Below are 57671 nucleotides of genomic sequence, written 5' to 3'. Positions count from 1 at the left end.
AGAGACAGGTTCAACCTGAAGTGGCAGGTAAAGGTATTTACGGCCTGTACGCCGGCGGCACGTTGGCAGCTGAAGCCGCTATGTTGCTCTCTGCCGGGCTGGGAGTACCCGTTAGCGAAAGCCACGACCAGGGCGTGATGCTTGAAGGCGGTGGTCATCGCATTGTCGACCTGGGGGACGACAGCTACACCTTGGGCAGACCGCATCCGATGATTGACCCTACGACTCGCAGCATTGAGATCGAAAAACTGGCTGCGTTGCCGGATGTGGGCGTACTGCTTCTGGATGTTGTACTGGGCTATGGCGCCTGTGCTGACCCGGCTGGAGCGGTTGTTGAGGCGGTAGAGCAGGTGCGAGCCAAACGTGCCGCCCCGCTGGTGGTGATTGCCACTCTGACCGGAACCGATGCCGATCCGCAGGGGCGCGGTGGGCAGGCGGAGATACTTCGCGAGGCTGGGATAGCGGTGGTAGAAACGCTGGAAGAGGCAGTTTTACTCGCCGTCAACCTGACACATCACCAGGAACGTAGTATCCCGGCATCCCATAGCGCACTCCTTGACGGCGTACAGGTCATTAACGCCGGATTACGCAGCTTTGCGCTGGATCTGCAAAGCAGCGGTACGCCGGTTGTGCATTATCAGTGGGCGCCTGTTGCCGGTGGCAATGCCCGTCTTGCCAGTTTACTCAAACAGTTACATTAAGTTCAGAGGTACGGATATGTATTCATCTATTGCACAGGCCAACGAAGCCATTATCGAACGAATTAAAGCAGCACGTCCTCACTGGGTTGCTGTGCGCCCAGCAAAAGAAGCAGTGGCCGAATTGTCTTCTGGACGCAAATTATTGCACGCTGGCCCGCCGATCGCCTGGGAAGAGATGACCGGCCCAATGCGCGGAGCCTGCATTGGCGCATCATTGTTTGAAGGCTGGGCGGTGACGGAAGAAGATGCCGTGCGGATGCTGGAGCAGGGTGAGATTGATTTTATCCCCTGCCATCACGTTGGTGCGGTAGGTCCGATGGGGGGAATCACCTCCGCTAATATGCCGGTGCTGGTGGTGCGTGACGTAGTGCATGGTAACCAGTCCTGCTGCAACCTCAATGAGGGTATTGGCAAAGTGATGAGATTTGGCGCCTACGGTGATGACGTGCAAAAGCGCTTGCGCTGGATGCGCGACACGCTGGCGCCAGTACTAGAGGAAGCGCTCTCGCAGATGGAAAACGGCGTCGATCTGACAGCAATGATGGCGCAGGCCATCACCATGGGCGATGAGTTCCACCAGCGTAATATTGCCGCCTCTTCTCTGTTACTGCGTACACTTTCTCCGGTGATCGCTGGTCTTGATCGTCCGAAGACGGAAATCATTGAAGTGCTGCAATTCCTGAGCGTCACTGACCAGTTCTTCCTCAACCTGGCGATGGCCTACAGTAAAGCTGTGATGGATGCCGCAGCGGAAATTAAGGCAGGCTCGGTGGTCACCGCTATGACGCGCAACGGTCGTGATTTCGGCATTCGCGTGAGCGGAACTGGCGATCGCTGGTTTACCGCGCCGGTAAATACGCCTCAGGGATTGTTTTTTACCGGCTATAGCCAGGCTGATGCGAATCCGGACATCGGCGACAGTGCCATCACTGAAACGTTGGGGATTGGCGGTGCGGCAATGATTGCGGCACCGGGCGTAACGCGCTTCGTCGGCGCGGGTGGTATGGGCGCGGCGCTGGAAACCTCAGAAGAGATGGCGGAGATCTATCTTGCCAACAACCCGCTGTTCCAGATTCCTTCATGGGATTTCAAAGGGGCATGTCTGGGGCTGGATGTTCGTCGTGTCGTAGAGACAGGAATTACGCCGCTGATTAATACCGGTATCGCGCATAAAGATGCGGGGATTGGTCAGGTTGGGGCGGGAACCGTACGCGCACCGCTTCTCTGTTTTGAAAAAGCGCTTGAAGCGCTGGCCGAACTGCATCACATCACCGCCTGATAGCGAAGGGGCGGCAAAGCCGCCCCGGAGTATTGCTTATGAAGATAATTAATGCTCTGGCCTGCGCTGGGTTTTATCGACTTCCCGATGGCGAATGGAGACGGCATAGCCGTTTTACGCAGGCGATTAACTTTTGCCGTCCTGACGGTGAGTTATTGACGCTGCTCCGTCATGGGAAAGGAATGGGGCCGACAGGCATATTGCTGAGTACCACGCAGTTTCCCCATGTGGAGCAGATTGAATGGCTAATCAAACAAGGAAATACCCTGCGAGGACAGAACATCGAAATTTGCCCGCGTCGCATACTCCAATTTCCAATGAACTCCATCGCCATTGTCCCAGTCGACCTCTCTTTGTGCGCTCACCACAGTGGCCTCTGCGGAGCGCTAAATCAACCGCTTCATACTATGCTGCACTATTCCGAGGTTGTTAAGCAGCTTGATTGTTGGTATTGCGGCATGACCCCCGACTGGAGCTGGCTGATCGGATGTGGACCTGGGCTGACGCCTAGCGGTGATGACATGCTAACTGGCATGCTGGCCGTACTGTATGCAGCAGGGTTTTCTGAGCAACTTCAGTTTTTTTTACCTCCGGCGGTTCAACTGGCAAAACTCACTACATCAGTAAGTTGCAGCTATTTGAACAGCGCCAGAGTGGGAGAGTTTTCTACATCAGTGCAGAAGGTCATACGCGGTTTACAACCGGGGCGTGAGTCTTATTTTGCAATTGCGCATCTGCTTGCTGTTGGTCATACCTCGGGAGCAGATATATTGCTAGGGATAGCAATAGCTCAACAGTGGTTACAGAGGACCGATCCAAGGAGAATGCATGCTCGATCAGGAAACAATACGCACTTTTATTTGGGTTGCAGAGACGGAGAGTTTTTCCCGCGCGGCCAACTCGCTTCATAAAACGCCAGCGGCGATTAGCTATCGTATCAAAACGCTGGAAGAGCAGGTGGGGACTCAACTCTTCATGCGCACTACGCGCACTGTCAGTCTGACATTGGCCGGACAGCATCTGCTAGAGCATTGTCGGCAGTGGCTCAACTGGCTGGATGCGATGCCGGATGAACTTCAGCAAATCAATGCGGGCGTTGAACGGCAGGTGAATATTGTTATCAATAACCTGCTGTACCAGCCGCAAACCACAGCGGATTTGCTGACCTGGCTGCATCAACAGTTCCCCTTTACCCGCTTTCAGATTTCCCGACAAGTGTATATGGGCGTTTGGGATTCACTGCTGTATGACGATTTCCAGCTAGCGATTGGTGTCACCGGTTCGGAGTCGTTGTCCAATAATATTTCTCTGTTACCACTCGGTGACATCAGCTGGCAGTTTGTGGTGGCGCAGAATCATCCTCTGGCTTGCCACCCAGCGCCTGTACTGTCAGACGATATGCTGCGTCGTTACCCGGCGATTAATATTGAAGATACCTCGCGCACGCTTACGCGCCGCGTTGCCTGGCTGCTCAGTGGCCAAAAGGAGATCAAAGTTCCGGATCTCAGCACCAAGCTGGCCTGCCATTTAAGCGGCCTCGGGGTCGGTTTCTTGCCGGAGCGGATGTGTCGTCCTTATGTTGAGTCTGGGGCATTGGTTGCACGTGAAGTAATCAATCCACGTCAGCCGTCACCGCTCTCTATCGCCTGGAAGAATGCTGGTAGTGGAAAGGTGGTCAGTGAAATTGCCGAAATCTTTAAGCAGAAAGATTCACTGGTCTGCGGGTTCTTGCGGATGATTGATCGGCCAACCGATTATTGAGTTTACGAATGCTTTTATTGGATCATGTTGAAAAATGGCATGTTCGGCCTTTTTTGTTTACCTTTAGTAAAGTGTTTTTGTGAGAACGATCTCATGACTTTTTTGACATGACCAAGGAATACTAAATGGAAGATTTGAATGTTGTCGACAGCATAAACGGTGCGGGCACCTGGCTGGTGCGGAACCAGGAACTGCTGTTGAGCTATGCCGTCAACATCGTTGCGGCTATCGCGATTGTCATTATCGGTATGATCGTGGCACGCATTGTATCAAATACCGTTAACCGCCTGATGCTGGCGCGTAAAATTGATGCCACCGTTGCCGACTTCCTTTCTGCACTGGTGCGTTACGGTATTATCGCTTTCACGCTGATTGCCGCTTTGGGCCGTGTTGGGGTGCAAACTGCCTCGGTGATCGCCGTTCTCGGTGCCGCAGGTTTAGCCGTCGGTCTGGCGTTGCAAGGTTCGCTGTCCAACCTCGCTGCAGGCGTGCTGCTGGTGATGTTCCGTCCGTTCCGTGCGGGTGAGTATGTCGATCTCGGCGGCGTAGCGGGAACCGTGCTCAACGTGCAGATTTTCTCCACCACCATGCGTACTGTTGACGGTAAGATTGTAGTGATCCCGAATGGTAAAATTATTGCCGGGAACATCATTAACTTCTCTCGCGAGCCGGTTCGTCGTAACGAATTTATTATCGGCGTGGCTTACGACTCCGATATCGATCAGGTGAAAAAAATTCTCACCGATATCATCCAGTCGGAAGATCGCATTCTTAAAGACCGTGAAATGACGGTTCGCCTGAATGAGCTGGGGGCTTCCTCAATTAACTTTGTCGTACGCGTCTGGAGCAACAGCAGCGATCTGCAAAGCGTCTACTGGGACGTGCTGGAACGCATTAAGCGCGAGTTCGATGCCAATGGTATCAGCTTCCCGTATCCGCAGATGGATGTGAATTTCAAACGCGTGAAAGAGAGCGCTGTAGAGTAATTACGCGCCCGGAGGCGCTTTCGCTTTCCGGGCCGACAAAACTTCCTTTCCATTAATTTCCCTAATCTCCGATTAAAATTATCAATTTCCGCTAATGATTTTCTCGCGCTATAGTCTGCTCCTAAGAGAAATAGTTCGGGATAATTAACGTGTTATCGTATTACTTTCAAGGGCTTGCGCTTGGTGCGGCCATGATACTTCCGCTTGGTCCGCAAAATGCTTTCGTGATGAACCAAGGGATTCGTCGCCAGTATCACATCATGATTGCTTTACTCTGCGCTATAAGCGATTTAGTGCTGATTTGTGCGGGGATCTTTGGCGGTAGCGCCTTGCTGATGCAGTCGCCGTGGCTGATGGCGCTGGTCACTTGGGGCGGTGTGGCGTTTCTGCTCTGGTATGGTTTTGGTGCGCTAAAAACGGCGATGAGCAGTAATCTGGAACTGGCCAGCGCCGAAGTAATGAAGCAGGGGCGTTGGAAAATCATCGCCACCATGCTGGCGGTGACCTGGCTCAACCCACACGTTTATCTGGATACTTTTGTGGTGCTGGGGAGTCTGGGGGGGCAACTGGACGTGGAGCCAAAGCGCTGGTTTGCGCTGGGTACCGTTAGCGCATCTTTCCTGTGGTTCTTCGGTCTGGCATTGCTGGCGGCCTGGCTGGCTCCGCGTCTGCGTACTGCTAAAGCGCAGCGCATCATCAATACGCTGGTAGGATTAGTGATGTGGTTTATCGCTTTTCAACTGGCAAAAGAAGGTGTTGCGCACGTTCATGCGTTGTTCAACTAAGTGTTGTCTGATGGACAACGCGGCGAGATCGGCTAAGCTTGCCTGCATGTGCCCTGAGTTTCGGGGTAATTAATGAAACATGGAGGAACGACCGTGAAGTTCAAAATAATGGCCCTGGCGGCATTAGTCGGATTCAGCGCACTATCGGTACAGGCAAATGAGTTGCCAAATGGACCGCACATCGTGACTTCCGGAACGGCAAGCGTGGATGCGACCCCAGACATCGCCACGCTGGCAATTGAAGTGAATGTTGCCGCCAAGGATGCGGCTTCAGCGAAGAAGCAGGCCGATGAGCGCGTGGCGCAATATCTGTCCTTCCTTGAACAGAACCAGATAGCGAAGAAAGATATTAGCGCGGCCAACCTGCGTACCCAGCCGGACTACGACTACCAGAATGGTAAAAGTATTCTCAAAGGGTATCGTGCGGTGCGTACCGTTGAAGTCACACTGCGCCAACTGGACAAGCTCAACGCTCTGCTCGATGGCGCGCTGAAAGCTGGTCTGAATGAGATCCGTTCGGTATCGCTGGGCGTTGCCCAACCGGATGCTTACAAAGATAAAGCGCGTAAAGCGGCAATTGATGATGCAATTCACCAGGCTGAACAGCTGGCTGCGGGCTTTAACAGCAAACTGGGTCCCGTTTACAGCGTACGCTACCACGTTTCCAATTATCAGCCGAGCCCAATGGTTCGGATGATGAAAGCCGATGCCGCGCCTGCTGTCTCTGCTCAGGAAACTTACGAACAGCCGGTTATTCAGTTTGACGATCAGGTTGATGTCGTCTTCCAGATTGAGCCGACGGCGGGGCAGCCAGCCTCAACGCCTGCTAAAACTCAGTAATCGTTCCAGACCCGGCTTTCCAGCCGGGTTTTTTCTGTGAGCAACTGTAAAAATGAGACTTCACATCCGGTCTTTTTTTTCGCCGTAATGAGGATAGGCCATAGCGATTTTTAAGGGGATGCTATGGATATTTTTATCTCAAAAAAGATGCGTAATTTCATTCTGCTGGCGCAAACCAATAACATCGCCAGAGCGGCAGAAAAAATACATATGACCGCATCACCTTTCGGTAAAAGCATTGCCGCACTGGAAGATCAAATCGGCTATACGCTGTTTACCCGCAAAGACAACAACATCAGCCTGAATAAAGCCGGACAGGAGCTGTATCAGAAGCTGTTTCCCGTTTATCAGCGCCTTTCTGCCATTGATAACGAAATCCATAACGCTTCTCGCCGCTCGCGGGAAATCGTCATCGGCATCGACAATACCTACCCGACGATTATTTTTGACCAGTTGATCAGCCTTGGCGATAAGTATGATGGCGTGACGGCCCAGGCCGTTGAATTCAGCGAGAATGGGGTAATTGATAACCTGTTCGACCGTAAACTGGATTTTATTATCTCACCGCAGCATGTTTCTCCGCGCGTGCAGGAGCTGGAAAATCTGGCGATCAGCGAACTGTCTCCGCTGCGTCTGGGGTTCCTCGTTTCCCGGCGCTACGAAGAAAAACAGCCGCAGGACCTACTTCGCGAGCTTCCCTGGCTGCAAATGCGCTTCCAGAATCGCGCCAACTTTGAGGCGATGCTGGATGCTTACATGCGACCCTGTGGGATCAACCCGACGATTATCTACCGTCCGTACAGCTTCATGGCCAAGATTAGCGCGGTGGAGCGTGGGCAGTTTTTGACGGTGATCCCGCATTTCGCCTGGCGCCTGGTGAACCCGTCTACGCTGAAATATTTCGATGCGCCATGTAACCCAATGTACATGCAGGAGTTTCTTTATTCGCTGAAAAATCATCGCTATACCGCCACCATGCTCCAGCATATTGCTGAAGATCGTGACGGTACGGCAAGCTAACCGAGCATTGAGCCTGTTTCCAGAAGGTTGCGATGCAGATCGAACGCATGGCTGAGATCGTGATGGATATGCCCGCCGGGCGCTTTTTCCAGATAGCGGTGCAAATAATCTCTGTAAAGCGGATGCGCACAGTTATCAATAATCGTGTGCGCCCGCTGCATCGGAGATAACCCGCGCAGATCGGCAATCCCTTGTTCGGTCACAATCACCTTAACGCTATGTTCGCTGTGGTCGACATGACTACACATCGGTACGATGGTTGAGATTTTCCCACCCTTGGCAATCGACGGCGCCATAAAGATAGAAAGGTAGGCGTTGCGCTCGAAATCCCCGCTACCACCGATGCCGTTCATCAGGTTCACGCCCGCAACGTGCGTGGAATTGGCATGGCCGTAGATATCAAACTCCAGGCCAACGTTGAGCGCAATGACCCCCAGTCGACGAATGATTTCCGGGTTATTGGAAATCTCCTGCGGGCGCAGCACAATTCGGCTGGCGAAGAAGTCCATGTTGTCGTAAATCTTCTGTAGCGACGGGGCTGAAATGGTCAGACTGGAAGCGCTGGCGCCGGTTATCTTGCCTGTTTCCAGCAGATGTACCACCGACTCCTGCAACACCTCCGAATACATCATAAAGGGCGGGATATCCGGATTCTCCCCCAGTCGCGCCATCACCGCGTTGTTGATATTACCCACGCCGCTTTGTAAGGGCAGAAACTCAGCTGGAATGCGTTTGTGCGCCATTTCTGCCAACAGAAAAGTGACCACGTTATCGGCAATTTGTTGGCTGACCGGATTGGTTTTATCTGACGCTTTTCCGGCATCGGGCAGTTCGGTATCCACCACCGCAACCACTTTCCTGGGGTCTATCTGCACGCACTGGCTACCCACGCGATCCATGGTATGAAAAATGGGCACGCTGTTACGCCGCGGCGGTGCGCCGGGTATTACGATGTCGGCAAACTCTGCCACGCGCGGATTATGGTAATGATTCAGCTCGATAATCACCTTTTTGGCCTGCAGAAGCCACGTGGGCGCGTTACCAATACCGCTGGAAAGCCAAATCCGGCCGTCTGGCGCAATAGCGGAGGCTTCAATAACGGCAACGTCGATCTCGCCAAAAAAGCCGTAATTAACCATCTGTGCGACCTCGCTCAAATGGAGATCGACAAACCTCACCTGGCCCTGGTTAATTTTCTCTCGCAGGCCAGAGGATGTTTGATAAGGCGCACGCCAGGAAACGGCATCCGCCGCAGACAGGGCATCATCAGCAGCGGCACCAATTGATGCTCCGGTCAGCAGGCGGATCTGAAAAGGCTGCCCGGTCTGATGTTGCTCACAGGCGCGTTGGGCAATTGCGGTGGGTAACGCTTTTGGCGAACCCGCGGGGGTAAAGCCGCTGAACGCCACCATATCATCGTGCTGGATAATTTCTGCCGCTTGTTCTGCGCTCATCCGTTTCATGGCCGTCTCCTTCCTCGGACGTGATTAATGGCCGACAAAATTAGGTTTACGTTTTTCCATAAACGCGTTCATCCCTTCCTGATAATCCTCGCTGTCGTACACCGCGCGGCGCATGCCCTGAATACGCTCAAATTCGTCTGAGTTCATGGTGTGCGCTTCCCCCAGCACGCGCAGTTCTTCTTTGATGACGGCGATTGCCAGCGGCGCTTTTTCCGAGATGTGGTGCGCCATTTGCAGGGTGAAATCTTCCAGTTCCTCGGCGGGAACAACATGGTTGAGGATCCCGACCGCCATGGCGCGTTGAGCGGTGATGGGCGAAGCGGTAAAAATCAGCTCTTTAACGATGTGAAAACCGGCGTCGCGCGTCAGGTTGTGAATGCCTACCAGGTTATACGGCACACCGAGGTTGACCGGAGTCATCGAGAAGGTGGAGGTTTCAGCAGCGATGATCAGATCGGAACTCATGATCATTTCAAACGCGCCGCCCCAGACGCTGCCTTCGACCATAGAGATCACCGGCTTCGGATATTTTTGGATCATGCGGGTGATCTGACGCAACGGATCATCATAAGACAGCGGATCGCGACGTCCGGTGGGGAGTTCATGAATATCATGTCCGGCAGAGAACACCTTAGCCCCGCTCGGTGCGCGCAGAATGATGCAGCGAATTTCCGCACGATTGAGGTCGCTCAGCGCCTGCATCAGATCGTCAATAAACACTTTGCTCAGTGCATTGAGCTTGCGGGCGTAGTTGAACTCAATAACCGCGACTTTCTGGATGATGACCACGTTGACGTATTGATAAGACATAATGTTCTCTTTAGTGAAAGTAATGATGCTGGATAAATTCGCTGATATGCCGCAGACCGGTGCGCGGCGACAGATCGTTATTTTTGACGGCCTGTAGCGTCTGCTGGAAATAGCGGTCAAAATCAGTACGGGCAAACAGCAGATGCAGTGCTTCTTCTTCAGCCTGATGGTGTAACCAGTCCACCGCCTGCTGCTGGCGGACTTTTTCCAGTCGACCGCTGGCGGTAATGCATGTTTTAAAGTCGGTTATCGCCTGCCAGACCTCCTCAATACCGCGTTTTTCCAGGGCGCTACAGGTCAGAACCTGTGGCCGCCACTCGTCATATTTGCGGCGCAGAATATGCAGGGCGGATTCGTACATATGACGGGCGATGGCAACGCTGGTACGGTTATCACCGTCGTCTTTGTTGATGACAATCAGATCCGCCATTTCCATCAGGCCTTTTTTGATGCCCTGCAAATCGTCTCCACCGCCGGCAATTTGCAGTGAGATAAAGCAATCCACCATGCCTGCGACTTCGGTTTCTGACTGCCCAACGCCGACGGTTTCCACAATCACCACGTCGAAGCCAGCCGCTTCGCACAGCAGCATTAATTCACGGGCACGCTGGCTGGCGCCACCTAAATGCCCGCTGGACGGAACCGGGCGAATAAACGCAGATTCTGCGCGGGCCAGTTCCGTCATGCGGGTTTTATCACCGAGAATACTGCCGCCGCTGACCGGGCTACTGGGATCCACGGCGATCACCGCCACGCGTAACCCCCGGCGAATTAATAGCATACCGAAGGCTTCCAGAAAGGTACTTTTACCCGCACCCGGCGTGCCGGTGATCCCTAAGCGCAGGGCGTTACCGGTGAACGGCATAATCGCATCCAGCAATTGCGTACTCAGCGGTTGGTGGCGCGGGTGACTACTTTCGACCAGCGTCATTGCCTGGGCGAGCGTAGCCCGTTCGCCAAGTCGCAAGCGGCGGACGGTATCCTCAAGCGTGGCGGCGTTAATCATGATGCTGACTGATTCGGGTTAACACATCACGAACGCTGTCGAGCATTGGTGTGCCGGGGCCATAAATTGCGGCCACGCCATGCTCGTGCAGGAAAGCGTAATCCTGTGGTGGAATTACCCCTCCGGCGACGACGCATATATCCTCGCGTCCCCAACCTTTGAGCGCTGTGACCAGTTCCGGGATTAATGTTTTATGACCCGCCGCCAGCGATGAGGCGCCAACTACATGTACATCGTTTTCTACCGCCAGGCGGGCGATCTCTTCTGGTGTGGAGAACATCGGGCTGAGATCGACGTCGAAGCCGAGATCGGAGTAGGCGCTGGCGATCACTTTCGCGCCGCGATCGTGACCATCTTGCCCCATCTTGGCGATCAGAATGCGCGGGCGGCGGCCATTTTCTGCGAGAAACTGTTCTGTTTGCGCAACAATGGCATCGAACTCATCGGCGGATTTGTCGGACTGGTGGTAGCTTTGCGCAATCACTCCAGTGACGCACTGGCTGGGAACCAGATATCGGTCAAAGGCGGCTTCCAGCGCGTCGGAGATTTCACCGAGCGTGGCGCGAACGCGGGCGGCGTTGACGGCGGCTGCCAGCAGGTTTTCATTATGCTGCGCGGCGTGGGTTAGCGCGGACAGTGCGGCGTTAACGGCATTATTGTCGCGGGTAGCGCGGATATGCTGCAGCGAGGCAATTTGCTCGTTGCGCACCTTCACGTTGTCGATCTCCAACACCGACGTCTCGTCTTCTTTATCCAGTTTGTACTTATTCACCCCGACGATGACGCGCTTACCCTGGTCGATCAGCGACTGTTCACGTGCGGAGGCTTCTTCGATCATCCGTTTAGGCAATCCGGCTTCGATCGCCTTCGCCATGCCGCCAGCCTCATCTATCTGCCTGATGATCGTGCGCGCTTGCTTCACGATTTGGTCGGTCAGAGATTCGACGTAATACGATCCGGCCAGTGGATCAACAGTGCGGCAGATCTCTGACTCTTCCTGAATGATGATCTGCGTATTACGCGCAATACGGGCGGAGAAATCGGTGGGCAGACCGAGCGCTTCATCAAAGGCGTTGGTATGCAGGGACTGAGTACCGCCAAGCGTGGCGCCGAGCGCTTCAATGGTGGTTCGCACCACGTTGTTGTAGGGGTCCTGCTCAGTCAGGCTCCAGCCGGACGTCTGGCAGTGGGTACGCAGAGCGAGAGATTTCGGGTTAGTGGCACCAAAACTGCTGACCGCTTCGCTCCACAAATATCGCGCCGCGCGCAGCATGGCGACGTTCATAAACAGATCCATGCCGATGCCGAAGAAAAACGACAGACGCGGTGCGAAGTCATCAATTTTCAGCCCGGCGGAAAGTGCGGCCTTGATGTATTCAATACCGTCAGCCAGTGTAAACGCCACCTGCTGTACGCAGTTTGCCCCGGCTTCGCCCATGTGATAACCGCTGATGCTGATGGTGTTATAGCGCGGCATATTGCTGGAACACCAGGCGATGATGTCGGCGATAATGCGCATGGAGGGCTTTGGCGGATAAATATAGGTGTTGCGGCACAAGTACTCTTTCAGAATATCGTTCTGAATGGTCCCGGTGAGCTGTTCCGGCGTTACACCTTGTTCTTCAGCTGCGACGATATAAAACGCCAGCACCGGCAGCACAGCGCCGTTCATGGTCATTGATACCGACATCTTATCCAGCGGGATCTGGTCGAACAGTACCTTCATATCCTCGACGGTATCGATCGCCACACCCGCTTTGCCGACGTCACCCGCCACGCGCGGGTTGTCTGAGTCATAACCACGATGGGTGGCAAGGTCAAAGGCGACGGAAAGCCCTTTCTGCCCGGCGGCGAGGTTGCGGCGGTAAAAAGCGTTGGATTCTTTGGCGGTAGAGAAACCGGCGTATTGGCGAATGGTCCACGGCTGCGCGGTATACATGGTGGCGCGTGGACCGCGCACGTAAGGCGGCAGACCGGGGAGGGTGCCTGTTACTTCCAGATTATCGAGGTCCGCTTCGGTGTACAGCGGCTTGATGGCAATCCCTTCCGCCGTCTGTTTTTCCAGGGACTCAACGGTTTTTTCCCTTCGACTGAGTTCTTTGTTGGCGAGTGTTTGCCACTCCTGCACGTTTGCCATTTTCTGCTCCGTATTACGCAATAAGTTGAATCTTTGCGAATACGGTGTGCTTTTTCATTTGGCTTGTCGCCAGCAAAAAATAGCCAACAGGGCGTCGTTTTTTGCCGCGTGGAATATTTTATTTTGTGATGTATTTCAAAGAAGTGGCTGGAATAGCATGAATAGAGGGTAAAGGCTTGTGGGCCGGATAAGGCGTTACGCCGCCATCCGGCACTCTGGCGCAATAAACGGTTTAATCCTGACGCAACACCTTGTGCCCGTATTCCAGCAGCGCGTCGGTAACGTTGCGCATCATGCGGCTTTCCGGTGCAAAACGGTGCCAGTACAGCATCCGACGCTGGAACAGACCTGGCGTTAAGTCGATCAGCTCGCCGCTTTCCAGCTCTTTCTCAATCTGTAAGTGCGGGATCATGCAGCAGGTGGTGCCCTGACGCGCCAACTGCACGAAGGCCTCAGACGAGTTAACGATGTGGCACGGCACGCTTCCCGGCGGCAGGTCGAAGTTTTGTTGCAAGAACGCCTGGTGCATATCATCAAGATGGTCAAACGCTACCGCCGGGGCTTTCAGCAGGGCGGAGCGGGTGACGCCGTTAGGGAAATAACGCTCGGCGAAAGGTTTGGAGCCAACAAACAGGTAGTCCAGCGCGCCAAGTTTATCCACCAGACAGCTTGGCAGTGCCTGATGTTGGATACTCACCGCACCGACCACTTCACCGCGACGCAGACGTTCCTGGGTGCGCGTTTCATCCTCAACTTGCAGGTTCAGGCGAATCGGTGAATTGGCCAGTACCGGGGCTAACGCCGGAAGTAACCAGGTCGCCAGACTGTCGGCGTTCACCGCCAGCGAGAGCAGCAGCGGCGTCGAGCCGGTTTGTTCATCGCCCAACCACTCGTCTTCCAGCAGTTCAACCTGACGCAAAAGCGCCAGCAGTTTCTGCCCCTGTTCGGTAGGGCGTGGTGGTACGGTACGCACCAGCAGCGGTTGTCCGAACATATTTTCAAGCTGTTTTATGCGTTGTGAAACTGCGGATTGCGTAATGCACAGCTTTTGCGCCGCGCGCTCAAATCCCCGTTCACGAATAACCGCATCCAGTGCTTGTAGTGTTCTGTAGTCCGGACGTTTCATTGCTTTGACGCACTCCTGAAATTTTTGCTTGTTCTGCACTATGACACAAATTTAGGTTGGGTAAAGACGAAATCCGCCGCTTGGGAGCGGGTGTGGGGACATTTTTCTGCACAATGTTCTATAATGCGCGTGAATTTTCCCACCATATTCACACCACAGGCGAAACGATCATGACGCAGGATGAACTGAAAAAAGCAGTAGGATGGGCGGCACTTCAGTATGTACAGCCCGGTACCATTGTGGGCGTAGGTACAGGTTCAACAGCCGCACACTTTATTGATGCGCTGGGCACAATGAAAGGTCAGATTGAAGGCGCGGTGTCCAGTTCGGATGCCTCGACCGAAAAACTCAAAAGCCTTGGCATCCACGTGTTCGATCTTAACGAAGTGGACAGCCTTGGCGTATACGTCGACGGCGCGGATGAAATCAACGGCCACATGCAGATGATTAAAGGCGGCGGCGCAGCGCTGACCCGTGAAAAAATCATTGCTTCGGTGGCGAAGAAATTTATCTGCATTGCGGATGCGTCCAAAGAAGTCGATATTCTGGGTAACTTCCCACTTCCGGTTGAAGTGATCCCAATGGCGCGCAGCGCAGTGGCTCGCCAGTTGGTGAAGCTGGGCGGTCGTCCTGAATATCGTCAGGGCGTGGTGACGGACAACGGCAACGTAATCCTCGATGTGCACGGTCTGGAAATCCTCGACGCCATCGCGCTGGAAAACGCCATCAATGCGATTCCAGGTGTGGTAACCGTAGGCCTGTTTGCCAACCGTGGTGCGGATGTTGCGCTGATCGGCACGCCAGACGGCGTGAAAACTATCGTAAAATGATCTGACGGGAGCGTCTTCTCCGGTTAAAAAAATTTTGGCAGGGCAAATTTGGTGACTTGTGTCACGTTTATAATATTGTCCTGCCGATCTCTCCAAAGAAAAAGTTATCGCCAGTATATTCCTCTGACAATCCCCTTTGAATGACATTTCCTCAGCACGGCGACGCAAACGTTCATATTGCCGCAATATTATTTTTTGATATGTTGAAGAGGAGGATGAAAATCCCACACACAACACATTAGTTTGAACAAAAAAGACAGGGTCGGGGAAATGGCAAAGGTATCACTGGAGAAAGAGAAGATTAAATTTCTGCTGGTTGAAGGCGTGCATCAAAAAGCGCTCGAAAGCCTTCGTGCAGCAGGTTATACCAACATCGAGTTTCACAAAGGTGCTCTGGACACTGAACAACTGAAAGAGTCCATCCGTGATGCCCACTTCATTGGCCTGCGATCCCGTACCCATCTGACTGAAGATGTGATTGCCGCTGCAGAGAAACTGGTTGCGATTGGCTGCTTCTGCATCGGCACCAACCAGGTGGATCTGACTGCTGCGGCAAAGCGCGGGATCCCAGTGTTTAACGCGCCATTCTCTAACACGCGTTCCGTTGCTGAACTGGTGATTGGCGAACTGCTACTACTGCTACGCGGCGTACCCGAAGCGAACGCCAAAGCACATCGCGGCGTGTGGAATAAACTGGCTACCGGTTCTTTTGAAGCGCGTGGCAAAAAACTGGGGATCATCGGCTATGGCCACATTGGCACTCAGTTGGGCATTCTGGCGGAATCGCTGGGGATGCATGTTTACTTCTATGATATTGAAAATAAACTGCCGTTAGGTAATGCCACGCAGGTACAGCATCTTTCCGATCTGCTCAATATGAGCGATGTGGTGAGTTTGCACGTGCCGGAAAATGCATCCACCAAAAACTTGATGGGCGCGCATGAGATTTCACTGATGAAACCGGGCGCGCTACTGATTAACGCCGCGCGCGGGACGGTGGTTGATATTCCTGCGTTGTGTGACGCGCTAGCGACCAAGCATCTGGCGGGGGCGGCAATCGACGTATTCCCAACCGAACCGGCAACCAACAGCGATCCTTTCACTTCGCCGCTGTGTGATTTCGACAACGTGATCCTGACGCCGCACATTGGTGGTTCAACGTTAGAAGCACAGGAAAATATCGGTCTGGAAGTAGCTGGTAAGTTGACCAAGTATTCCGACAACGGTTCTACGCTGTCTGCGGTTAACTTTCCGGAAGTATCGCTGCCGCTGCACGGTGGCCGTCGTCTGATGCACATTCACGAAAATCGTCCCGGCGTACTGACGGCACTGAACCAGATTTTTGCCGAGCAGGGCGTCAACATTGCCGCGCAGTATCTGCAGACTTCCGCGCAGGTAGGTTACGTTGTTATCGATATTGAAGCGGATGAAGATGTGGCGGAGAAAGCGCTGCAGGCGATGAAAGCTCTTCCGGGAACCATTCGCGCTCGTCTGCTGTACTGATTTCCTTTTAACGGGCAGGCTGCTGGCCTGCCCGGCATGTTCCCGGTTTTCCTACCACGCCCAAATTTTGGACGGCGTCACCACCGCAGGCAGCGGGATATCCCACTCTTCAACTGGCAACTTCTCGACTAACTGGCAGTCATGCGCGTAACCCACGGGTTGGATCTTATGCTGCTGCCAGTTTTGTAGCGTACGGTCATAAAATCCGCCGCCCATGCCCAGGCGTTGCCCGTATTCATCAAACGCCACTAACGGTGTAATCAGCACATCCAGCTTTGATAGCGGCAATACGTCGCGTACATCAAGCCGCGGTTCCTGAATTTTTAAGCGATTAGTCACCAGGTCGCTGTGCGGATGATAGTGCAGGAAGAGTAAATTACCGGGGCTGAAGGGATGAAGCACCGGAAGATAGACACGCTTGCCCGCTCGCCACAGCTGATCTATTAGCGGCTGGGTATCGAGTTCGCCATCAAACGAGAGAAACACCGCCACGGTATGCGCGAGTACAACAGGGGGATAACTGAGCATTCGGGTCGCGGCTTGCTGACCGTATTGTCGTTGCTGCTCAGAGGTAAGCGCACGTCGACGCTGACGAATCAGTTGACGAATTTCTTGCCGTGATAAAGGGAGTTCAGATAGTAGCGTCATGGCTGTTGCCAGGTAGAAGGGAATCTCCGAGATGCCGCCGCAGGCTGTAACCCTTGAACCCTTGGTTCAAGGTGAATGTGTCGTCACAGTTTTAAGGCTTCTCGGACGGGCCGAGCATGCTCACCAACCATGGAGCGCCACATTCTTGTGGTATGAAATATCGGCTCAGGGGACTGGCCCGCTTGCAAACATCTCAGAGAAATTTTGTCTTCACGGTCACTCTACCACAGTAAACCGAAAAGTGTTATTCAAAGTTTTGGCCCGTTTTTTCGGTTATGCGACCCTGATCAAGCAACGCCTGTTCGATGGTCTGTTGTAGCATCCGAATACGTTGTTCCATGCTCGCCGCGTACTCACGCGTCTTCGCTTTTTCCTGAGTTAATTCATAGCTGATGTTCAACGCGGCGATGAAAACCAACTGCTCAGTATTTGTGACTCTAGTGCGAACTTTCAGATCTTGCAATCGCTGATTAAGATCGTCCGCAGCCTGATTCAACGCATCCCTTTGTTCAGGCGGGCAATTCACTCGCAGTGAACGGCCAAATATTTGGATATCGACGGGTTGTGCAGACATGCCACCTTCCTGCTGATTGACTGCGCTGCCTTCGTCTCCAGACCTTGGGGTCCGCGAAGGGGCGACACTATAGCTACCCTGGTATTAAGATACAAGCCCTTTTCTGGTTCACCAGGGTCCAAAGTGGTAGCATACCATGAATATTCCTCCCTTTGATGACGAATGCTTATGTCTATACAGAACGAAATGCCTGGCTACAACGACGTTAGCCAGTTTTTGAACCAACAAGGGGCTGGATTAACCCCGGCCGAAATGCACGGCTTAATCAGCGGAATGATTTGCGGTGGCAACAACGACAGCTCATGGCAGCCGCTGCTGCACGATCTGACGAACGAAGGTCTGGCCTTTGGTCACGAGCTGGCTCAGGCACTGCTGAAAATGCACTCTGCCACCAGCGATGCTCTCGAGGACGATGGCTTCCTTTTTCAGCTTTATCTGCCTGAAGGCGATGACGTCAGTGTGTTTGATCGCGCCGATGCGCTGGCGGGGTGGGTAAACCACTTTTTGCTGGGACTTGGCGTTACCCAGCCGAAGCTCGACAAAGTGACAGGCGAAACCGGGGAAGCGATTGACGACTTGCGCAATATCGCTCAGTTGGGATATGACGAAGACGAAGATCAGGAAGAGTTGGAAATGTCGCTCGAAGAGATCATCGAATACGTGCGCGTAGCCGCCTTGCTGTGTCATGACACGTTTACGCGTCAGCAGCCGACCGCGCCGGAAGTCCGTAAACCGACCCTGCATTAAGAACAAAACGCCAAGGAGAGTGTGATGAGCGAAATATCTCAGCAAGAATTCCAGCGCCGCCGCCAGGCTTTTCTGGCACAAATGCAGCCCGGCAGCGCCGCGCTGATTTTTGCCGCGCCTGAAGCGACGCGCAGCGCGGACAGTGAATATCCGTACCGCCAAAGCAGTGATTTCTGGTACTTCACCGGTTTTAACGAACCTGAAGCCGTGCTGGTGCTGATTAAAAGCGATGACACTCATAATCATAGCGTTTTGTTCAATCGGGTTCGCGATCTGACGGCGGAGATCTGGTTTGGTCGTCGTCTGGGCCAGGATGCCGCACCGGCAAAACTCGGCGTTGCTCGGGCGCTGGCCTTCAGCGAAATCAACCAACAGCTTCACCTGTTACTCAATGGCCTGGACGCGGTGTATCACGCACAGGGCGAATATGCCTGGGCAGACGAGATTGTGTGTACGGCACTGGATAAACTGCGTAAAGGCTCCAGACAAAATCTGCATGCGCCCGCCGCAATTATCGACTGGCGCCCAATGGTGCATGAAATGCGCCTGTTCAAATCAGCGGAAGAAATTGCGGTCATGCGCCGTGCCGGAGAGATCACCGCGCTGGCGCATACCCGGGCGATGGAAAAATGCCGTCCGGGAATGTTTGAATACCAGCTGGAAGGTGAGATTCACCACGAATTTACCCGCCATGGCGCGCGTTACCCATCCTATAACACGATTGTCGGCAGCGGTGAAAACGGCTGTATCCTGCATTACACTGAAAATGAAAGTGTAATGCGCGATGGCGATCTGGTGCTGATTGACGCCGGATGTGAATACAAAGGCTATGCGGGCGACATTACGCGTACCTTCCCGGTAAACGGCAAATTTACTCCTGCCCAGCGTGAAATCTACGACATCGTACTGGAATCTTTAGAGACCAGCCTGCGCCTGTATCGTCCCGGGACGTCCATCCAGGAAGTCACCGGCGAAGTGGTGCGTATCATGATTACGGGCCTGGTAAGGCTTGGCATTCTGCGCGGTGAGGTCGACCAACTGATCACCGAAAATGCGCATCGCCCATTCTTTATGCATGGTCTTAGCCATTGGCTGGGTCTGGATGTACATGACGTTGGCGTTTATGGTCAGGACCGCTCACGCATTCTCGAGCCGGGAATGGTGCTTACTGTTGAACCGGGACTCTATATCGCGCCGGACGCCGATGTACCGCCTGCTTATCGTGGTATCGGCATTCGTATTGAAGATGACATCCTCATCACCGAAGACGGCAATGAAAACCTGACCGCCAGCGTAGTGAAGAAAGCGGATGACATTGAAGCCTTAATGGCCGCGGCGCGACTGCAATGAGTGTGATTATCGTCGGCGGTGGTATGGTTGGCGCGACGCTGGCGTTGGCCATTTCTCAGCTTAGCCATGGAACTCTGCCGGTACATCTGATAGAAGCGAGCGCACCCGACACTGATCGCCATCCAGGGTTTGATGCCCGGGCGATCGCGCTGGCGGCAGGGACCTGCCAACAGCTGGCGCGAATTGGCATATGGCAGGCGATTGCCGATTGTGCAACGGCGATCAAAACCGTTCACGTCAGCGATCGCGGCCATGCCGGATTTGTAACGCTGGATGCGCAGGAATACCGTATTCCGGCGCTGGGGCAGGTTGTAGAGCTGCACGATGTCGGGCTGCGTCTGTTTGCGCTGCTGCGTAAAGCGCCGGGTGTAACGCTGCACTGCCCCGACCGCGTAGCCAGCGTGTCACGCACGCAGGAGCGCGTAGAAGTAACGCTGGAAAATGGTGAGATGATTGATGGTCGCCTGTTGGTGGCCGCCGACGGTACGCGCTCCGCACTGGCTACCGCTTGCGGCGTTGACTGGCAGCAACAGCCCTATGAGCAACTGGCGGTGATTGCCAACGTCACGACCTCCATTGTGCACGACGGGCGAGCGTTTGAACGTTTCACGCAATATGGCCCGCTGGCAATGTTGCCCATGTCTGACGGTCGCTGTTCGCTGGTGTGGTGTCATCCGCTGGAACGGCGCGATGAGATTCTGGCCTGGTCCGACGAACGGTTTTGTCGTGAACTGCAAACCGCGTTTGGCTGGCGCTTGGGGCGTATTATCAAGGCGGGTAAACGCAACGCCTATCCGCTTTCGTTAACCTCGGCGCAAAAAGCGATTACCCATCGTACCGTGCTGGTAGGGAACGCAGCCCAGACGCTGCATCCTATTGCCGGACAAGGTTTCAACCTGGGTCTGCGTGATGTGATGAGCCTGGCTGAAACCTTGGCCCAGGCGCAGAGCAGCGGGGAAGATGTTGGTGATTATGCGGTGCTGGCACGCTATCAGCAGCGCCGCGAACGCGATCGCGAAACGACGATTGGCGTGACCAACAATTTGGTGTATCTGTTTGCCAATCGCTGGACCCCGCTGGTTGTTGGACGAAATGTCGGGCTGATGGCGATGGAATTATTTACCCCTGCGCGCGATGCGCTGGCGGAGCGAACCCTCGGTTGGGTTGCGCGATAGTCCTGTCACAGCAGGCTATTTTATTTGCCACTTTGGACCTGGGCAGTGCTCACACAAAACTCGACAGAGTTTTGAACGCCCTTCAGGGCGGCCCGAAGGGGGAACAAAGCGAATCATCCTCACGTACTGCGTGTACGCTTCGGTTGTTCCGCGCTGTCCGTGTCCAAACTGGCTGCAACAATTACGCCTGCTGAGCCAGGCATCAGGAGTGGATTGTGCAAAGTGTTGATGTAGCAATTGTGGGTGGCGGCATGGTGGGACTGGCGGTTGCCTGCGGCTTGCAGGGCAGCGGGTTGCGCGTTGCGGTGTTGGAACAACATGTTCCGCAGCCTTTGGCGGCGGATGCACCTCCTCAGCTTCGCGTATCGGCTATTAATGCCGCCAGTGAAAAACTGCTTACCCGTCTTGGCGTCTGGTCCGATATTGTAGCCCGTCGCGCTTGCTGCTACCACGGCATGGAAGTCTGGGACAAAGACAGCTTTGGCCGTATTGTGTTTGATGACCAGAGTATGGGCTACAGCCATTTGGGGCACATTGTCGAAAACGCAGAGATTCATTACGCGCTGTGGCAAAAGGCGCAGCGTTCAGCGGATATCACGTTGCTGGCACCTGCTGAATTACAGCAGGTGGCCTGGGGTGAGAACGAGGCGTTTCTGACCCTGAAAGATGGTGCGATGCTGACGGCTCGTCTGGTAGTCGGCGCCGATGGCGCTAACTCCTGGCTGCGCAACAAAGCGGATATTCCGCTCACCTTCTGGGATTACCGCCATCATGCGCTGGTGGCGACTATCCGTACGCAGGAAGCCCACGGTGCGGTTGCGCGTCAGGCGTTTCATGGTGAGGGTATCCTGGCATTTCTGCCGCTCAATGACCCGCACCTGTGTTCTATCGTCTGGTCGCTCTCGCCGCAGGAAGCTGAACGTATGCAGCAGGCAAGCGAAGACGAATTCAATCAGGCGCTGAATATCGCTTTTGATAATCGTCTGGGGCTGTGCAGCCTTGAAAGCGAACGTCAGGCGTTTCCGCTGACGGGACGCTACGCACGGCAGTTTGCTGCCCATCGCCTGGCGCTGGTGGGGGATGCGGCGCATACCATCCATCCGCTGGCGGGGCAGGGGGTTAACCTTGGCTTTATGGATGCGGCAGAGCTGATCGACGAGCTTAAGCGGCTACAGCGTCAGGGCAAAGATATTGGTCAGTATCTCTATCTACGCCGTTACGAGCGCAGCCGTAAGCACAGTGCAGCGATGATGCTGGCTGGTATGCAGGGTTTTCGTGAACTGTTTGCTGGCGAGAATCCAGCAAAAAAACTGCTGCGTGATATTGGTCTGAAACTGGCTGATACCCTGCCAGGCGTAAAACCACAGCTCATCCGCCAGGCGATGGGACTGAACGATCTTCCTGAATGGTTGCGCTAGCGTCCGTAAGGACAATCTTAAGAGTTTGAGACCCGTCACACTTTCCTCTCCCGGCCTGCGCGCCGGGATGCTTCTCTCATTTGAAATAATCTAATTCCACGTCTTTTTTCGCATTAGTTTTTTTTATATTACGTTTTTTTCATAACGCCATTTTTGACATTTTTTCCACATTTAATGTTGATTAATGCGGCGAATTTCAGCTTATCTTTGTTTGTTATTCTAATTTGTCGCTATGATTTTGGGTTTTTATTCTGCCGACGATTTGGCGATTTTTGGTCATAAGCTAATGTGATGGTTAATTTTGCCTTATGGTTTAGCGTCTGTTTCGGTGGTAAGTTCAGGACAAAGAGAACGTTTGCGTCGTAGCCCCTGGAGCGGCTGCGGTGCTGGGTTTCGTGGTGAAGAATTCACCGCGAAAGAGTTGATAGCCCCGCTTATTCAACGAGGAAAAGATGGCTCAACAGACTCCTTTGTACGAACAACACACGCTATGTGGCGCGCGCATGGTCGATTTTCATGGCTGGATGATGCCACTGCACTACGGTTCTCAGCTTGATGAACACCATGCTGTTCGCACCGATGCCGGAATGTTTGATGTGTCGCATATGACCATCGTCGACCTGCGCGGTAGCCGCACCCGGGAGTTCTTGCGTTATCTGCTGGCAAACGACGTCGCGAAGCTAACGAAGACGGGCAAAGCCCTCTACTCCGGTATGCTCAACGCTTCGGGCGGCGTGATAGATGACCTGATTGTTTATTACTTCACTGAAGACTTCTTCCGCCTCGTTGTAAACTCCGCCACCCGCGAAAAAGACCTCTCCTGGATTACCCAACACGCTGAACCTTACGCCATCGACATCACCGTTCGTGACGACCTGTCGCTGATTGCGGTACAGGGGCCAAACGCGCAGGAAAAAGCCGCTACCCTGTTTACTGACGAGCAGCGCCATGCGGTAGAAGGCATGAAGCCGTTCTTCGGCGTTCAGGCGGGTGACTTGTTCATCGCAACCACCGGTTATACCGGCGAAGCAGGTTATGAAATTGCTATGCCGAATGAAAAGGCGGCAGATTTCTGGCGTGCGCTGGTACAAGCAGGCGTAAAACCTTGTGGTTTGGGGGCGCGTGACACGCTGCGTCTGGAAGCGGGCATGAACCTGTACGGTCAGGAGATGGACGAAGGCATTTCACCGCTGGCGGCTAACATGGGTTGGACCATCGCGTGGGAACCGACCGATCGCGACTTTATCGGTCGGGATGCGCTGGAAATGCAGCGTGAAAAAGGCCACGAACAGCTGGTCGGGCTGGTGATGACCGAGAAGGGCGTGCTGCGTAATGAACTGCCGGTGCGTTTCACTGATGCTTCCGGCAACCAGCAGGAAGGCATTATCACCAGCGGGACATTCTCCCCTACTCTGGGTTACAGCATCGCGCTGGCACGTGTCCCTGCGGGTATTGGTGATACCGCAATCGTTCAGATTCGTAACCGCGAAATGCCGGTAAAAGTGACTAAACCTGTTTTTGTGCGTAACGGCAAAGCCGTCGCGTAATTCATCCTTTTTTGGAGATTGATTGATGAGCAACGTACCTGCAGAACTGAAATACAGCAAAGAACACGAATGGCTGCGCAAAGAAGCTGACGGTTCCTACACCGTTGGTATCACCGAACACGCTCAGGAGCTGTTAGGTGACATGGTTTTCGTTGACCTGCCTGAAGTTGGCTCAACCGTCAGCGCGGGCGATGACTGCGCTGTTGCGGAGTCCGTAAAAGCGGCTTCCGATATCTATGCGCCAGTAGGCGGTGAGATTGTTGCGGTCAACGACGCGCTCAGCGACTCTCCGGAACTGGTTAACAGCGAGCCGTATGCGGGGGGCTGGATTTTCAAAATCAAAGCCAGCGATGAAAGCGAAATTGAATCGCTGCTGGATGCGACCGCATACGAAGCATTGTTAGAAGACGAGTAAATACGCTTCATTTTTCACGTTGCAGGTGTGTTGGCTTACCCGCATACCTGCAACGCGAATTATTTCGCGTATTCAGGTAGTAGAGACACCTACGATTCACTGCACGTTTCAGGAACCATCGCCCATGACACAGACGTTAAGCCAGCTTGAAAACAGCGGCGCTTTTATTGAACGCCACATCGGACCGGACGCCGCGCAGCAGCGAGAGATGCTGAATGCGGTTGGCGCCGAGTCGTTAAACGCGCTGATCGGCCAGATTGTGCCGAAAGACATTCAGCTCGCAACCCCGCCGCAGGTGGGCGAGGCGGCGACCGAATACGCTGCGCTGGCTGAATTAAAAGCCATCGCCGGGCGTAACAAGCGCTTCACGTCCTACATTGGCATGGGCTACACCGCCGTGCAGTTGCCACCGGTTATCCTGCGCAACATGCTGGAAAACCCGGGCTGGTACACTGCGTATACGCCGTATCAGCCAGAAGTGTCTCAGGGTCGCCTGGAAGCGCTGCTCAACTTCCAGCAGGTGACGCTGGATCTGACCGGTCTGGACATGGCCTCTGCCTCTCTGCTGGATGAAGCCACCGCAGCGGCTGAAGCAATGGCGATGGCAAAACGCGTCAGCAAACTGAAAAACGCCAACCGCTTCTTTGTGGCCGCAGATGTCCATCCGCAAACGCTGGATGTTGTGCGCACCCGTGCAGAAACCTTTGGTTTTGACGTCATTGTCGATGATGCGGCAAAAGCGCTGGATCATCAGGATGTGTTCGGCGTGCTGTTGCAGCAGGTTGGCACTACCGGTGAAGTGCACGACTACAGCGCACTGATTACTGAGCTGAAATCCCGCAAAGTTGTGGTCAGCGTCGCGGCCGATTTTATGGCGCTGGTACTGCTGACTGCGCCGGGCAAACAGGGGGCGGACATCGTTTTCGGCTCTGCACAACGCTTCGGCGTACCGATGGGCTACGGCGGTCCACACGCGGCATTTTTTGCTGCTAAAGACGAATTCAAACGCTCTATGCCAGGCCGTATTATCGGCGTCTCCAAAGATGCGGCGGGCAATACCGCACTGCGCATGGCGATGCAGACTCGTGAGCAGCATATCCGCCGCGAGAAAGCGAACTCCAACATTTGTACCTCGCAGGTCCTGCTGGCCAACATCGCCAGTCTGTATGCCGTTTATCATGGTCCGGTTGGCCTGAAACGCATTGCTAATCGCATCCACCGCCTGACCGATATCCTGGCAGTCGGCCTGCAACAGAAAGGATTGAAGCTGCGTCATGCGCATTACTTCGACACCCTGTGCGTTGAAGTAGCCGATAAAGCTGCAGTACTGGCGCGTGCCGAAGCGGCAGAAATCAATCTGCGTAGCGATATTCATAACGCGGTAGGTATTACCCTCGACGAAACCACTACCCGTGAAAATGTTGTGCAATTGTTCAATATTCTGCTGGGCGACAGCCACGGCCTGAACATTGATACGCTGGATAAAGACGTGGCGCTCGACAGCCGTTCCATTCAGGACAGTATGCTGCGTGACGATGCGATCCTCAGCCATCCGGTGTTCAACCGCTACCATAGCGAAACCGAGATGATGCGTTACATGCACTCGCTTGAGCGCAAAGATCTGGCGCTGAACCAGGCGATGATCCCGCTGGGATCCTGCACCATGAAGCTGAACGCGGCGGCCGAGATGATCCCGATCACCTGGCCGGAATTCGCTGAGCTTCATCCGTTCTGTCCTCCAGAGCAGGCAGAAGGTTATCACCAGATGATCGGCCAACTTTCCGAGTGGCTGGTAAAACTGACCGGTTATGACGCAGTCTGCATGCAGCCGAACTCCGGCGCACAGGGGGAGTATGCGGGGCTGCTGGCGATTCGCCATTATCACGAAAGCCGTAACGAAGGCCATCGTGATATCTGCCTGATCCCGGCCTCTGCTCACGGTACTAACCCGGCTTCCGCTCAGATGGCGGGTATGCAGGTGGTGGTGGTCGCTTGTGATAAGAACGGTAACATCGACTTAGACGATCTGCGTGCAAAAGCAGAACAACATGCCGACAACCTCTCTTGCATCATGGTGACCTACCCATCCACGCACGGCGTGTATGAAGAAACAATCCGTGAAGTGTGCGACGTTGTGCACCAGTTTGGCGGTCAGGTTTACCTTGATGGCGCGAACATGAACGCTCAGGTTGGGATCACCACGCCGGGCTTTATCGGCGCGGACGTATCACATCTCAACCTGCATAAAACATTCTGCATTCCGCACGGCGGCGGCGGCCCGGGTATGGGGCCGATCGGCGTGAAATCACACCTGGCACCGTTCGTACCGGGTCACAGCGTGGTGCAGATTGAAGGCATGCTGACCCGTCAGGGCGCAGTTTCTGCCGCTCCGTTTGGTAGCGCATCTATTCTGCCAATCAGCTGGATGTACATCCGTATGATGGGCGCAGAAGGTCTGAAGCAGGCAAGCCAGGTGGCGATCCTGAACGCTAACTATATTGCCAGCCGTCTGAAAGATGCCTATCCGGTGCTGTATACCGGTCGTGATGGTCGCGTGGCGCATGAATGTATTCTCGACATTCGCCCACTGAAAGAAGAGACCGGCATCAGCGAACTGGATATTGCCAAGCGTCTGATCGATTACGGTTTCCATGCACCGACCATGTCGTTCCCGGTAGCGGGTACGCTGATGGTGGAACCGACTGAATCTGAAAGCAAGGTGGAACTGGATCGCTTTATCAATGCGATGCTGGCCATTCGCGCGGAGATCGACCGTGTGAAAGCGGGTGAATGGTCACTGGAAGATAACCCACTGGTTAACTCACCGCACACGCAAAACGAGCTGGTCGCGGAGTGGAACCACGGTTATAGCCGCGAAATCGCCGTCTTCCCGGCGGGTGTGGCGAACAAATACTGGCCAACCGTGAAGCGTCTTGATGATGTTTACGGTGACCGTAACCTGTTCTGCTCCTGCGTACCGATGAGCGAATATCAGTAATCTGCTGATTCGACTATCTTTTAAAGGCGCTTCGGCGCCTTTATTTTTTGGGAGAAACGTTATGGCTATAGCATTGGTGACGGGCGGCAGTCGTGGCATTGGTCGAGCAACCGCACTGCAACTGGCGCAAGAGGGCTACACGGTCGCGTTGAACTTTCATCACAATATTCGTGCGGCAACGGAGGTGGTGAACAGCATCGCCGCTGCAGGAGGGAAGGCGTTTGCTTTACGGGCAGATATCAGCGATGAAAGCCAGGTGGTAGCAATGTTTGAGTCTATTGACCGTGCAGGCGAGCCGCTGACTGCCCTGGTGAATAATGCCGGGATTTTGTTTGAACAGAGCACGGTGGAAAGCCTAACCGCTGAAAGAATTAATCGTGTTCTGACGACCAATGTTACTGGCTATTTTCTGTGCTGTAGAGAAGCGGTAAAGCGCATGTCGTTTAAGCATGGTGGTCATGGCGGGGCGATTGTGAATGTCTCTTCAGCGGCCTCACGGCTAGGCGCCCCTTTCGAGTACGTTGATTACGCCGCCTCAAAAGGCGCGGTGGACACGCTCACTACCGGTCTGGCGCTGGAGGTTGCAGCGCAGGGGATCCGCGTGAACTGTGTGCGGCCGGGTCTGATTTACACTGAAATGCATGCGTCAGGCGGCGAGCCGGGAAGAGTCGATCGCGTGAAATCGCTGTTACCTATGCAGCGCGGTGGACAACCGGAGGAGGTCGCGCAGGCGATTACCTGGCTGTTGAGCGAGAAAGCATCTTACGTTACGGGGAGTTTTCTGGAGCTGGCAGGCGGTAAGTAGGGACTTGATTGCCGGATGGCGCTGCGCCATCCGGCAAAAAATCACAGGTTCTCGCCGTTGCTGGCAATCACCGCTTTATACCACTCAAAACTCTTCTTCCGCGAACGCGACATATCGCCGGTGCCGTCGTCGTGTTTGTTTACGTAGATAAACCCGTAGCGTTTGCTGTACTGACCGGTGGTAAACGACACGCAGTCGATGCAGCCCCAGGGCGTATAGCCCATCAGGTCTACGCCATCATACGTTACCGCTTTCATCATCTCTTCGACGTGGGCGCGCAGATAGTCGATGCGATAGTCGTCGTTGATGCTACCGTCTTCTTCTACTTTGTCATAAGCGCCAAACCCGTTTTCAACGATAAACAGCGGCTTCTGGTAGCGTTCATACAGCTCACATAAGGCATAGCGCAGACCGACGGGGTCAATCTGCCAGCCCCAGTCGGATGCTTTGACGTGCGGGTTCGGTACGCTGCCCTCAAAGCCGGAAATCGCATCACCGCTGCCACCTTCCGCTTTAACGGCGTTGGTCATGTAGTAGCTGAAACCGAGATAGTCACAGGTACCTTCGCGCAGGATCTGTTCGTCGTTTGCTTCCATTTTGATGTTGAATTCACGACGCTCCCACTCATTCAGAACATAAGAGGGGTAGTAACCGCGCAACTGGACATCGGTGAAGACGTAGCGCTCACGCATCGATTCTTGCGCAAACATCATATCTTCAGGCTTACAAGAGAAGGGATACAGCGGGACCATCGCCAGCATGCAGCCGACTTTCATGTCAGGATTGATGCGACGTGCCGCTTTTACCGCCAGTGCGCTGGCGACAAACTGGTGATGCAACACCTGGTACATGGTCTCTTCCGGGTTTTCATGCTCGGTATACACCACGCCCGAGCAGCAATAGCCAAACAGCGGCGCGCGCCAGTTACGCTGGTTGTTGATCTCGTTGAAGGTCATCCAGTATTTGACCTTGTGCTTGTAGCGCTCAAAAACGACTTCAGCAAAACGGACAAAGAAATCGACGACTTTACGATTGGTCCAGCTACCGTACTGTTGAACCAAATGCAGTGGCATTTCGAAGTGGGAGAGGGTGATGACCGGTTCGATGTTGTACTTCAGCAGTTCATCAAACATGTCGTCGTAGAATTTTAACCCTTCTTCATTTGGCTGGGTTTCGTCTCCTTTCGGGAAGATGCGGGTCCAGGCAATTGACGTACGGAAGCATTTGAAACCCATCTCGGCAAACAGCTTAATGTCTTCTTTGTAATGACCGTAAAAATCGACTGCTTCGTGGTTGGGATAGTATTTACCCTGCACGACGTCCTGAGTAATTTCTCTCGGAACGCCGTGTGCCCCACCGGTCAGCACGTCGCAAATGCTGGGACCTTTGCCACCTTTGTTCCAGCCGCCTTCAACCTGATGCGCCGCCACAGCGCCGCCCCATAAAAAATCGTTTGGTAAGGTAAGTTTTTTCATCTGCGCTCAGTCTCAAATTAATACAATCTGATTTTGAGTCTAACAAAGGAAAGATAAATGTCACGGTATAACAAAATAGCGTAAATGTGATTTGTTACATCAAAAAAACACATTGTTTTTTACGCTATTATTTTCGCCAGCTTGCGCCCGAGTGATTCCAGAATATAAATAACGGGGATCTGCGTGGTTATATCGTATACCCCGGCAATACGTGTTTGTGGAACATGCCAGGAGAGGTTAAAGTCTGCCAGCTTCGCCAGGCGAGAGTGTTCATGGCTGGTGACCGACAGAACCTTACAGTTGTGCAGACTAAACTGGCTGGCAAAGCGCAGGATCTCTTCTGTTTCACCAGACACGGAAAGCACGATCGCCAGCGCGTTTCTGGCCATATCGTTAGTTACCGGGAAATAAGGATCATCAATGTGATTACTGAATTTACCGACGTTTGAGAAAAAACGTGCGCCATATTTCGCCAGAGCTCCAGACGTTCCCGCCCCAACGAATATAATACGCTCGGAAGATAATATAATATCAACAGCCTGATCGAGCAGTTTATCGAACTCGTCGTTATTGACGCCTTTAAAGAAACTGATAATTTCGCTGGCACCGAAATTAGCCTGTTGTGGTTCATTCTGCTCTAAATATAATTTGAAGCGTACGCGGAATTCTGAGTAACCTTCACACTTAAGCTTGCGGCAAAAGCGCAGTACGGTAGTGGTGGAAACGCCCACGGCATCAGCCAGCTCGCGAATGGTCATGTACATGACTTTGTCACGGTTTTTGATGACATAGTTGTAGACCAGCATCTCAAGATTGTTGAGACTGGCGATGGCAGCGTGGGAGAACATACTCACAATGGCAAAACTCACTCATCAGACTTCATCTACAAGGAATAATAACATGCAGCCAAATGACATCACTTTTTTTCAGCGTTTCCAGGATGACATTCTGGCCGGACGCAAAACCATCACCATTCGTGACGAGTCCGAATCACACTTCAAAGCCGGGGACATTTTACGGGTTGGGCGCTTCGAAGATGACGGTTACTTCTGCACGATTGAGGTTGTTGGCACCTCAACTGTTACTTTGGATACGCTAACGGATAAACATGCCCAGCAGGAAAACATGACGCTTGAAGAACTTAAACATGTGATTGCCGAGATTTACCCGAATCAGACGCAATTTTATGTGATTGATTTTAAATGCCTTTGATTTAAAGAAACATCTGTTAGTTGAAAAAATAGTTGCAACGCCATGATTTTAAATGATTAATCTTAATGTGATATTTATTTTAGCTAACAGGTGTTCACTGGAACCATTCTCAGTTACGCTAGAGGCGCAATAACGAAAGTGTTCGTTTCTGGGGAGTAACTTATGGTTCAGAAGCCATTAATCGCGCAGGGATATTCGCTGGCAGAGGAAATAGCCAACAGCATCAGCCATGGTATCGGGCTGGTGTTTGGGATTGTCGGACTGGTGTTGTTACTGGTTCAGGCAGTGGATACCAACGCCAGCGCTATGGCCATTACTAGCTACAGCCTGTACGGTGGCAGCATGATCCTGCTGTTCCTTGCCTCAACCTTGTATCATGCGATCCCCCATCAGAGAGCGAAAGTCTGGCTGAAAAAATTCGACCACTGCGCGATTTATCTGCTGATTGCCGGGACCTACACGCCATTCCTGCTGGTGGGGCTGGATTCGCCGCTGGCACGCGGACTGATGATTGTGATCTGGAGCCTGGCGCTAATCGGTATTTTATTCAAACTGACTATTGCGCACCGCTTTAAGGTTCTGTCGCTGGTGACCTACCTGACAATGGGCTGGCTATCGCTGATTGTGGTGTATCAACTGGCGGTTAAGCTGGCGGTGGGGGGGGTGACGCTGCTGGCCGTTGGCGGCGTAGTCTATTCGCTGGGTGTTATTTTCTACGTATGTAAGCGTATTCCTTACAACCACGCGATCTGGCACGGCTTTGTGCTGGGCGGCAGCGTTTGCCACTTCCTGGCAATCTATCTGTACGTTGGTCAGGCGTAATCATTGATGCCGGATGGCGGCTAGCGCCTTATCCGGCCTACAAAACAAAAGCCAGCATGCCTGATAGACGCATCGCAATCAGGCATTATTCATTTACTCTTCCAGCGAATACGGCTGCGGTACGATATGCAGCGTTTTTGCGTCGTCTCGAACGCGGAACACGCTGTCGACTTCCATATCGTTATTCATCACAACCTGCACCAGCACTTGCCCATCAGCCAGCTGCACTGCGGCGAGTATGGTGCCGGTACGACGCCAGTTCTCACCCATTTTCAGCTCCAGGTCTTCACCCGCTTCCGGTACGCGACTGGCCGCTCCTGCCAGAGTCCACATGGCGCGTTTGTTGGCTCCGCGGAATTTTGCGCGGGCAACCATTTCCTGACCGGTATAGCACCCTTTTTTAAAGCTGATGCCGCCTAATGCCTGCAGATTGGTGGCTTGCGGAATAAACTGCGCGCTGTTGGCAGAATCAATAACAGGAATACCCGCTTCGATATCCAGCGCCAGCCACTGTTGGCTGTTATTTAACTCCGCTTCACCACGCAGTTTCTCTGCCAGCGTTTCCGCTGTGGCAGTATCGGTCACTAGTAAGAAGCGTTCGGCTGGGTGTTCAAACCACAATATTGTGGAAGAGCCTTCGGTAATAACCTGCTTATCGCTGCTCGGTAATTCGCTAAAAAGATTGGCCAGTGCCGCACGTGCCTGGAATCCCGCTACGCCCAGCAGGACGCGCTCGTCGTCCGGGGCAATCGCCACTTTCGAAAAGACCGCGTATTTTTTCAGTTCAGTAAGCTGCGCATCGCGCAGGCTACGGCGCTCAACCCAGGCAAAACCGTCACCCTGGCGGAACAGACGCAGGGTGCTCCACATTTTACCTTTGGCGTCACAATGTGCCGCCAACACGTGCTGATGTTCGGTCATCTGGCTGACATCCGCCGTGACCTGACCCTGAATATACTTCTCACTGTCGACACCGGTGATGGTGGCGAGCGCCCAGTCATCGAGCGTCATTAGCGTCAGAGGCAAACGCGTTGACGCGAAAGGCTGGCGAGGAGGAAAAGATGTAAAAGCCATAATAATGTCCTGATTTGCTTAACGCAGTGATAATGACTAATGGTAAAAGAGCTATGGCCCATTGCAAGCGGTTTAAACAGGCTATTTGTGCCATATATTAAGCTTTGCGAGGAGACATCCAAAAATGCTGAATCCTTTGACTTAATGCGGTTTTATTTCGCGAACAAGCTTCCGATTACTGATATTCCCGTCAATGCGCGGGAAAAACACGTTACAATAGCCGGATACTTCGTTTTCGCGAGACAGGGAGAAGAACATGGATATTAACAACAAAGCACGTATTCATTGGGCATGCCGCCGTGGTATGCGCGAGCTGGACATCTCGATCATGCCGTTTTTCGAACATGAATACGACAGCTTAAGTGACGAAGAAAAACGTATCTTTATTCGTCTGCTAGAATGTGATGATCCAGATTTGTTTAACTGGTTGATGAATCATGGGAAACCAGCTGATGCTCAGCTGGAACAGATGGTGCGACTTATCCAGACACGGAATCGGGAACGTGGTCCAGTGGCAATCTGATTTACGCGTTTCATGGCGCGCGCAATGGCTTTCACTGCTCATTCATGGGCTGGTCGCGGTATTTATTTTATTGATGCCCTGGCCATTGAGTTACACCCCATTATGGCTGGTTTTGCTGTCTTTGGTGGTGTTCGATAGCGTACGAAGCCAGCGCCGAATTAACGCCTGTCAGGGCGAGATTCGGCTGTTGATGAACGGTCGTCTGCGCTGGCAGGGGCAAGAGTGGTCTATCGTTAGCGCCCCCTGGATGGTAAAAACAGGCATGATGCTGCGTTTGCGTTCCGATACCGGAAAACGTCAGCATCTATGGCTGGCGGCAGACAGTATGGATGACGCAGAATGGCGGGATTTACGGCGGTTAATACTGCAACAGGCGAAGCAGATGTAGCACTGACGGTAAGGTTGCGACCTTAACCGTCAGTCGGCAGCAACTCAGGACCAGTGCTCGGCCATTTCACCAAGAATTTGCTCGCACCAGGCCTGAATGCGTTCATCGCTGAGGTCGTACTGGTTCGTTTCATCCAGCGCCAGACCAACAAACAGCTGTCCATCGGCAATGACGGGTTTATCGCTGGTGAATTCATAGCCTTCAGTTGGCCAGTAACCCACAAATTTAACGCCTTTTGTAACCAGTTTATCGTGCAGCATACCCAGTGCATCCAGGAACCATTCGCCGTATCCCAACTGATCGCCCATACCGTAAAGCGCAACAATTTTGCCTTCCAGGTTGAGGTCGTCCAGTTGCGCCCAGACTGCTTCCCAATCCTCCTGAATTTCACCGAAATCCCAGGTCGGGATGCCCAAAATGAGCACGTCATACTGCTCCATTAAGCTCGGGGAATCATCTTTGAGGTTGTGCAGTGTCACCAGTTCGGGACCCAGGATATCGCGGATTTTTTCCGCTGCCATTTCGGTGTAGCAGGTGCTTGAACCGTAAAAAAGACCCATGTTCATGACGTAAACATCTCAATTCTGCTGTAGCGTTGCGGGTAGTGTAACAGAATCGCCGCATTCTCGGCACAATGAGGCATAATGCATCAAAAATGAGAGTGGAATAAGGGGTGCGAGTGGAACAGGATCTGGCGCGCATCGAGCAGTTTCTTGATGCACTGTGGCTGGAACGAAATCTGGCGGAAAATACGTTAAGTGCGTATCGTCGCGATCTGACCATGCTTGTCGAATGGTTACATCACCGCGGTGCTTCGCTGGCGACCGCGCAGAGTGATGACCTGCAAGCATTGCTGGCTGAGCGGATGGATGGGGGATATAAGGCCACCAGTTCTGCACGCTTGCTCAGTGCGACACGGCGCTTTTTTCAGCATCTTTACCGTGAGAAATTTCGCGAAGATGACCCCAGCGCTGCGCTGGCATCACCTAAGCTTCCACAGCGTCTGCCCAAAGATCTCAGCGAAGCGCAGGTAGAACGACTGCTGCAGGCACCGCTTATCGAGCAACCGCTGGAACTTCGCGACAAAGCCATGCTGGAAGTATTGTATGCCACGGGCCTGCGCGTGTCAGAACTGGTGGGGCTGACGATGAGCGATGTCAGCCTGCGTCAGGGCGTGGTTCGGGTAATCGGCAAAGGAAATAAAGAGCGTCTTGTCCCGTTAGGTGAAGAGGCGGTGTACTGGCTGGAAACGTACCTGGAGCATGGGCGTCCATGGTTACTCAATGGCGTATCGATTGATGTGCTGTTTCCCAGCCAGCGCGCGCAACAGATGACTCGTCAAACCTTCTGGCATCGTATTAAACACTATGCTGTGTTGGCTGGAATCGATAGCGAAAAGCTGTCACCGCATGTCCTGCGCCACGCGTTTGCCACGCATCTGCTCAATCATGGCGCTGACCTGCGCGTGGTGCAGATGCTGCTGGGGCATAGCGACCTCTCGACAACGCAGATTTATACTCATGTCGCAACGGAGCGCTTGCGGCAACTACATCAACAGCATCACCCGCGAGCGTGAGTGCTGACAGGAAAGGATAGGTTATGAAAAAACGTTTTATGATGTTCACTCTGCTGGCAACGGCTTTTACTGGTATGGTACATGCTGACGATGCGGCGATTCGCCAGTCATTAGCGAAGCTGGGCGTTCAGAGTACCGAGATTCAGTCAGCTCCGGTTGCGGGCATGAAAACCGTACTGACCAATAGCGGCGTACTATACGTTACCGAAGATGGTAAACATATTATTCAGGGACCAATGTACGACGTGAGCGGCGCAAGCCCGGTAAACGTCACTAACCAACTGCTGATGAAGCATTTGAACGCGCTGGAAAACGAGATGATCGTCTACAAAGCGCCGCAGGAAAAACATGTCATTACCGTTTTCACCGACATCACCTGTGGCTACTGCCACAAGCTGCATGAAGAGATGAAAGACTACAATGCGTTAGGGATCACCGTACGCTATCTGGCCTTCCCTCGTCAGGGACTGGAAAGCCAGGCAGAGCAGGACATGAAGTCTATCTGGTGTGCGAAGGATAAAAACAAAGCCTTTGACGATGCAATGGCAGGCAAGGGCGTGAAACCAGCGACCTGTGATGTGGACATCGCTAACCACTACGCACTGGGCGTACAGTTTGGCGTCAGCGGTACGCCGGCGATTGTATTGAGCAATGGCTATGTAGTGCCTGGCTATCAGGGGCCGAAAGAGATGAAAGAATTCCTTGACGCACATGCCAAACAAACCAGCGGTAAATAATTCGCGTGAAACAACAGATACAACTTCGTCGGCGTAAAGCCGACGAGACCGCCGAGCTACCTGCCGACCTGCCGCCACTGCTACGTCGTTTGTACGCCAGTCGGGGCGTGCGCAGCACGCAGGAGCTTGAGCGTAGCGTGAAAGGCATGTTGCCGTGGCAGCATTTAAATGGCGTCGAAAAAGCAGTTGAGATCCTCTATAACGCCTTTCGCGAAGGAACTCGAATCATCGTGGTCGGCGATTTTGACGCCGATGGCGCGACCAGCACGGCGCTGAGCATCCTGGCGATGCGTGCGTTGGGCTGCAGCAACGTTGACTATCTGGTGCCGAATCGTTTTGAAGACGGCTATGGTTTAAGCCCGGAAGTGGTGGATCAGGCCCATGCACGGGGCGCTCAGCTGATTGTTACTGTCGACAATGGCATTTCGTCCCACGCGGGCGTTGAACATGCCAGAACGTTGAAGATCCCGGTCGTGGTGACCGATCACCATCTGCCCGGAGACACGCTGCCGGGCGCAGAGGCTATTATCAACCCTAACCTGCCCGACTGTGAATTCCCGTCGAAATCGCTGGCGGGCGTTGGTGTTGCCTTCTACCTGATGCTGGCGCTGCGCACCTTTTTGCGTGACAAAGGCTGGTTTGATGAACGCGGCATTGCACCGCCGAATCTGGCGGATTTGCTCGATCTGGTTGCGCTTGGCACGGTGGCCGACGTGGTTCCGTTGGATGCCAATAATCGCATTCTGACGTGGCAGGGCTTAAGCCGTATTCGTGCCGGAAAGTGCCGTCCGGGTATTAAAGCGCTGCTGGAGATTTCCAATCGCGACCCACTCAAACTGGCTGCCAGCGATTTAGGTTTTGCCCTCGGGCCACGGCTGAATGCGGCGGGGCGTCTGGACGACATGTCCGTTGGTGTGGCGCTGCTACTGTGCGACAACATTGGTGAAGCGCGCGTGCTGGCCAATGAGCTGGACGCGCTCAACCAAACACGCAAAGAGATCGAGCAGGGGATGCAGACGGAAGCGCTGACTCTGTGTGAAAAGCTGGAACGCAGTAGTGATACGCTACCGGGCGGTCTGGCAATGTACCACCCTGAGTGGCATCAGGGCGTGGTGGGGATTCTGGCATCACGCATTAAGGAGCGCTTCCACCGTCCGGTGATTGCGTTTGCGCCTGCCGGCGACGGTACGCTCAAAGGCTCCGGACGCTCGATTCAGGGGCTACACATGCGCGATGCGCTGGAGCGCCTGGACACCCTTTATCCTGGCATGATCCTCAAGTTTGGCGGCCACGCTATGGCAGCAGGTTTGTCGCTGGAAGAGGCGCAGTTTGAGCGTTTCCAGCAGCGTTTCGGCGAACTGGTAACCGAGTGGCTGGATCCCGCCTTACTACAGGGTGAAGTGGTATCAGATGGTGCTCTGAGCGCAGCGGAGATGACCATGGAGGTCGCGCAAATGCTGCGTGATGCCGGACCGTGGGGGCAAATGTTCCCAGAACCGCTGTTTGACGGGCATTTCCGGCTGCTTCAGCAACGCCTGGTCGGTGAGCGTCATCTGAAGGTAATGGTTGAGCCTGTTGGCGGCGGCCCACTGCTGGACGGTATTGCATTTAATGTTGATACCACCTGCTGGCCCGACAACGGTGTTCGCGAAGTTCAGCTTGCCTACAAACTGGATATTAACGAGTTTCGTGGCAACCGCAGCTTGCAGATTATAATCGACAATATCTGGCCACTTTAGCGTCACTAATCGCTATAAAAAAGGGCGTGGATTAGTTACAATCCCGCTCTTATAACCGCATTTTGACTAGTCCAATAAAAGAAATCAGACAATGTTTGAAATTAATCCGGTAAATAACCGCATTCAGGACCTCACGGAGCGCTCTGACGTTCTTAGGGGGTATCTTTGACTATGATGCCAAGAAAGAGCGTCTGGAAGAAGTAAACGCCGAGCTGGAACAGCCGGACGTGTGGAACGAACCCGAACGTGCCCAGGCGCTGGGTAAAGAGCGTTCCTCCCTTGAGGCCATCGTTGATACGCTCGATCAGATGAGCCAGGGCCTGGAAGATGTCTCCGGCCTGCTGGAGCTGGCTGTAGAAGCCGATGACGAAGAAACCTTTAACGAAGCCGTAGCAGAACTCGATACCCTGGAAGATAAGCTGGCCCAGCTGGAATTCTGTCGTATGTTCTCCGGTGAATATGACAGCGCAGATTGCTATCTCGATATCCAGGCTGGCTCCGGCGGTACGGAAGCGCAGGACTGGGCAAGCATGCTGATGCGTATGTATCTGCGTTGGGCTGAAGCGCGCGGCTTTAAGACCGAAATTATTGAAGAGTCTGAAGGTGAAGTCGCGGGTATTAAATCCGTGACCATCAGAATTGCTGGCGAGTATGCTTACGGTTGGCTGCGTACTGAAACCGGCGTACACCGCCTGGTACGTAAAAGCCCGTTCGATTCAGGTGGCCGTCGCCATACGTCGTTCAGTTCGGCGTTTGTCTACCCGGAAGTTGACGATGATATTGATATCGATATCAACCCGGCGGATCTGCGTATCGACGTTTATCGCGCCTCTGGTGCGGGCGGTCAGCACGTTAACCGTACAGAATCTGCGGTGCGTATTACCCACATCCCGACCGGGATTGTGACGCAGTGTCAGAACGACCGTTCCCAGCACAAGAACAAAGACCAGGCCATGAAGCAGATGAAAGCGAAGCTTTATGAACTGGAAATGCAGAAGAAGAATGCCGAGAAACAGGCGATGGAAGACACCAAGTCAGATATCGGCTGGGGTAGCCAGATTCGTTCTTATGTCCTTGATGACTCCCGCATCAAAGATCTGCGTACCGGGGTTGAAACCCGCAACACGCAGGCGGTGCTGGATGGCAGCCTGGATCAATTTATCGAAGCAAGTTTGAAAGCAGGGTTATGAGGAACCAACATGTCTGAACAACACGTACAGGGCGCTGACGCGGTAGCCGACCTTAACAATGAACTGAAAACGCGCCGTGAGAAGCTGGCGAGCCTGCGTGAGCAGGGGATCCCGTTCCCGAACGACTTCCGTCGCGATCATACCTCAGACCAACTGCATGCTGACTTCGATGCGAAAGAAAATGAAGAGCTGGAAGCGCTGAACATTGAGGTCTCCGTTGCTGGTCGTATGATGACCCGTCGTATTATGGGTAAAGCATCATTCGTTACGTTGCAGGACGTTGGCGGCCGCATTCAGCTGTACGTTGCTCGCGACGATCTGCCGGAAGGCGTTTACAACGAGCAGTTCAAAAAATGGGATCTGGGCGATATCCTCGGCGCGAAAGGTAAGTTGTTCAAGACCAAGACCGGTGAGCTGTCTATCCACTGCACCGAGCTGCGTCTGCTGACCAAAGCGTTGCGCCCGCTGCCGGACAAATTCCACGGTCTGCAGGATCAGGAAGCGCGCTATCGTCAACGCTACCTGGATCTCATCTCTAACGATGAATCCCGCAATACCTTTAAAGTGCGTTCACAGATTATGGCTGGCATCCGTCAGTTCATGGTTGGTCGCGGCTTTATGGAAGTCGAAACCCCAATGATGCAGGTAATCCCTGGCGGTGCGGCGGCGCGTCCGTTTATCACCCATCATAACGCGCTGGATCTGGACATGTACCTGCGTATCGCGCCGGAACTGTACCTCAAGCGTCTGGTGGTTGGTGGCTTCGAACGCGTATTCGAAATTAACCGTAACTTCCGTAACGAAGGCATCTCTGTTCGCCATAACCCTGAGTTCACCATGATGGAACTCTACATGGCTTATGCGGACTATAAAGATCTCATCGAACTCACCGAATCTCTGTTCCGTACGTTGGCGCAGAACGTTCTGGGAACGACGGAAGTGCCTTACGGCGAAGAAGTTTTCGACTTCGGTAAGCCGTTCGAAAAACTGACCATGCGCGAAGCGATTCAGAAATACCGTCCGGAAACTAATATGGCCGATCTGGATAACTTCGATTCTGCAAAAGCGATTGCTGAATCTATCGGCATCAAAGTTGAGAAGAGCTGGGGTCTGGGCCGTATCGTGACCGAGATTTTTGAAGAAGTTGCGGAAGCGCACCTGATTCAGCCGACCTTCATTACCGAGTACCCGGCAGAAGTTTCTCCACTGGCGCGTCGTAATGACGAAAATCCGGAAATCACCGATCGCTTCGAATTCTTTATCGGCGGACGTGAAATCGGTAACGGCTTCAGCGAGCTGAACGATGCAGAAGATCAAGCGCAGCGTTTCCAGGATCAGGTTAACGCTAAAGATGCGGGTGATGACGAAGCGATGTTCTACGACGAAGACTACGTTACCGCTCTGGAACACGGTCTGCCGCCGACTGCGGGCCTGGGTATTGGTATCGACCGTATGGTTATGCTGTTCACCAACAGCCACACCATTCGCGATGTGATCCTGTTCCCGGCGATGCGTCCGGTTAAGTAAGATGTGAAATGCCGAATGGCGGCTGATGCATTATCCGGCCTACGATCCGTTACGTAGGCCAGGTAAGCGTAGCGCCATCCGGCAATCAATTCCCGTTGGCAAACTTGCGCAGCAATTCTCGCGCCTTATTGTTTGCAACCTGCATTACCATCCACGGGCTAAAGGCCCATGGCGTCGCGTCAATCCCGCTTAAAACATCCTCAAGATTGCTCCATTGGTAATCCATCACTTCATCCGCGTTCGGCTGTAACTGACTGACGATGTGCGCGGTGTAAACCGGGCAGACTTCATTTTCCACTATTCCACTCGGATCCGTCGCGCAATAACGGAAATCAGGATAGACGGGTGTAAGATCGCTAATATCGGCACCCAGCTCGAAGCGAGCGCGGCGGACAATAGCCGCTTCGGTAGTTTCACCCAGCTGTGGGTGTCCGCAAACCGAATTGGTCCAGACGCCTGGCCAGGCTTTTTTGTGCAGCGACCGGCGGGTGACCAGCAGTTGACCTTGCTCGTTAAATATCCAGCATGAGAAAGCGGAGTGCAGGAGGGTTGCGGCGGTATGCGCCGTATACTTTTCCAGCGTTCCACAGGGTTGGTCCTGCTCGTTCAATAAAATGACATGTTCCTGTCGCATTGCGTCCACCCTCAATCTTAAGCACCCATATTATATGCTTAATTAAGGCATATTGATTAACTGAGGGTGTGAAATGCAAGGGCTGACGCTTCGTTGCGCGATATGATTTGGCATCCGGTTTCTGGCTGCTATGATAAAGCGTCTGGAAATGTTGCGAGGTATTGTTTTGAGTGCAGGACGCCTGAAGAAAAATAGCTTAAGTATCGTGATGCTGCTGTGTGTAGGTCTGCTGTTAGTAGGCTGTTCCGGTAGCAAGTCGTCTGATACAGGAAGTTATTCCGGCTCCCTATATACCGTGAAGCGGGGAGATACGCTATACCGTATTTCGCGCGCCACCGGTACCAGCGTGAAAGAGATCGCCCGCCTGAATAACATTCCACCGCCCTATACGATTGAAGTGGGGCAAAAGCTGAAGGTCAGCGGCGGTGCGAAAACCAGTTCAAGCTCTGGCAAAACAACCAAGAAATCCTCGACCAAAACGGCGGCGGTCAGACCGTCTTCATCTGTGCCGCAGTCATCCTGGCCGCCAGTGGGGCAACGCTGCTGGTTGTGGCCTGCCAGCGGTAAAGTGATTCTGCCTTATTCAACCGCGGACGGCGGTAATAAAGGTATTGATATCTCTGCTGCGCGCGGTACGCCGATTTATGCAGCAGGAGCCGGGAAGGTAGTTTATGTCGGGAATCAACTGCGGGGATACGGTAATCTCATTATGATTAAGCACAGTGAGGACTACATCACTGCGTATGCGCATAATGACACCATGCTGGTGAACAACGGCCAAAACGTGAAGGCCGGGCAAAAGATAGCGACAATGGGCAGCTCGGATGCGACGACAGTGCGGCTGCATTTCCAGATCCGCTATCGGGCAACAGCGATCGATCCGCTGCGTTATTTACCGCCGCAGGGCAGTAAACCAAAATGCTAACGGTGAATTAATCGCCAGTCAGACGGTCAGCCCCTTGCCAGGAAGAGCGTAAGGTTTATAATCCCTTACGCACTTCAAAGCGGGCGTAGTTCAATGGTAGAACGAGAGCTTCCCAAGCTCTATACGAGGGTTCGATTCCCTTCGCCCGCTCCAATTTCAGCTGTTCTAAAGTTCTATCATTTCTCCTGTATTCAGAAATCAATAGCAACCTTTTTTATTTCACTACATATATGTTTTTACGCATGTGATATTGATTTTGTTCCCCACTGGCGTATTCTGATCCGCAAACGAGCAGGGGGAATAATGTCGTTTACTTCCTTACAACTTTTCAAGAATCTGTCTGATGAAACCCGGCTGGGCATCGTATTATTGCTCAGGGAGATGGGAGAGCTGTGCGTGTGCGATCTCTGCACGGCGCTGGATCAGTCACAGCCCAAGATTTCCCGCCACCTGGCAATGCTACGGGAAAGTGGTCTATTGCTGGATCGCAAACAGGGCAAGTGGGTTCACTACCGCTTATCTCCGCATATTCCTTCCTGGGCCGCTCAGGTAATTGAGCAAGCCTGGTTAAGCCAACAGGACGACGTACAGGCCATCGCCCGTAAGCTGGCATCGGCAAACTGCTCTGGTAGCGGTAAGGCTGTTTGCATCTAAAAAATTTGCCTGAACATATATGATTTTTCAAATGTGAGGTATTCAGAATGAAAACGTTAACGGTGTTTGACCCGGCAATGTGCTGCAGTACCGGCGTATGTGGCTCAGATGTCGATCAGGTTCTGGTTGATTTTTCTGCTGATGTGCAGTGGCTGAAAGGACGTGGTGTACAGGTTGAACGTTACAACCTGGCGCAGCAGCCCATGAGCTTTGTTCAGAATGAGAAAGCGAAAGCATTCCTCGAAGCATCTGGGGCAGAAGGGCTTCCGTTACTGCTGTTAGACGGTGAAACGGTGATGGCTGGGCGATACCCAAAACGCGCTGAGCTGGCTCGCTGGTTCGGTATTCCGCTGGAGAAGGTAGGGTTAGCTCCCACCAGCTGTTGTGGTGGTAATACTTCCTGTTGCTGAATATGTCAGGGGGACATATGAAATTCTTACAGAACATCCCGCCTTACCTGTTCTTTACCGGCAAGGGAGGCGTAGGAAAAACGTCCATTTCCTGCGCGACGGCTGTCCGCCTTGCCGAACAGGGTAAGCGGGTTTTGCTGGTCAGTACCGATCCGGCCTCCAATGTCGGCCAGGTATTCGACCTGGCTATCGGTAACACCATTCGCCCTGTGACAGCAGTTCCTGGACTTTCCGCACTGGAGATTGATCCGCAGGAAGCCGCCCAGCAATACCGCGCCAGAATCGTTGATCCTATCAAAGGTCTTCTGCCTGATGACGTTGTTAACAGCATCAGCGAACAGCTTTCGGGGGCCTGTACCACTGAGATTGCGGCGTTCGATGAGTTCACTGGCTTATTGACAGACGCTTCCCTGCTGACCCGCTTCGATCACATCATTTTTGATACCGCACCGACGGGCCACACGATTCGTCTGCTCCAGCTTCCCGGAGCCTGGAGCAGCTTCATCGAAAGTAACCCGGACGGAGCTTCCTGCCTTGGCCCAATGGCCGGGTTGGAAAAGCAGCGAGAGCAGTATGCTCATGCGGTAGAGGCGTTATCCGATCCTGAACGTACCCGTCTGGTTCTGGTTGCACGACTGCAAAAATCTACGCTGCAGGAAGTCGCCCGCACCCATGAAGAACTGGCTGCTATTGGCCTGAAAAACCAGTACCTGGTAATTAATGGTGTGCTGCCCAAAGCAGAAGCTGAACATGACGCCCTGGCCGCTGCGATATGGCAACGGGAGCAGGAAGCACTGGCAAATCTTCCTGCCGGTTTATCCGGGCTACCGACAGATACCCTATTGCTCCAGGCAGTCAATATGGTTGGAGTGGCTGCATTGAAGGGACTGCTGGATACCCGTTCTGAGGTATTACCGTATCCTTCAACGAACGTCCAGTACACGTCTGAAAACCTATCGCTCTCTGGCCTGGTCGATGATATCGCTCGCAGTGAACACGGCCTGATTATGCTGATGGGCAAAGGTGGTGTAGGGAAAACCACGATGGCTGCGGCTATCGCCGTCAGGCTGGCAGACATGGGGTTTGACGTGCATCTCACGACCTCTGATCCTGCTGCGCACCTGAGTACAACGCTGAACGGTAGCCTCAAAAATCTTCAGGTCAGTAGAATCAATCCACATGATGAAACCGAACGCTATCGCCAACATGTCCTTGAGACGAAGGGAAAAGATCTGGACGAAGCAGGGAAACGGCTGCTCGAAGAAGATTTACGCTCTCCCTGTACTGAAGAAATTGCCGTGTTTCAGGCCTTTTCCCGCGTGATTCGTGAAGCGAGTAAGCGGTTTGTTGTTATGGATACCGCCCCTACGGGACACACGCTTTTGTTGCTGGATGCGACCGGGGCTTACCACCGAGAGATTGCCAAAAAAATGGGGAATAAAGGTCATTTTACTACCCCAATGATGCAGCTTCAGGATCCGGATAGAACCAAAGTTCTGCTGGTTACGCTCCCTGAAACCACACCAGTGCTGGAGGCGGCAAACCTGCAGGCTGACCTTGAAAGAGCGGGGATTCATCCGTGGGGCTGGATTATCAATAACAGTCTTTCCATTGCGGATACGCTTTCTCCGTTGCTTTGCCAGCGCGCCCGGCAGGAACTGCCTCAGATTGAGGCTGTCAAGAATCAGCACGCTGACCGTATAGCGCTTGTTCCGGTGCTGGCGTCAGAGCCCGCCGGTATTGAAAAGCTCAGAGAATTGATGCGTTAATTTTTTTGGTTAATACAGGGCGGCAACGTCGCCCTGTCAGGAGGCTTTATGTTACTGGCAGGCGCTATTTTTGTCCTGACCATTGTTTTGGTTATCTGGCAGCCGAAGGGATTAGGGATCGGCTGGAGCGCTACGCTGGGGGCGGTACTGGCGTTGATTTCTGGCGTTGTCCATTTAGGCGATATCCCGGTGGTTTGGAATATCGTCTGGAACGCGACGGCGACCTTTATTGCCGTGATTATTATCAGCCTGCTGCTTGATGAATCAGGCTTTTTCGAATGGGCGGCATTGCATGTTTCGCGCTGGGGTAACGGTCGTGGCCGTTTGCTCTTTACGTATATCGTTCTGCTTGGTGCAGCGGTGGCGGCACTGTTTGCCAACGATGGTGCGGCACTTATTCTGACGCCAATAGTCATCGCCATGCTACTGGCATTAGGGTTCAGCAAAGGCACGACACTGGCATTCGTCATGGCTGCCGGGTTTATTGCCGATACGGCCAGCTTGCCGCTTATCGTGTCGAACCTGGTGAATATCGTCTCGGCGGATTTCTTTGGTCTGGGATTCACCGAATATGCGTCGGTAATGGTGCCGGTGGATATTGCAGCCATTGTTGCCACACTGGTTATGCTGCATCTTTTCTTCCGCAAGGATATTCCACCGACTTACGACCTGGCTCTCCTGAAAGCACCGGCAAAAGCGATTAAAGATCTGGCAACCTTCAGAACCGGCTGGATTGTGTTGATTCTTCTGCTGGTTGGTTTTTTCGTCCTCGAGCCGCTGGGTATTCCCGTTAGCGCGATTGCGGCGGTTGGGGCTGTGATCCTGTTTGCGGTGGCGAAGCGAGGCCATGCCATTAACACCGGTAAAGTGTTACGTGGTGCGCCCTGGCAGATTGTTATCTTCTCGCTGGGGATGTATCTGGTGGTCTATGGCCTGCGCAACGCCGGGCTAACGGAATACCTCTCTTCTGTACTGAACGTATTGGCGGATAAAGGTCTCTGGGCTGCGACGTTGGGTACTGGCTTTCTGACGGCTTTCCTGTCTTCCATCATGAACAACATGCCTACCGTGCTGGTTGGTGCACTCTCTATTGATGGCAGCACCGCAACCGGTGTTATCAAAGAGGCGATGGTCTACGCCAACGTGATTGGCTGCGATCTGGGCCCGAAAATTACACCTATTGGTAGCCTGGCAACGCTGCTCTGGCTACATGTACTTTCACAGAAGAACATGACCATCACCTGGGGATACTATTTCCGCACCGGGATCATCATGACTCTACCTGTGCTGTTTGTAACGCTGGCCGCGCTGGCGATACGTCTCTCTTTCACTTTGTAATGAGATCCTGAAATGAACAACATCACCATTTATCACAACCCGGCCTGCGGTACGTCGCGTAATACATTGGAGATGATCCGCAATAGCGGTACTGAACCAACCGTTATTTATTACCTTGAGACTCCACCATCGCGCGATGAGCTGGTCAAACTTATTGCAGATATGGCGATCTCGGTACGGGCACTGCTGCGTAAAAATGTTGAGCCTTATGAACAACTTGGTCTTGCCGAAGATAACTTCACTGACGACCAGTTAATTGACTTTATGCTGCAGCATCCGATCCTGATTAACCGTCCCATCGTGGTGACACCGCTGGGAACGAAACTGTGCCGTCCTTCTGAAGTTGTTCTGGATATCCTTCCAGAAGCCCAGAAAGGGGCTTTCGCTAAGGAAGATGGCGAGAAAGTCGTTGATGAAGCAGGTAAACGAGTGCGATAGCAATAGGATAATAAATGCTCTGGTTTTAAGCGTAAATCAGAGCAAATTTCTACTATGATAGAAATTATATTCTGGTGATGTTCAGATGATTTGAATGGTCTGGATAGCATTTATTTTGTTTTTCAACGTTCTATACCTTAATAGTAGTAAATTATATTTTTAGAGAAAACTTGCGTAAAAGTCTATTATGATTTTTATCCGTATTTAGCACTTTGATCATCAACCTTCCAACAACAATTACTATTGTTAAAATTAAAGTAACATCTCGTAAGTTTTTAATGTTTTTATTTCTCATGGACGAAGATTTCAACACCATGGTATAATATGGCGGGAAAACATACAGGTTAATAACTTGTCAGTAATGTAAATAAATTTTCGAGGGGATTATTCCAGTGGGACGTAAATGGGCCAACATTGTTGCAAAAAAAACCGCTAAAGACGGTGCAACGTCTAACGTATATGCAAAATTCGGTGTAGAAATCTATGCTGCTGCTAAACAAGGTGAACCAGACCCAGAATCAAACTCAGCTTTAAAATTCGTTATTGAACGTGCGAAACAAGCCCAGGTTCCAAAGCACGTAATTGATAAAGCCATTGATAAAGCTAAAGGCGGCAGCGATGAAACGTTTGTGCAAGGGCGTTATGAAGGCTTTGGACCCAATGGCTCAATGATTATTGCTGAAACGCTGACTTCCAATGTTAACCGTACCATTGCTAATGTTCGCAACATTTTCAATAAAAAAGGTGGGAATATCGGCGCGGCAGGTTCTGTCAGCTATATGTTCGACAATACTGGCGTGATTGTTTTTGAAGGAACAGACCCTGACCGTATTTTTGAAATTTTGCTTGAAGCTGAAGTTGAAGTGCGCGATGTAACCGAAGAAGAAGGAAATATCGTTATTTATACTGAGTCTACAGATCTTCACAAAGGAATTGCAGCACTAAAAGCAGCTGGCATTACCGAATTCTCTACAACAGAATTAGAAATGATTGCTCAATCAGAAATTGAGCTTTCACCAGAAGATTTAGAAATCTTTGCAGGACTTGTTGATGCCCTTGAAGATGACGATGATGTCCAAAAAGTATATCATAACGTTGCAAATCTCTAATTTTAAATTAAAAGAGTCTGCCATTATGGCAGACTCTTTTAATCTCAATATTTGTTATAAAAAGGTATAGCCAACCAGATACACCTGGAACGGCTTTAAGCAAGCTGATTCCCGGCGTAGTATCACCAGAATAATCAACTACTATCATTCTTCCGTCAGGCTCGCTATCCGCCAGGCTGGTGGATACCTTCACCCAGGCTGCGTTGAAGTAAAACCGTGTCGAGCCAGCGTCCATGTTTGAAGCCAATGTTCTTCAGCGTGCCGATTTCCGTGAACCCAGCCTGCTGATGGACCTTCAGCGAACCCTGATTATTGCTATCACCGACGATGGCAATCAACTGCCGGTAACCCTGCGTTTCGGCCCAGTCAATGACATGGCTTAGCAACGCTTTTCCTGCCCCCTGGCGCTGTGCTGTCGGGTCAATGTAAATCGAATCTTCGAGGGTATAGCGGTAGGCATAACGCTCACGGTAGCGGGTGAGATAGCAATACCCGATGAGCTTTTCTTCTTGTAGCGCGACCACCCACGGCAATCCCAGGCTGCGGATTTTTTCCAGGCGTGCCTGCATTTCGCGCAAATCCGGTGGGTCTGTTTCAAAGCTGCCTGTACCGTGAATAACATGATGGGCGTAAATATCGCGTATGGCGGGGATATGCTTTTCTTCTGCGTTAACGATTTTCATTGACCAGCTCCCATTGGCATCTTTATCCAGATTACCTGAAAGTCAGGAGGAGAGGGTAAGTGCAAAAAATTATGCTTCTATTTGCTTTTTCAATGTAAATAGTCTTATAGATTGTAGGGAATAAAAATCGATTGCGGTTGATGCTGTCAATAATACGCAAGGTTGGTAAATACAATAACGAGCAAAACCATGTACAACTCTTCGCGCGCGTATTCTGCCGGATATCAAAATACTAATTATGGTAGGTTTCAATCATGAGTTAAGAAGTTATTTGATTTCATTGCATTTTTACTGTACTTAGTCCTGCAAGTGACTGTACCTGTATTTTCATTTCATTGACTATGTCTGCTACTTAAAATTAAGTTATATTGTCTACATTGTTGTCTTTACTGTTATCGGAGTCATTATTATCAGAATTTTCTCTATCCGCACATAATAGTTACCGTGCAAACAGTTGCGCAGTGTAGCTATGCTAACCAGCAATAGTTATCATCGTCACAAGGCTTCGTTTCGCAAACTTAATCTAAATCCAGTATTCAATACCAGGTGGATTAGGATAATTTGACCTAAAATACTTTTTTTGCCCAAGAGTATTCTTGTTGCGTAGAAACAACAGGCACTGAATGATAAAATCCCTGGGTTTATACCTCCTTTCCAAGGATTAGAGGATGGGGTGTGGATAGTCAATAAGACGAAAGAATTAATTGCTTCATAACCCTATTACGAAATAAGCGGCAGTGCATCTTACATGGTCGACAACTGTCAGTGAATGACCGTAACTTATTGAAAACGCTTATTTTTACTATGATGTAAGATATAAGGGCAGATATGTTAAGTATGCGTCGACATGCCAATTTTATTAAACGTTTAAAGTCTGTTAGCTGTTTATTTACGGCAAGCGTACTTTTCCCGATGCAAATCTCCGCAGCGGTATCTGATTATGACGATTTGGTTATTAAAGCTCGGGGAGGTAATAGTGCACCGTTATTGCATTATCTTGAGGATCAGGGAAAGAAAAGCGCGCTAACGCCAAATCAGGTTGCCGACTGGCTGCAGGTTTCCGGTTGGGTTGATAACAACGATAAAAACACCATTGAAATCTGGCTGCAGTATCGTGGGCAGATGGATGTGCCTGCCCGAGGGAAAGTTGCTGCCGCGCGCGCGTATCGTAATCTGAAGAACTGGAATGATTCGTTAGCGGTGTGGAATAGCGTTTTACAGGAAGAGCCTGACAACGTTGATGTACGTACCGGCTGGATAATGACGTTAGCGGATGCTCGCTACAATCAGCAAGCGCTTACTGAAGCGAACAAATGGGCGCAGGCGCATCCGGGGGCTGATTCCGACGCGCTACTTGCCTATGTATATCACTCTCAGGGGAAAAATTGGGACGCGCTGTTGGTTGCCAGCCAGGCGGATGACGTTGAGCCGGGCAACAAAAATGCGCAATCTACGCTGCTGTCTGCGCTGTCAGCAAACCGCGTTTCCGGACCCGCTTTAAATATGGCGGAAGTCGTACCCACGGCGGATCCTGTAAAGCGTCGCCTTGAGCTCGATGCGGCCGCCGAAATGGTGCGTTCTTCCTATACCTCCGCACGTAATGAAGAAGAACGATTCATCGTGGCGGACAAAGCGCTGGCCCGTTATGACCAGTTGCTGACGGCCTGGAAGGATGAACCGTCCGCACAGAATGATGTTCGTCGGGCGAGAATTGACCGCATGGGCGCCCTTCTGGTACGTAAACGAACTTCTGAAGTGATTAAGGAATACGAATCACTGTCTGCGAGCGGCGAAGTGCCAAACTATGCTAAACGCTGGGTAGCATCGGCATGGTTAAGTGAACGCCAGCCGGAAAAAACCGAAGCGATGCTGATGAGCATCTACTACCCCAATGGACCGATTCCTGTGACGCCGCTCGGTCCTGAGGATCAGCAGGATCTGTTCTACGCCCATATTGATAACGAAAACTTTGATGCTGCTAAAAAACAGGTCGAAAACTTAATCAAAGAGAGTCCGTACCTGCGACGCATCTATGGTTCGCCAACGCCGCAGCCGAACGATAACTGGCTGCTCGGGCAGTCGCTGCTGACGCAATACCATATCGCTGCTAATGAACTACCAGAGGCAGAAAAGCTCTCAGAGCATCTGGCGCGAACCGGCTCTGGTAACCAGGGGCTGCGCATATCCTATGCCTCTGTTCTTGAAGCACGTGGCTTGCCGCATGCGGCAGAGAAAGAGCTGAAGCTGGCGGAAGTGATCGAGCCAAGCAACCTTGAGCTGGAGCGTCAACAGGCTTACGTGGCATTGGATCTCCAGGAGTGGAAGCAGGCCGATGAACTAACGGATGACGTTATCGCCCGTAGCCCGGATGATGAAGCGACTCTGCGCCTCGCGCGTATTCGTGATGTTCACAAAATGTCGGAAGTGCGCATTAGCGGCACGCAGGGGATTTCGTCCGATAGCCCAGTCAGCGGTAAGAATGATTTCAACATCAATACGGCTATTTACAGCCCGCCAATTAACGACAACTGGCGACTGTTTACCGGATTCAACTTTGCTACCGGTGAATTTGAAGAAGGGAAGGGAATCAGCCGCGATCTGGCGGCTGGCGCAGAATGGACTTCCCGTGATTACTGGGCGGAAATGGAAGTGTCTGGCCGAAATTATGGCGATGGTCAGAAGATTGGTGGCCGTCTTTCCGGCTGGCATGACTTCAATGACAACTGGCGCGTAGGCGGTTCGGCCGAGCGCTTATCGCGTAATACGCCACTGCGTGCGCTGCGTAGCGGCGTGTATACCAACGGCGGAGATATGTTTGTCCGCTGGTATCAAAACGAACGACGTGAATATCAACTGTCGTTTGCCGCCTCACATTTCTCGGACGGTAACGATCGTATCGAATACGGACTCAGCGGAAAAGAGCGCATCTGGACGACGCCGCGCTTCACGCTGGACTTTACTCCGGGCATCGGCGGGAGCACCAACACCAAAGAAAATGTGCCGTATTACAACCCGAAGAGTGATTTTTCCGTGGTACCCGGTCTGAGCGCTGAGCAGGTTCTTTACCGCCACTATGACACAGTGTGGACGCAGCAAGGCCTGGCTGGCGTGGGCGGCTATTGGCAGCAAGGCCAGGACGCAGGCGCTATTGTTCAGGTGGGATACGGACAACGACTCAAATGGAACAACGTCGTAGATGGCGGGGTGATGCTGATTTGGGATAAACGCCCCTACGACGGTAAACGTGAGCGGAATATCTCCCTCGCTTTCGATTTAAATGTCAGGTTTTAAGGATTGTTCATGCTGAAAAGATGCCTGTGGCTTAGCGCATTAATCGCTGGCTGGTTGATGATTACCGCGTGCAGTAGTGCGCACAATACAACGCCTCGTTATGTTCCTCCCGCAGAGAGAACGCCGCTGACGGCTGATCATCCGTGGCCAAAAAATAGCTTCCTGGTACTGGGTTATCACGATGTTGAAGATGGCGCAGCGGATCAGCGCTATCTTTCTGTGCGCACCAGCGCATTGAGCGACCAAATGGCCTGGCTGCGTGATAATGGCTATAACCCGATCAGCGTGCAGCAAATCCTGGACGCCCATGACGGTAAAATCGTACTGCCGGAAAAGGCTGTACTGCTCACCTTTGATGACGGATACAGCAGTTTTTATACCCGAGTCTGGCCGCTGCTGAAAGCCTACAACTGGCCTGCACTCTGGGCGCCGGTAGGCAGTTGGGTCGATGCGCCAGCCAATAAAAAAGTCGATTTTGGCGGCTTAATGACCGCGCGCGATAAATTCGCCACCTGGAAGATGGTCGAAGAGATGGGCAAATCGCCGCTGGTAGAAATTGGTGCGCATACCTGGGCGTCGCATTTCGGTGGTGATGCCAACCCGCAGGGGAGTAAAGAACCGGCGGTGGCGAATCGTCTTTACGATAAGAAAACAGGAACTTACGAAACGGATGAGCAGTATACGCGGCGCATTAATACCGATATTTCACTGATCACCAATAAGATTAAATCGGTGACAGGGAAATCGCCGCGCGCGTGGGTGTGGCCTTATGGTGCGGCCAGTGGCACAACCTTAAATCTGACCAAAGAACATGGCTACAAGATGGCCTTCACGCTCAACGAAGGGTTGGCGAATGCCGCGTTTCTTGATGACATCCCGCGCGTGCTGATCTCTGATAATCCCTCTCTAAAGCGCTTTGCAAGTCAGGTCGCTCAGGTGCGTGAACCGCAGACGATGCGTGTGATGCATGTGGATCTGGATTACGTGTATGACAAAGACCCGGCCCAGCAGAAGCGCAACATCGATAAGCTGATCCAGCGCGTTTATGACATGCGCATTTCTCACGTTTTCCTGCAGGCGTATGCCGACCCTAAAGGTGACGGGAATATTCGCGAGCTTTATTTCCCTAACCGCTGGCTGCCGATGCGCGCCGACCTGTTTAACTATATTTCCTGGCAATTACAAACGCGGGCAGGGGTGACGGTATATGCCTGGATGCCGGTTCTGGCTTTCGATCTCGACGCTTCTATTCCACGTGTAACCGCATGGGATCCGAAAACGGGACGTACTGCTATCAATCACGAGAACTATGTCCGCCTTTCACCCTGGAGCGGCGAAGCGCGTCAGCGCATCACTGAAATCTATGAAGACCTGGCGAAACACGCAAGCTTCAAAGGAATCTTGTTCCACGATGATGCTTTCCTGACGGACTTTGAAGACGCGTCACCGGAGGCGTTAGCCGCCTACCGTGCCGCAGGGCTTCCGGGAAGTATTGAGCAAATCCGTAGCAACCCTCAGACCTTTGAGCGCTGGACGCGCCTGAAAAGTAAGATGCTGATCGACTTCACCAAACAACTGACCCAGTCGGTGCGTAATATTCGCGGTCCGCAGGTGCAAACTGCGCGCAATATTTACGCGATGCCGGTACTGGAGCCGGAGAGTGAGGCCTGGTTTGCGCAGAACCTGAATGATTTCCTCAATACCTATGACTGGACGGCACCCATGGCGATGCCATATATGGAGCAAATCCCGGCCAATGATGCCAACGCCTGGCTCGACAGATTAGTGAATGCCGTTGCACAAACGCCCGGCGCGCTGGACAAAACCGTGTTTGAACTGCAGGCACGAGACTGGCGTAAATCCGGGGACGAGGCAGAAATCAGCGGAAAACAGATCGCCGAATGGATGCGCCAGCTGAAATTAAGCGGTGCAGGTAACTACGGCTATTACCCGGATGATTTCATCAGCGACAAACCTGAGATGTCAGAGATTCGCTCGACGTTCTCCTCATACTGGTACCCGCAAAAATGACCGATCGCATAATTGCTTTCCTGATACTTTGCCTGATGTTCAGCCTGCCGTTTGGCGTGGCTGTCATTTTTACAGGTGAAATGATGTTGAACTTCGTCTTCTTCTGGCCCTTGTTCATGTCTGCACTGTGGATAAGCGGCGGAGCCTATTTCTGGTTTTACCGTGAGCGTCACTGGAAATGGGGAGATAATACACCGCCACCGACCCTGGAAGGGAATCCGCTGGTTTCCATTCTAATCCCCTGTTTTAACGAAGGGATCAATGCGCGTGAAACCATTGGTGCTGCGATGGCGCAGCGATATAAAAATATTGAAGTGATTGCCATCAACGATGGTTCGACGGACGATACATACGAGGTTCTGGAACAGCTGGCCGTGGAATATCCAAGCCTGCGCGTGATTCATCTGGCTGAAAACCAGGGTAAAGCGCTGGCGTTGAAGACCGGTGCGGCAGCGGCGCGCAGTGATTACCTGGTTTGTATTGACGGTGATGCATTACTGGATCGCGATGCCGTCGCCTATATTGTGGCTCCGCTAATCCAGTTCCCGCGCGTCGGTGCGGTGACCGGGAATCCACGTATTCGTACCCGCTCCACGTTAATTGGCCGTGTGCAGGTCGGTGAGTTCTCTTCCATTATCGGCTTGATTAAACGTACGCAGCGAGTCTATGGGCAGATCTTTACCGTTTCCGGCGTGGTGGCGGCGTTTCGTCGCCGCGCGCTGGCGGAGGTCGGTTACTGGAGCCCGGACATGATCACCGAAGATATCGACATCAGTTGGAAGCTGCAATTGCGCCACTGGTCGATATTCTTTGAGCCACGCGCACTGTGCTGGATCCTGATGCCTGAAACGTTAAAAGGACTATGGAAGCAGCGTCTGCGTTGGGCGCAAGGCGGCGCGGAGGTATTTATCGTGAACATGCGCCGCCTGTGGTCGTGGGAGTTTCGTCGCATGTGGCCGTTGTTTTTCGAGTTCTGTTTTTCTACCGCGTGGTCGTTCGCTTACGCGATCAGTATCGTGCTGTTCCTGCTAGGGTTGATGATCCCGATGCCGGACTCACTGTACGTGCAGCATCTGTTCCCGCCAGCCTTTACCGGACTTATCCTTGGCGTGGTCTGCTTAATACAGTTTGCGGTAAGTCTGATCATCGAACGACGCTATGAAAAAGGCATTGGCGCCTCGTTGTTCTGGATTATCTGGTTCCCGGTGGTGTACTGGATGCTAAGTCTTTTCACCACGCTGGTGGCGTTTCCGAAAGTGATGCTCAAACGCAAACGCGGCAGGGCGCGCTGGGTGAGTCCTGACCGTGGCATTGGGAGGATCGAGTCATGAATCAGCCACTGATCTTTACCGAACAGCGTTTTCTGCCAAGGGCGATCGACGTGCTGTTGACGCTGGTTGCCTGGATTGGGTTTATTTACCTGATTTATAAAGGGCTGATCACGGCGCTGACGCACTCGCCCTATATGGGCGTACGACCCTTTTTCACCACGCTGGATACGGTGACGTTTTATATCCTTGTTGCTCTGGTGAATGGCCTGGTGCTGATTGGCTGGGCGAAGTACAACCAGTTTCGCTTCCGGGTGGAACGCCGCAGCCGTAGACCAGGACTGGAAGACCATGAACTGGCGGAAAGTTTACGCATTACCCGTGAGCTGGTGACAGAACTGAACAAGGCGAGAGTGCTGACGGTTCACCATTATGAAAGTGGTGAGATCAGTCATATCGATGTGGACAGGGATATCGCCGATAACCGTCTGCCGCCGCCGACGCCTGCGATGCTGGAGTATTTGCCGCCAGAGCGGGAGCCGTCGTTGCAGAAAAGATCTGAGTGATATTTCTGCTTTCAGCGACCTCCTTCAGCCTCGCATCGGTCTATGATTAGACCCAGACAATAAAAAAATGTGAGGCAATGTCGTGGATAAAGAACTACTGAGTGCAGGTTATCGGGCCTATACCGGCGAGAAGATTGACGTCTACTTCAATACGACGATATGTCAGCATTCGGGAAACTGCGTGCGGGGAAGCGCAAAGCTTTTTAACCTGAAGCGTAAACCGTGGATCATCCCGGATGAAGTGGATGTCGCGACGGTGATTAAGGTCATTGATACCTGCCCGAGCGGTGCGCTGAAATATCGCCAGAAATAAGTGAGGGAACCATGGAGATTCTTGCAGGCCACAATAAGTTTTATGTGAATGATGCTGAGGGCAATCAGGTCGCCGAGATTGTCTTTGTGCCGACAGGTGAGCATTTGAGCATCATTGAGCATACCGATGTCGATCCCAGCCTTAAAGGTCAGGGTGTCGGCAAACTGCTGGTGGCGAAAGTGGTGGAGAAAATGCGCGCTGAAAACCGCAAAGTGATTCCGCTGTGTCCGTTTGCCAAACATGAGTTTGATAAGACCCGCGAGTACGACGATATTCGCGCTTGATTATCACACGAGCGCCGGAACGCATCCCCCATCCGGCGCATCACTCCCGATGTAGCAAATCCTGATAAATTCCCGTCAGCACTCCGCTTGGGCCAAATTCCTTTTTAATCCACTGAGTCACTCGACCGGTTGCCGAATGCTGGGTCGCCAGCAGCATCCGTGAGTCCTGACGCGGGTTGTGGATCTGCCGCGTGACCAGCAACGACTTTTCCATCGCCTCGCGCACCATATAGTCCGGCAGAAAACCGATACCCTCACCCAGAATCTGGCACTGGCATTTGGTATTAAAATCGGGAACCAGGATCGACTCCTGTCCGTGTAACAGCCAGCCGACCTTTTTGTTAATGGTGTGCGCGGTGTCTTCCACCATGATGTTCGGGTACAGGCGCAGCTGGCTCTCAGAGATGGGTTCAGGCATAAAGGCCAGCGGATGATCCGGTGCGATCGCAAACGACCAACGGATTGCGCCGATCTCGGTGTAATCAATCCCTCCGCCGTCCAGTAACGTATCGGGCGCACCGATGGCGATGTTGGCGAGGTTGTTGATGATCGAATCCCAGACGCCGTTATACACCTCGGTGGTGACGGTTATCTGGCAGGTTGGAAACTGTTTCTTAAGTACCTGCAGCAGCCGTGCGGTATGCTGCGGGGTGTAGAGCAACTGGTTAATGCAGATGCGCACCCGAGCCTCGATGCCCTGGGCGATGGTATCAATGCTGCGCTTGATGGCGTGGAAATCGTTCAGCAGATCTGTCGCCTTACGGAACAAGTAGCGCCCGGACTCGGTCAGCTCAATGCTGCGAGTACTGCGGGTAAACAGTACCACGTCCAGCCCTGTCTCCATTCGCTTGATGGTGTAGCTAATGGCGGAGGTGGTTAAACCCAGCTCCTCAGCGGCCTTGCTGAAACTGCTGTAGCGCGCCGCCATGGTGAACGCCAGCAGGTTCTCCTCGGTAAAAATTGAATTCATCCTCTCTCCTCCCAGGCCTCAAGGCTACCGCCCCCATACAATGATTGTTGAATGTATTTGTAATCCTTATACAGAGCAATCAGTTTTGAACAGAATTTAACACCAGTTTTACATTTGATTTGAAGGCAATCACACTTCTGTCCTTTAGTTGTAGGCCGCTATCTGCGTAGCATGCCGCTTTTTAACCTGGATGACTGATTAGCGCGTAAAAGAACGTCAGCCATAAGGGAAAGATTGCACTACAGCACGTTTTACTCTCATTATTAAATTGTGTTCAACAATCGCCTCGCTAACGATGAATGAAATTTAAGCGGATATTATTCTTATCACTCTATTGCTATTCTCAGCTTATCGAAAATTTAAAAGCCTTAAAAACTGCAGGAGAGGGACTATGTCAGAGAAAGAACTCATTACTGAATTTTTGCTGGCGTCAGAGCAGGGCAATGCACAGGGATTAAAATCCTGTCTGGCAAAAAATGTGGATATTAATGCCACTAACCGCCAGGGGCGTACCGCCATAATTATCGCCAGTCTGAATAAACATTACGACTGTGTTTCTTTATTGATTGCCGCAGGTGCTGATATTAATAAACAAGATCAAACCTGCTTTAATCCATTCCTGATTAGCTGCCTGACGAATGACTTAACGCTACTGCGTTTGGTATTACCGGCTAACCCCGATCTTAATTGCCTGAGCCGTTTTGGCGGTGTGGGTATTACGCCTGCCAGTGAAAAAGGCCATGTGGACATCGTGCGTGAACTGCTGCTGCGAACCGACATCAATGTTAATCACACCAACTT

55 protein-coding genes, 1 tRNA gene and 1 other RNA gene (2 of these 57 running past the window's edge) are annotated in these 57671 nt (G+C 52.6%); 42 read left to right on the top strand and 15 right to left on the bottom strand.

Features of this window, described 5'->3' with window-relative positions:
- The 8 genes from OGX99_RS13955 to srsR form a co-directional block, all read left to right on the top strand.
- A protein-coding gene (locus OGX99_RS13955) for an acyl-CoA synthetase FdrA (RefSeq protein WP_187258977.1) crosses the window boundary here: on the top strand, positions 1-701 show its end. Its footprint begins 961 nt before the window's first position; 701 of the gene's 1662 nt are visible here — the last part of the coding sequence; its start codon lies off the left edge, out of view; it ends in the stop codon at positions 699-701.
- 16 nt (positions 702-717) lie between these two features.
- On the top strand, positions 718-1980 hold the full coding sequence (locus tag OGX99_RS13950) for a YlbE family protein (protein ID WP_151218333.1): 1263 nt from the start codon (positions 718-720) through the stop codon (positions 1978-1980).
- Between the two features lie 38 nt (positions 1981-2018).
- Positions 2019-2891: an oxamate carbamoyltransferase subunit AllH family protein gene (locus tag OGX99_RS13945; protein WP_187258976.1), complete on the top strand. Its 873-nt coding sequence runs from the start codon at positions 2019-2021 to the stop codon at positions 2889-2891.
- Positions 2809-3741, top strand: a complete 933-nt coding sequence (gene allS, locus OGX99_RS13940; protein WP_151218332.1) for an HTH-type transcriptional activator AllS — start codon at positions 2809-2811, stop codon at positions 3739-3741. Before OGX99_RS13945 ends, allS begins: the two co-directional genes overlap by 83 nt.
- Before the next feature lie 125 nt (positions 3742-3866).
- Positions 3867-4727 carry a small-conductance mechanosensitive channel MscS gene (locus tag OGX99_RS13935; RefSeq protein ID WP_151218331.1) on the top strand — a complete coding sequence of 287 codons (861 nt, stop codon included), beginning with the start codon at positions 3867-3869 and terminating at the stop codon, positions 4725-4727.
- A gap of 149 nt (positions 4728-4876) precedes the next feature.
- Positions 4877-5512 (top strand): arginine exporter ArgO, encoded by a 636-nt coding sequence (argO, locus tag OGX99_RS13930; RefSeq protein ID WP_003027005.1) that lies wholly within the window; start codon positions 4877-4879, stop codon positions 5510-5512.
- Positions 5513-5605: 93 nt separating this feature from the next.
- Positions 5606-6352, top strand: a complete 747-nt coding sequence (locus OGX99_RS13925; RefSeq protein ID WP_151218330.1) for an oxidative stress defense protein — start codon at positions 5606-5608, stop codon at positions 6350-6352.
- Between the two features lie 123 nt (positions 6353-6475).
- Complete coding sequence (srsR, locus tag OGX99_RS13920; protein WP_252838619.1) at positions 6476-7372, top strand: LysR family transcriptional regulator SrsR; 897 nt, start codon at positions 6476-6478, stop codon at positions 7370-7372.
- Here the strand turns inward: srsR and scpC are convergent.
- The 5 genes from scpC to argP all read right to left on the bottom strand — a co-directional run bounded on the left by scpC (position 7369) and on the right by argP (position 13914).
- Positions 7369-8835: a succinyl-CoA:acetate CoA-transferase ScpC gene (scpC, locus tag OGX99_RS13915; RefSeq protein ID WP_187253176.1), complete on the bottom strand. Its 1467-nt coding sequence runs from the start codon at positions 8833-8835 to the stop codon at positions 7369-7371. The two genes, srsR and scpC, sit on opposite strands and share 4 nt — an antisense overlap.
- Before the next feature lie 24 nt (positions 8836-8859).
- Positions 8860-9645, bottom strand: coding sequence for a methylmalonyl-CoA decarboxylase (gene scpB, locus OGX99_RS13910; RefSeq protein WP_005123332.1), 786 nt, complete (start codon positions 9643-9645; stop codon positions 8860-8862).
- 10 nt (positions 9646-9655) lie between these two features.
- On the bottom strand, positions 9656-10651 hold the full coding sequence (meaB, locus tag OGX99_RS13905) for a methylmalonyl Co-A mutase-associated GTPase MeaB (protein WP_151218328.1): 996 nt from the start codon (positions 10649-10651) through the stop codon (positions 9656-9658).
- Positions 10644-12788, bottom strand: a complete 2145-nt coding sequence (scpA, locus tag OGX99_RS13900) for a methylmalonyl-CoA mutase (RefSeq protein WP_151218327.1) — start codon at positions 12786-12788, stop codon at positions 10644-10646. Before scpA ends, meaB begins: the two co-directional genes overlap by 8 nt.
- A 232-nt stretch (positions 12789-13020) precedes the next feature.
- Positions 13021-13914, bottom strand: coding sequence for a DNA-binding transcriptional regulator ArgP (gene argP / locus OGX99_RS13895; protein WP_003026988.1), 894 nt, complete (start codon positions 13912-13914; stop codon positions 13021-13023).
- A 170-nt stretch (positions 13915-14084) separates the two neighbouring features.
- On the opposite strand from argP, the gene rpiA reads away from it, so the two are divergent.
- Together rpiA and serA are read left to right on the top strand one after the other, a co-directional pair.
- Positions 14085-14744: a ribose-5-phosphate isomerase RpiA gene (gene rpiA / locus OGX99_RS13890; protein WP_016154364.1), complete on the top strand. Its 660-nt coding sequence runs from the start codon at positions 14085-14087 to the stop codon at positions 14742-14744.
- Positions 14745-15014: 270 nt separating this feature from the next.
- Positions 15015-16247, top strand: a complete 1233-nt coding sequence (serA, locus tag OGX99_RS13885) for a phosphoglycerate dehydrogenase (protein ID WP_151218326.1) — start codon at positions 15015-15017, stop codon at positions 16245-16247.
- Positions 16248-16298: 51 nt separating this feature from the next.
- On the opposite strand, the gene OGX99_RS13880 is transcribed toward serA, so the two are convergent.
- The 3 genes from OGX99_RS13880 to zapA form a co-directional block, all read right to left on the bottom strand.
- Positions 16299-16895, bottom strand: coding sequence for a 5-formyltetrahydrofolate cyclo-ligase (locus tag OGX99_RS13880; protein ID WP_151218325.1), 597 nt, complete (start codon positions 16893-16895; stop codon positions 16299-16301).
- A gap of 19 nt (positions 16896-16914) precedes the next feature.
- A non-coding RNA gene (gene ssrS, locus OGX99_RS13875) (6S RNA) lies at positions 16915-17098 on the bottom strand.
- A gap of 41 nt (positions 17099-17139) precedes the next feature.
- On the bottom strand, positions 17140-17469 hold the full coding sequence (gene zapA, locus OGX99_RS13870; protein ID WP_003026980.1) for a cell division protein ZapA: 330 nt from the start codon (positions 17467-17469) through the stop codon (positions 17140-17142).
- Positions 17470-17637: 168 nt separating this feature from the next.
- Between zapA and OGX99_RS13865 the strand changes: the two genes are divergently transcribed.
- The 8 genes from OGX99_RS13865 to OGX99_RS13830 all read left to right on the top strand — a co-directional run bounded on the left by OGX99_RS13865 (position 17638) and on the right by OGX99_RS13830 (position 27924).
- Positions 17638-18216, top strand: a complete 579-nt coding sequence (locus tag OGX99_RS13865; protein WP_086523442.1) for a YecA/YgfB family protein — start codon at positions 17638-17640, stop codon at positions 18214-18216.
- 24 nt (positions 18217-18240) lie between these two features.
- Complete coding sequence (gene pepP / locus OGX99_RS13860) at positions 18241-19566, top strand: Xaa-Pro aminopeptidase (protein ID WP_151218324.1); 1326 nt, start codon at positions 18241-18243, stop codon at positions 19564-19566.
- Complete coding sequence (gene ubiH / locus OGX99_RS13855) at positions 19563-20741, top strand: 2-octaprenyl-6-methoxyphenyl hydroxylase (protein ID WP_286543903.1); 1179 nt, start codon at positions 19563-19565, stop codon at positions 20739-20741. The genes pepP and ubiH overlap by 4 nt, the downstream gene beginning before the upstream one ends.
- A 215-nt stretch (positions 20742-20956) precedes the next feature.
- A complete protein-coding gene (gene ubiI, locus OGX99_RS13850) occupies positions 20957-22159 on the top strand; it encodes an FAD-dependent 2-octaprenylphenol hydroxylase (RefSeq protein WP_187253174.1) in 1203 nt (400 codons plus the stop codon).
- 452 nt (positions 22160-22611) lie between these two features.
- Entirely contained in the window at positions 22612-23706 is a 1095-nt protein-coding gene (gcvT, locus tag OGX99_RS13845; RefSeq protein ID WP_151224304.1) for a glycine cleavage system aminomethyltransferase GcvT, read from the top strand.
- Positions 23707-23731: 25 nt separating this feature from the next.
- Positions 23732-24121: a glycine cleavage system protein GcvH gene (gene gcvH / locus OGX99_RS13840; RefSeq protein WP_005123344.1), complete on the top strand. Its 390-nt coding sequence runs from the start codon at positions 23732-23734 to the stop codon at positions 24119-24121.
- Between the two features lie 124 nt (positions 24122-24245).
- Positions 24246-27119, top strand: coding sequence for an aminomethyl-transferring glycine dehydrogenase (gene gcvP / locus OGX99_RS13835; protein ID WP_278238372.1), 2874 nt, complete (start codon positions 24246-24248; stop codon positions 27117-27119).
- Between the two features lie 61 nt (positions 27120-27180).
- On the top strand, positions 27181-27924 hold the full coding sequence (locus tag OGX99_RS13830) for an SDR family oxidoreductase (protein ID WP_151218320.1): 744 nt from the start codon (positions 27181-27183) through the stop codon (positions 27922-27924).
- Positions 27925-27965: 41 nt separating this feature from the next.
- On the opposite strand, the gene bglA is transcribed toward OGX99_RS13830, so the two are convergent.
- Together bglA and OGX99_RS13820 are read right to left on the bottom strand one after the other, a co-directional pair.
- Positions 27966-29399: a 6-phospho-beta-glucosidase BglA gene (gene bglA, locus OGX99_RS13825; RefSeq protein ID WP_187253171.1), complete on the bottom strand. Its 1434-nt coding sequence runs from the start codon at positions 29397-29399 to the stop codon at positions 27966-27968.
- Positions 29400-29518: 119 nt separating this feature from the next.
- A complete protein-coding gene (locus OGX99_RS13820; RefSeq protein ID WP_252838697.1) occupies positions 29519-30247 on the bottom strand; it encodes a MurR/RpiR family transcriptional regulator in 729 nt (242 codons plus the stop codon).
- Between the two features lie 52 nt (positions 30248-30299).
- Here OGX99_RS13820 and yqfB point away from each other — a divergent pair, with 52 nt between their 5' ends.
- Together yqfB and trhA are read left to right on the top strand one after the other, a co-directional pair.
- Complete coding sequence (gene yqfB / locus OGX99_RS13815; RefSeq protein WP_003026949.1) at positions 30300-30611, top strand: N(4)-acetylcytidine aminohydrolase; 312 nt, start codon at positions 30300-30302, stop codon at positions 30609-30611.
- Positions 30612-30773: 162 nt separating this feature from the next.
- Positions 30774-31433 carry a PAQR family membrane homeostasis protein TrhA gene (gene trhA / locus OGX99_RS13810; RefSeq protein ID WP_187253170.1) on the top strand — a complete coding sequence of 220 codons (660 nt, stop codon included), beginning with the start codon at positions 30774-30776 and terminating at the stop codon, positions 31431-31433.
- A gap of 93 nt (positions 31434-31526) precedes the next feature.
- Here trhA and ygfZ read toward each other — a convergent pair whose 3' ends face one another.
- Positions 31527-32507, bottom strand: coding sequence for a tRNA-modifying protein YgfZ (gene ygfZ, locus OGX99_RS13805; RefSeq protein ID WP_252838622.1), 981 nt, complete (start codon positions 32505-32507; stop codon positions 31527-31529).
- A gap of 256 nt (positions 32508-32763) precedes the next feature.
- On the opposite strand from ygfZ, the gene sdhE reads away from it, so the two are divergent.
- A complete protein-coding gene (sdhE, locus tag OGX99_RS13800) occupies positions 32764-33030 on the top strand; it encodes an FAD assembly factor SdhE (protein ID WP_016154349.1) in 267 nt (88 codons plus the stop codon).
- The gene (locus OGX99_RS13795) at positions 33011-33418 is read left to right on the top strand and encodes a protein YgfX (protein ID WP_151218319.1); all 408 of its coding nucleotides are present in this window, start codon (positions 33011-33013) and stop codon (positions 33416-33418) included. Before sdhE ends, OGX99_RS13795 begins: the two co-directional genes overlap by 20 nt.
- Positions 33419-33462: 44 nt before the next feature.
- On the opposite strand, the gene fldB is transcribed toward OGX99_RS13795, so the two are convergent.
- Positions 33463-33984: a flavodoxin FldB gene (fldB, locus tag OGX99_RS13790; RefSeq protein WP_151218318.1), complete on the bottom strand. Its 522-nt coding sequence runs from the start codon at positions 33982-33984 to the stop codon at positions 33463-33465.
- A 113-nt stretch (positions 33985-34097) separates the two neighbouring features.
- On the opposite strand from fldB, the gene xerD reads away from it, so the two are divergent.
- The 5 genes from xerD to lysS all read left to right on the top strand — a co-directional run bounded on the left by xerD (position 34098) and on the right by lysS (position 40187).
- Complete coding sequence (gene xerD, locus OGX99_RS13785) at positions 34098-34994, top strand: site-specific tyrosine recombinase XerD (protein WP_187253168.1); 897 nt, start codon at positions 34098-34100, stop codon at positions 34992-34994.
- A gap of 23 nt (positions 34995-35017) precedes the next feature.
- On the top strand, positions 35018-35731 hold the full coding sequence (dsbC, locus tag OGX99_RS13780) for a bifunctional protein-disulfide isomerase/oxidoreductase DsbC (RefSeq protein WP_187258964.1): 714 nt from the start codon (positions 35018-35020) through the stop codon (positions 35729-35731).
- Between the two features lie 5 nt (positions 35732-35736).
- Positions 35737-37470: a single-stranded-DNA-specific exonuclease RecJ gene (gene recJ / locus OGX99_RS13775; protein WP_187258963.1), complete on the top strand. Its 1734-nt coding sequence runs from the start codon at positions 35737-35739 to the stop codon at positions 37468-37470.
- A 91-nt stretch (positions 37471-37561) separates the two neighbouring features.
- Positions 37562-38660 (top strand): peptide chain release factor 2 gene (gene prfB, locus OGX99_RS13770; RefSeq protein WP_286543899.1). Its coding sequence is split into 2 segments (ribosomal slippage): positions 37562-37636 and positions 37638-38660, totalling 1098 coding nucleotides; the frame shifts between segments, so codons are not numbered across the junction.
- A 9-nt stretch (positions 38661-38669) separates the two neighbouring features.
- Positions 38670-40187, top strand: a complete 1518-nt coding sequence (gene lysS, locus OGX99_RS13765; protein ID WP_005123357.1) for a lysine--tRNA ligase — start codon at positions 38670-38672, stop codon at positions 40185-40187.
- 85 nt (positions 40188-40272) lie between these two features.
- On the opposite strand, the gene idi is transcribed toward lysS, so the two are convergent.
- Positions 40273-40821 carry an isopentenyl-diphosphate Delta-isomerase gene (idi, locus tag OGX99_RS13760; protein ID WP_151224302.1) on the bottom strand — a complete coding sequence of 183 codons (549 nt, stop codon included), beginning with the start codon at positions 40819-40821 and terminating at the stop codon, positions 40273-40275.
- 166 nt (positions 40822-40987) lie between these two features.
- On the opposite strand from idi, the gene actS reads away from it, so the two are divergent.
- The 8 genes from actS to OGX99_RS13720 all read left to right on the top strand — a co-directional run bounded on the left by actS (position 40988) and on the right by OGX99_RS13720 (position 47464).
- Entirely contained in the window at positions 40988-41746 is a 759-nt protein-coding gene (gene actS, locus OGX99_RS13755) for an amidase activator ActS (protein WP_187253165.1), read from the top strand.
- 79 nt (positions 41747-41825) lie between these two features.
- Positions 41826-41899, top strand: a tRNA-Gly gene (locus tag OGX99_RS13750).
- Positions 41900-42049: 150 nt separating this feature from the next.
- Positions 42050-42400 carry an As(III)-sensing metalloregulatory transcriptional repressor ArsR gene (arsR, locus tag OGX99_RS13745; protein ID WP_151218314.1) on the top strand — a complete coding sequence of 117 codons (351 nt, stop codon included), beginning with the start codon at positions 42050-42052 and terminating at the stop codon, positions 42398-42400.
- 47 nt (positions 42401-42447) lie between these two features.
- A complete protein-coding gene (gene arsD / locus OGX99_RS13740; RefSeq protein ID WP_000855179.1) occupies positions 42448-42810 on the top strand; it encodes an arsenite efflux transporter metallochaperone ArsD in 363 nt (120 codons plus the stop codon).
- A 17-nt stretch (positions 42811-42827) separates the two neighbouring features.
- Complete coding sequence (gene arsA / locus OGX99_RS13735) at positions 42828-44579, top strand: arsenite efflux transporter ATPase subunit ArsA (RefSeq protein WP_286543898.1); 1752 nt, start codon at positions 42828-42830, stop codon at positions 44577-44579.
- Positions 44580-44627: 48 nt separating this feature from the next.
- Positions 44628-45917, top strand: a complete 1290-nt coding sequence (arsB, locus tag OGX99_RS13730; protein ID WP_187258960.1) for an arsenite efflux transporter membrane subunit ArsB — start codon at positions 44628-44630, stop codon at positions 45915-45917.
- Positions 45918-45929: 12 nt separating this feature from the next.
- The gene (gene arsC, locus OGX99_RS13725; protein WP_151224297.1) at positions 45930-46355 is read left to right on the top strand and encodes a glutaredoxin-dependent arsenate reductase; all 426 of its coding nucleotides are present in this window, start codon (positions 45930-45932) and stop codon (positions 46353-46355) included.
- 392 nt (positions 46356-46747) lie between these two features.
- A complete protein-coding gene (locus OGX99_RS13720) occupies positions 46748-47464 on the top strand; it encodes a YebC/PmpR family DNA-binding transcriptional regulator (protein WP_151218310.1) in 717 nt (238 codons plus the stop codon).
- Between the two features lie 164 nt (positions 47465-47628).
- Here the strand turns inward: OGX99_RS13720 and OGX99_RS13715 are convergent, their stop codons facing one another.
- Positions 47629-48147, bottom strand: a complete 519-nt coding sequence (locus tag OGX99_RS13715; RefSeq protein WP_286543895.1) for a GNAT family N-acetyltransferase — start codon at positions 48145-48147, stop codon at positions 47629-47631.
- Between the two features lie 828 nt (positions 48148-48975).
- Here OGX99_RS13715 and pgaA point away from each other — a divergent pair.
- The 6 genes from pgaA (at position 48976) to OGX99_RS13685 (ending at position 55900) form a co-directional block, all read left to right on the top strand.
- A complete protein-coding gene (gene pgaA, locus OGX99_RS13710; RefSeq protein WP_286543891.1) occupies positions 48976-51438 on the top strand; it encodes a poly-beta-1,6 N-acetyl-D-glucosamine export porin PgaA in 2463 nt (820 codons plus the stop codon).
- A 9-nt stretch (positions 51439-51447) separates the two neighbouring features.
- Positions 51448-53469, top strand: coding sequence for a poly-beta-1,6-N-acetyl-D-glucosamine N-deacetylase PgaB (pgaB, locus tag OGX99_RS13705; RefSeq protein ID WP_187253161.1), 2022 nt, complete (start codon positions 51448-51450; stop codon positions 53467-53469).
- Entirely contained in the window at positions 53466-54800 is a 1335-nt protein-coding gene (gene pgaC / locus OGX99_RS13700) for a poly-beta-1,6-N-acetyl-D-glucosamine synthase (protein ID WP_151218307.1), read from the top strand. Before pgaB ends, pgaC begins: the two co-directional genes overlap by 4 nt.
- Positions 54797-55303 (top strand): poly-beta-1,6-N-acetyl-D-glucosamine biosynthesis protein PgaD, encoded by a 507-nt coding sequence (gene pgaD / locus OGX99_RS13695; RefSeq protein WP_151224294.1) that lies wholly within the window; start codon positions 54797-54799, stop codon positions 55301-55303. Before pgaC ends, pgaD begins: the two co-directional genes overlap by 4 nt.
- Before the next feature lie 82 nt (positions 55304-55385).
- Positions 55386-55616, top strand: a complete 231-nt coding sequence (yjdI, locus tag OGX99_RS13690) for a 4Fe-4S mono-cluster protein YjdI (RefSeq protein WP_151218306.1) — start codon at positions 55386-55388, stop codon at positions 55614-55616.
- 11 nt (positions 55617-55627) lie between these two features.
- Positions 55628-55900 (top strand): GNAT family N-acetyltransferase, encoded by a 273-nt coding sequence (locus tag OGX99_RS13685; protein ID WP_016157396.1) that lies wholly within the window; start codon positions 55628-55630, stop codon positions 55898-55900.
- Positions 55901-55940: 40 nt separating this feature from the next.
- On the opposite strand, the gene OGX99_RS13680 is transcribed toward OGX99_RS13685, so the two are convergent.
- Entirely contained in the window at positions 55941-56870 is a 930-nt protein-coding gene (locus OGX99_RS13680; protein ID WP_151218305.1) for a LysR substrate-binding domain-containing protein, read from the bottom strand.
- 391 nt (positions 56871-57261) lie between these two features.
- Here OGX99_RS13680 and OGX99_RS13675 point away from each other — a divergent pair, with 391 nt between their 5' ends.
- Positions 57262-57671, top strand: partial view of an ankyrin repeat domain-containing protein gene (locus OGX99_RS13675; protein WP_252838629.1) — the 5' portion only. The gene runs 196 nt beyond the window's last position; only the first 410 of its 606 coding nucleotides appear in the window; it begins with the start codon at positions 57262-57264; its stop codon lies beyond the right edge, outside the window.

Origin of the sequence: Citrobacter sp. Cu096, from assembly GCF_030332285.1 — a bacterium.
In the GTDB taxonomy this organism is placed as follows: domain Bacteria; phylum Pseudomonadota; class Gammaproteobacteria; order Enterobacterales; family Enterobacteriaceae; genus Citrobacter; species Citrobacter meridianamericanus.
Note: the sequence above shows the minus strand (reverse complement) of the source record. Positions and strands in the feature narration are given on the sequence as shown.

Coding starts and splice junctions, on each gene's coding strand:
- OGX99_RS13935 (WP_151218331.1), top strand. CDS start 3,867: ATGGAAGATTTGAATGTTGTCGACAGCATAAACGGTGCGGGCACCTGG.
- arsB (WP_187258960.1), top strand. CDS start 44,628: ATGTTACTGGCAGGCGCTATTTTTGTCCTGACCATTGTTTTGGTTATC.
- argP (WP_003026988.1), bottom strand. CDS start 13,914: ATGAAACGTCCGGACTACAGAACACTACAAGCACTGGATGCGGTTATT.
- fldB (WP_151218318.1), bottom strand. CDS start 33,984: ATGAACATGGGTCTTTTTTACGGTTCAAGCACCTGCTACACCGAAATG.
- arsD (WP_000855179.1), top strand. CDS start 42,448: ATGAAAACGTTAACGGTGTTTGACCCGGCAATGTGCTGCAGTACCGGC.
- pgaD (WP_151224294.1), top strand. CDS start 54,797: ATGAATCAGCCACTGATCTTTACCGAACAGCGTTTTCTGCCAAGGGCG.
- arsC (WP_151224297.1), top strand. CDS start 45,930: ATGAACAACATCACCATTTATCACAACCCGGCCTGCGGTACGTCGCGT.
- rpiA (WP_016154364.1), top strand. CDS start 14,085: ATGACGCAGGATGAACTGAAAAAAGCAGTAGGATGGGCGGCACTTCAG.
- scpC (WP_187253176.1), bottom strand. CDS start 8,835: ATGAAACGGATGAGCGCAGAACAAGCGGCAGAAATTATCCAGCACGAT.
- srsR (WP_252838619.1), top strand. CDS start 6,476: ATGGATATTTTTATCTCAAAAAAGATGCGTAATTTCATTCTGCTGGCG.
- OGX99_RS13830 (WP_151218320.1), top strand. CDS start 27,181: ATGGCTATAGCATTGGTGACGGGCGGCAGTCGTGGCATTGGTCGAGCA.
- dsbC (WP_187258964.1), top strand. CDS start 35,018: ATGAAAAAACGTTTTATGATGTTCACTCTGCTGGCAACGGCTTTTACT.
- serA (WP_151218326.1), top strand. CDS start 15,015: ATGGCAAAGGTATCACTGGAGAAAGAGAAGATTAAATTTCTGCTGGTT.
- trhA (WP_187253170.1), top strand. CDS start 30,774: ATGGTTCAGAAGCCATTAATCGCGCAGGGATATTCGCTGGCAGAGGAA.
- sdhE (WP_016154349.1), top strand. CDS start 32,764: ATGGATATTAACAACAAAGCACGTATTCATTGGGCATGCCGCCGTGGT.
- OGX99_RS13820 (WP_252838697.1), bottom strand. CDS start 30,247: ATGTTCTCCCACGCTGCCATCGCCAGTCTCAACAATCTTGAGATGCTG.
- ygfZ (WP_252838622.1), bottom strand. CDS start 32,507: ATGGCTTTTACATCTTTTCCTCCTCGCCAGCCTTTCGCGTCAACGCGT.
- OGX99_RS13685 (WP_016157396.1), top strand. CDS start 55,628: ATGGAGATTCTTGCAGGCCACAATAAGTTTTATGTGAATGATGCTGAG.
- yqfB (WP_003026949.1), top strand. CDS start 30,300: ATGCAGCCAAATGACATCACTTTTTTTCAGCGTTTCCAGGATGACATT.
- OGX99_RS13865 (WP_086523442.1), top strand. CDS start 17,638: ATGTCTATACAGAACGAAATGCCTGGCTACAACGACGTTAGCCAGTTT.
- zapA (WP_003026980.1), bottom strand. CDS start 17,469: ATGTCTGCACAACCCGTCGATATCCAAATATTTGGCCGTTCACTGCGA.
- arsR (WP_151218314.1), top strand. CDS start 42,050: ATGTCGTTTACTTCCTTACAACTTTTCAAGAATCTGTCTGATGAAACC.
- OGX99_RS13715 (WP_286543895.1), bottom strand. CDS start 48,147: ATGAAAATCGTTAACGCAGAAGAAAAGCATATCCCCGCCATACGCGAT.
- ubiH (WP_286543903.1), top strand. CDS start 19,563: ATGAGTGTGATTATCGTCGGCGGTGGTATGGTTGGCGCGACGCTGGCG.
- scpB (WP_005123332.1), bottom strand. CDS start 9,645: ATGTCTTATCAATACGTCAACGTGGTCATCATCCAGAAAGTCGCGGTT.
- meaB (WP_151218328.1), bottom strand. CDS start 10,651: ATGATTAACGCCGCCACGCTTGAGGATACCGTCCGCCGCTTGCGACTT.
- OGX99_RS13880 (WP_151218325.1), bottom strand. CDS start 16,895: ATGACGCTACTATCTGAACTCCCTTTATCACGGCAAGAAATTCGTCAA.
- idi (WP_151224302.1), bottom strand. CDS start 40,821: ATGCGACAGGAACATGTCATTTTATTGAACGAGCAGGACCAACCCTGT.
- scpA (WP_151218327.1), bottom strand. CDS start 12,788: ATGGCAAACGTGCAGGAGTGGCAAACACTCGCCAACAAAGAACTCAGT.
- OGX99_RS13945 (WP_187258976.1), top strand. CDS start 2,019: ATGAAGATAATTAATGCTCTGGCCTGCGCTGGGTTTTATCGACTTCCC.
- bglA (WP_187253171.1), bottom strand. CDS start 29,399: ATGAAAAAACTTACCTTACCAAACGATTTTTTATGGGGCGGCGCTGTG.
- pgaB (WP_187253161.1), top strand. CDS start 51,448: ATGCTGAAAAGATGCCTGTGGCTTAGCGCATTAATCGCTGGCTGGTTG.
- allS (WP_151218332.1), top strand. CDS start 2,809: ATGCTCGATCAGGAAACAATACGCACTTTTATTTGGGTTGCAGAGACG.
- arsA (WP_286543898.1), top strand. CDS start 42,828: ATGAAATTCTTACAGAACATCCCGCCTTACCTGTTCTTTACCGGCAAG.
- OGX99_RS13950 (WP_151218333.1), top strand. CDS start 718: ATGTATTCATCTATTGCACAGGCCAACGAAGCCATTATCGAACGAATT.
- pgaC (WP_151218307.1), top strand. CDS start 53,466: ATGACCGATCGCATAATTGCTTTCCTGATACTTTGCCTGATGTTCAGC.
- gcvT (WP_151224304.1), top strand. CDS start 22,612: ATGGCTCAACAGACTCCTTTGTACGAACAACACACGCTATGTGGCGCG.
- pgaA (WP_286543891.1), top strand. CDS start 48,976: ATGTTAAGTATGCGTCGACATGCCAATTTTATTAAACGTTTAAAGTCT.
- pepP (WP_151218324.1), top strand. CDS start 18,241: ATGAGCGAAATATCTCAGCAAGAATTCCAGCGCCGCCGCCAGGCTTTT.
- gcvP (WP_278238372.1), top strand. CDS start 24,246: ATGACACAGACGTTAAGCCAGCTTGAAAACAGCGGCGCTTTTATTGAA.
- gcvH (WP_005123344.1), top strand. CDS start 23,732: ATGAGCAACGTACCTGCAGAACTGAAATACAGCAAAGAACACGAATGG.
- OGX99_RS13680 (WP_151218305.1), bottom strand. CDS start 56,870: ATGAATTCAATTTTTACCGAGGAGAACCTGCTGGCGTTCACCATGGCG.
- lysS (WP_005123357.1), top strand. CDS start 38,670: ATGTCTGAACAACACGTACAGGGCGCTGACGCGGTAGCCGACCTTAAC.